The sequence below is a fragment of the Microbacterium sp. BH-3-3-3 genome (assembly GCF_001792815.1).
Classification (GTDB): domain Bacteria; phylum Actinomycetota; class Actinomycetes; order Actinomycetales; family Microbacteriaceae; genus Microbacterium.
In genome coordinates this window covers 3,187,234-3,244,904 of sequence record NZ_CP017674.1, presented here as the reverse complement: position 1 = coordinate 3,244,904, position 57,671 = coordinate 3,187,234, and the positions used below count along the sequence as shown (strand labels likewise).

The 57,671-nt window shown below is 70.1% G+C and carries 45 protein-coding genes (2 of these 45 only partly in view); 17 read left to right on the top strand and 28 right to left on the bottom strand.

Features of this window, described 5'->3' with window-relative positions; all coding sequences use genetic code 11:
* Together BJP65_RS14930 and BJP65_RS14925 are read left to right on the top strand one after the other, a co-directional pair.
* On the top strand, nt 1–421 hold the 3' portion of the coding sequence (locus BJP65_RS14930) for a MarR family winged helix-turn-helix transcriptional regulator (protein WP_181016034.1). The gene continues 32 nt to the left of window position 1, outside the view; 421 of the gene's 453 nt are visible here — the last part of the coding sequence; the start codon falls outside the window, past its left edge; the stop codon is at nt 419–421.
* A complete protein-coding gene (locus tag BJP65_RS14925; RefSeq protein WP_070409652.1) occupies nt 418–930 on the top strand; it encodes a hypothetical protein in 513 nt (170 codons plus the stop codon). Before BJP65_RS14930 ends, BJP65_RS14925 begins: the two co-directional genes overlap by 4 nt.
* Nucleotides 931–969: 39 nt before the next feature.
* Here the strand turns inward: BJP65_RS14925 and BJP65_RS14920 are convergent, their stop codons facing one another.
* The 7 genes from BJP65_RS14920 to BJP65_RS14890 form a co-directional block, all read right to left on the bottom strand.
* Entirely contained in the window at nt 970–2,763 is a 1,794-nt protein-coding gene (locus BJP65_RS14920; RefSeq protein ID WP_070409651.1) for an ABC-F family ATP-binding cassette domain-containing protein, read from the bottom strand.
* A 104-nt stretch (nt 2,764–2,867) separates the two neighbouring features.
* The gene (locus tag BJP65_RS14915; protein ID WP_055839677.1) at nt 2,868–3,800 is read right to left on the bottom strand and encodes an ABC transporter substrate-binding protein; all 933 of its coding nucleotides are present in this window, start codon (nt 3,798–3,800) and stop codon (nt 2,868–2,870) included.
* Nucleotides 3,797–4,579 carry an ABC transporter permease gene (locus BJP65_RS14910; RefSeq protein ID WP_070409650.1) on the bottom strand — a complete coding sequence of 261 codons (783 nt, stop codon included), beginning with the start codon at nt 4,577–4,579 and terminating at the stop codon, nt 3,797–3,799. The genes BJP65_RS14915 and BJP65_RS14910 overlap by 4 nt, the downstream gene beginning before the upstream one ends.
* Complete coding sequence (locus BJP65_RS14905; RefSeq protein ID WP_070409649.1) at nt 4,576–5,319, bottom strand: ABC transporter permease; 744 nt, start codon at nt 5,317–5,319, stop codon at nt 4,576–4,578. The genes BJP65_RS14910 and BJP65_RS14905 overlap by 4 nt, the downstream gene beginning before the upstream one ends.
* A complete protein-coding gene (locus BJP65_RS14900) occupies nt 5,316–6,140 on the bottom strand; it encodes an ABC transporter ATP-binding protein (protein ID WP_070409648.1) in 825 nt (274 codons plus the stop codon). Before BJP65_RS14900 ends, BJP65_RS14905 begins: the two co-directional genes overlap by 4 nt.
* A gap of 13 nt (nt 6,141–6,153) precedes the next feature.
* A complete protein-coding gene (locus BJP65_RS14895) occupies nt 6,154–6,456 on the bottom strand; it encodes a DUF427 domain-containing protein (protein WP_055839691.1) in 303 nt (100 codons plus the stop codon).
* A gap of 134 nt (nt 6,457–6,590) precedes the next feature.
* Nucleotides 6,591–7,523, bottom strand: coding sequence for a 4-(cytidine 5'-diphospho)-2-C-methyl-D-erythritol kinase (locus tag BJP65_RS14890; protein ID WP_070409647.1), 933 nt, complete (start codon nt 7,521–7,523; stop codon nt 6,591–6,593).
* A 239-nt stretch (nt 7,524–7,762) separates the two neighbouring features.
* Here BJP65_RS14890 and BJP65_RS14885 point away from each other — a divergent pair, with 239 nt between their 5' ends.
* Nucleotides 7,763–9,343, top strand: coding sequence for a stealth conserved region 3 domain-containing protein (locus BJP65_RS14885; RefSeq protein WP_070409646.1), 1,581 nt, complete (start codon nt 7,763–7,765; stop codon nt 9,341–9,343).
* On the opposite strand, the gene BJP65_RS14880 is transcribed toward BJP65_RS14885, so the two are convergent.
* Complete coding sequence (locus BJP65_RS14880; protein WP_070409645.1) at nt 9,294–10,229, bottom strand: phosphodiesterase; 936 nt, start codon at nt 10,227–10,229, stop codon at nt 9,294–9,296. The genes BJP65_RS14885 and BJP65_RS14880 overlap by 50 nt on opposite strands.
* Before the next feature lie 240 nt (nt 10,230–10,469).
* The gene (gene rsmA / locus BJP65_RS14875) at nt 10,470–11,309 is read right to left on the bottom strand and encodes a 16S rRNA (adenine(1518)-N(6)/adenine(1519)-N(6))-dimethyltransferase RsmA (protein ID WP_070409644.1); all 840 of its coding nucleotides are present in this window, start codon (nt 11,307–11,309) and stop codon (nt 10,470–10,472) included.
* A 57-nt stretch (nt 11,310–11,366) separates the two neighbouring features.
* On the opposite strand from rsmA, the gene BJP65_RS14870 reads away from it, so the two are divergent.
* Entirely contained in the window at nt 11,367–12,827 is a 1,461-nt protein-coding gene (locus BJP65_RS14870; RefSeq protein WP_070410048.1) for a sugar porter family MFS transporter, read from the top strand.
* A gap of 142 nt (nt 12,828–12,969) precedes the next feature.
* On the opposite strand, the gene BJP65_RS14865 is transcribed toward BJP65_RS14870, so the two are convergent.
* From BJP65_RS14865 to rsmI, 3 genes are all read right to left on the bottom strand, one after another.
* Nucleotides 12,970–13,854: a TatD family hydrolase gene (locus BJP65_RS14865; protein WP_070410047.1), complete on the bottom strand. Its 885-nt coding sequence runs from the start codon at nt 13,852–13,854 to the stop codon at nt 12,970–12,972.
* Nucleotides 13,855–13,928: 74 nt separating this feature from the next.
* Nucleotides 13,929–15,521: a methionine--tRNA ligase gene (gene metG, locus BJP65_RS14860; protein WP_070409643.1), complete on the bottom strand. Its 1,593-nt coding sequence runs from the start codon at nt 15,519–15,521 to the stop codon at nt 13,929–13,931.
* 47 nt (nt 15,522–15,568) lie between these two features.
* Complete coding sequence (rsmI, locus tag BJP65_RS14855; protein ID WP_070409642.1) at nt 15,569–16,387, bottom strand: 16S rRNA (cytidine(1402)-2'-O)-methyltransferase; 819 nt, start codon at nt 16,385–16,387, stop codon at nt 15,569–15,571.
* Nucleotides 16,388–16,410: 23 nt separating this feature from the next.
* On the opposite strand from rsmI, the gene BJP65_RS14850 reads away from it, so the two are divergent.
* Both BJP65_RS14850 and BJP65_RS14845 read left to right on the top strand, forming a co-directional pair.
* Nucleotides 16,411–17,982: a dolichyl-phosphate-mannose--protein mannosyltransferase gene (locus BJP65_RS14850; RefSeq protein ID WP_070409641.1), complete on the top strand. Its 1,572-nt coding sequence runs from the start codon at nt 16,411–16,413 to the stop codon at nt 17,980–17,982.
* 1 nt (nt 17,983) lies between these two features.
* Nucleotides 17,984–18,745, top strand: a complete 762-nt coding sequence (locus BJP65_RS14845; protein WP_055839714.1) for an AAA family ATPase — start codon at nt 17,984–17,986, stop codon at nt 18,743–18,745.
* Between the two features lie 420 nt (nt 18,746–19,165).
* On the opposite strand, the gene BJP65_RS16700 is transcribed toward BJP65_RS14845, so the two are convergent.
* The 7 genes from BJP65_RS16700 to BJP65_RS14810 all read right to left on the bottom strand — a co-directional run bounded on the left by BJP65_RS16700 (nt 19,166) and on the right by BJP65_RS14810 (nt 33,268).
* Nucleotides 19,166–19,846: a hypothetical protein gene (locus BJP65_RS16700; RefSeq protein WP_156784916.1), complete on the bottom strand. Its 681-nt coding sequence runs from the start codon at nt 19,844–19,846 to the stop codon at nt 19,166–19,168.
* A 44-nt stretch (nt 19,847–19,890) separates the two neighbouring features.
* Nucleotides 19,891–26,679, bottom strand: coding sequence for a PA14 domain-containing protein (locus BJP65_RS14835; RefSeq protein ID WP_070409639.1), 6,789 nt, complete (start codon nt 26,677–26,679; stop codon nt 19,891–19,893).
* 223 nt (nt 26,680–26,902) lie between these two features.
* On the bottom strand, nt 26,903–27,871 hold the full coding sequence (locus BJP65_RS14830; RefSeq protein ID WP_070409638.1) for an NAD-dependent epimerase/dehydratase family protein: 969 nt from the start codon (nt 27,869–27,871) through the stop codon (nt 26,903–26,905).
* Nucleotides 27,868–28,878 (bottom strand): GDP-mannose 4,6-dehydratase, encoded by a 1,011-nt coding sequence (locus tag BJP65_RS14825; protein WP_070409637.1) that lies wholly within the window; start codon nt 28,876–28,878, stop codon nt 27,868–27,870. The genes BJP65_RS14830 and BJP65_RS14825 overlap by 4 nt, the downstream gene beginning before the upstream one ends.
* A gap of 284 nt (nt 28,879–29,162) precedes the next feature.
* Nucleotides 29,163–30,977: a thioredoxin domain-containing protein gene (locus BJP65_RS14820; RefSeq protein ID WP_374754287.1), complete on the bottom strand. Its 1,815-nt coding sequence runs from the start codon at nt 30,975–30,977 to the stop codon at nt 29,163–29,165.
* Between the two features lie 10 nt (nt 30,978–30,987).
* Nucleotides 30,988–31,824 (bottom strand): aldo/keto reductase, encoded by an 837-nt coding sequence (locus BJP65_RS14815; RefSeq protein WP_070409635.1) that lies wholly within the window; start codon nt 31,822–31,824, stop codon nt 30,988–30,990.
* A 52-nt stretch (nt 31,825–31,876) separates the two neighbouring features.
* A complete protein-coding gene (locus BJP65_RS14810; RefSeq protein WP_070409634.1) occupies nt 31,877–33,268 on the bottom strand; it encodes a PLP-dependent aminotransferase family protein in 1,392 nt (463 codons plus the stop codon).
* 129 nt (nt 33,269–33,397) lie between these two features.
* Between BJP65_RS14810 and BJP65_RS14805 the strand changes: the two genes are divergently transcribed.
* From BJP65_RS14805 to BJP65_RS14760, 10 genes are all read left to right on the top strand, one after another.
* A complete protein-coding gene (locus BJP65_RS14805; protein ID WP_055839742.1) occupies nt 33,398–34,246 on the top strand; it encodes a nitrilase-related carbon-nitrogen hydrolase in 849 nt (282 codons plus the stop codon).
* 1 nt (nt 34,247) lies between these two features.
* Complete coding sequence (hydA, locus tag BJP65_RS14800; RefSeq protein WP_070409633.1) at nt 34,248–35,684, top strand: dihydropyrimidinase; 1,437 nt, start codon at nt 34,248–34,250, stop codon at nt 35,682–35,684.
* Nucleotides 35,685–35,694: 10 nt separating this feature from the next.
* The gene (locus BJP65_RS14795; RefSeq protein ID WP_055839749.1) at nt 35,695–36,723 is read left to right on the top strand and encodes a TIGR03842 family LLM class F420-dependent oxidoreductase; all 1,029 of its coding nucleotides are present in this window, start codon (nt 35,695–35,697) and stop codon (nt 36,721–36,723) included.
* Complete coding sequence (locus BJP65_RS14790; protein ID WP_083285884.1) at nt 36,720–37,694, top strand: ABC transporter permease; 975 nt, start codon at nt 36,720–36,722, stop codon at nt 37,692–37,694. Before BJP65_RS14795 ends, BJP65_RS14790 begins: the two co-directional genes overlap by 4 nt.
* Nucleotides 37,691–38,497, top strand: a complete 807-nt coding sequence (locus tag BJP65_RS14785; protein ID WP_070409632.1) for an ABC transporter ATP-binding protein — start codon at nt 37,691–37,693, stop codon at nt 38,495–38,497. The genes BJP65_RS14790 and BJP65_RS14785 overlap by 4 nt, the downstream gene beginning before the upstream one ends.
* A gap of 109 nt (nt 38,498–38,606) precedes the next feature.
* Entirely contained in the window at nt 38,607–39,389 is a 783-nt protein-coding gene (locus tag BJP65_RS14780; RefSeq protein WP_070409631.1) for an ABC transporter permease, read from the top strand.
* A 68-nt stretch (nt 39,390–39,457) separates the two neighbouring features.
* Nucleotides 39,458–40,630, top strand: coding sequence for an ABC transporter substrate-binding protein (locus tag BJP65_RS14775; protein ID WP_070409630.1), 1,173 nt, complete (start codon nt 39,458–39,460; stop codon nt 40,628–40,630).
* A 148-nt stretch (nt 40,631–40,778) separates the two neighbouring features.
* Nucleotides 40,779–42,017: an LCP family protein gene (locus BJP65_RS14770; protein WP_070409629.1), complete on the top strand. Its 1,239-nt coding sequence runs from the start codon at nt 40,779–40,781 to the stop codon at nt 42,015–42,017.
* A gap of 31 nt (nt 42,018–42,048) precedes the next feature.
* Nucleotides 42,049–43,236, top strand: coding sequence for a glycoside hydrolase family 3 N-terminal domain-containing protein (locus BJP65_RS14765; protein ID WP_070409628.1), 1,188 nt, complete (start codon nt 42,049–42,051; stop codon nt 43,234–43,236).
* A 76-nt stretch (nt 43,237–43,312) separates the two neighbouring features.
* The gene (locus BJP65_RS14760; protein WP_070409627.1) at nt 43,313–47,500 is read left to right on the top strand and encodes a DUF3418 domain-containing protein; all 4,188 of its coding nucleotides are present in this window, start codon (nt 43,313–43,315) and stop codon (nt 47,498–47,500) included.
* Nucleotides 47,501–47,551: 51 nt separating this feature from the next.
* Here BJP65_RS14760 and BJP65_RS14755 read toward each other — a convergent pair whose 3' ends face one another.
* Entirely contained in the window at nt 47,552–48,043 is a 492-nt protein-coding gene (locus tag BJP65_RS14755; RefSeq protein ID WP_070409626.1) for a MarR family winged helix-turn-helix transcriptional regulator, read from the bottom strand.
* Nucleotides 48,044–48,082: 39 nt separating this feature from the next.
* On the opposite strand from BJP65_RS14755, the gene BJP65_RS14750 reads away from it, so the two are divergent.
* Complete coding sequence (locus tag BJP65_RS14750) at nt 48,083–48,937, top strand: DMT family transporter (protein WP_070409625.1); 855 nt, start codon at nt 48,083–48,085, stop codon at nt 48,935–48,937.
* Nucleotides 48,938–48,998: 61 nt separating this feature from the next.
* Here the strand turns inward: BJP65_RS14750 and BJP65_RS14745 are convergent, their stop codons facing one another.
* The 8 genes from BJP65_RS14745 to BJP65_RS14710 form a co-directional block, all read right to left on the bottom strand.
* Nucleotides 48,999–49,832, bottom strand: a complete 834-nt coding sequence (locus tag BJP65_RS14745) for a DUF2807 domain-containing protein (RefSeq protein WP_070409624.1) — start codon at nt 49,830–49,832, stop codon at nt 48,999–49,001.
* Nucleotides 49,829–50,494 carry a response regulator transcription factor gene (locus BJP65_RS14740; protein ID WP_070409623.1) on the bottom strand — a complete coding sequence of 222 codons (666 nt, stop codon included), beginning with the start codon at nt 50,492–50,494 and terminating at the stop codon, nt 49,829–49,831. Before BJP65_RS14740 ends, BJP65_RS14745 begins: the two co-directional genes overlap by 4 nt.
* Nucleotides 50,482–51,837 (bottom strand): histidine kinase, encoded by a 1,356-nt coding sequence (locus BJP65_RS14735; RefSeq protein ID WP_055839772.1) that lies wholly within the window; start codon nt 51,835–51,837, stop codon nt 50,482–50,484. Before BJP65_RS14735 ends, BJP65_RS14740 begins: the two co-directional genes overlap by 13 nt.
* Nucleotides 51,838–51,901: 64 nt before the next feature.
* Nucleotides 51,902–53,134, bottom strand: coding sequence for a substrate-binding domain-containing protein (locus tag BJP65_RS14730; RefSeq protein ID WP_070409622.1), 1,233 nt, complete (start codon nt 53,132–53,134; stop codon nt 51,902–51,904).
* 74 nt (nt 53,135–53,208) lie between these two features.
* Complete coding sequence (mmsB, locus tag BJP65_RS14725) at nt 53,209–54,384, bottom strand: multiple monosaccharide ABC transporter permease (RefSeq protein ID WP_055839920.1); 1,176 nt, start codon at nt 54,382–54,384, stop codon at nt 53,209–53,211.
* Between the two features lie 76 nt (nt 54,385–54,460).
* On the bottom strand, nt 54,461–55,987 hold the full coding sequence (gene mmsA, locus BJP65_RS14720; RefSeq protein ID WP_055839923.1) for a multiple monosaccharide ABC transporter ATP-binding protein: 1,527 nt from the start codon (nt 55,985–55,987) through the stop codon (nt 54,461–54,463).
* Between the two features lie 160 nt (nt 55,988–56,147).
* The gene (gene chvE, locus BJP65_RS14715) at nt 56,148–57,251 is read right to left on the bottom strand and encodes a multiple monosaccharide ABC transporter substrate-binding protein (protein ID WP_055839925.1); all 1,104 of its coding nucleotides are present in this window, start codon (nt 57,249–57,251) and stop codon (nt 56,148–56,150) included.
* Between the two features lie 317 nt (nt 57,252–57,568).
* Nucleotides 57,569–57,671, bottom strand: partial view of a LacI family DNA-binding transcriptional regulator gene (locus BJP65_RS14710; RefSeq protein ID WP_070409621.1) — the final stretch only. 923 nt of this gene lie beyond the right edge of the window; 103 of the gene's 1,026 nt are visible here — the last part of the coding sequence; the start codon falls outside the window, past its right edge — the gene reads right to left on this strand; the stop codon is at nt 57,569–57,571.

Sequence of the window (57,671 nt, the reverse complement as noted above, 5' to 3'; positions counted from 1 at the left end):
CCTCGAGGTGCTCTCGCGCGTCGCCCGCTTGTCGCGTCACCTCGACATCGCACGCAAAGAGGCGTTCCGGCGCAGCGACATCGAGTCGTGGGAGTGGGACGTGCTGTCGGCGTTGCGCCGTGCCGGCGAGCCGTATCAACTGAGCCCCAAGCAACTGCTGCAGCAGACCCTGGTCTCGAGCGGCACCATGACCAATCGCATCGACCGACTCGTCGCCCGCCGTTTCGTGCGCCGCGAGGCCGATCCGCAAGACGGACGGAGCATCCTGGTGACCCTGACCGAAGACGGACGCGTACGCGTGGATGCCGCGATCACCCGGCTCGTCGATGCCGAGGCCCTGCTGCTCGAGGGACTCTCGCGCGGCGACCGCGATCGCCTCGCGACGCTGCTGCGCAAGCTCAGCCTGGGGTTCGACGCATGAGCGCCCCGGCCGAGGCGCCGTCGGCGTGGACGCGCGTGAAGGCGTGGTTCGACGTGCGTTTTCGCTCCCCCGCCGCCATCTACGGCTTGATCGTGTTCGCCGCCTTCGTCACCATCGCTGATGACCACGCCGAATCGGTGTGGGAGGTGCTGCTCACGTCGACGGGTTCGCTGTTCGTGTTCTTCATCGCCCACGTCTTCGCGCACACGCTCACCGAGCACGCCACGCACGGCCTGCGTCACGCCACGCGCGAGGGCATGCGTCACGGCGCGGGCATGCTCTACGCGTCGGTGCCGGCGATGCTCGTGCTCGTGTGGGCCGGCGCCACCGGCGTCTCGGTCAGCGACGCGGCCGAGCTCTGCGGGTGGACCACGTTCCTCGTGCTCGCGCTCCTCGGGTACAGCGCCTACCGGCGCCGAGGCGCGGGTCTGCTCGGCCGCCTGCTCGGGGGTTTCGCCACGGCGTGCCTCGGCATCTTCATCGTGCTGCTCGAGCTCGTCATCCACTGAGTCCCGCGCCGCCGCGCGCGGCGGGACCGGTGGCCGGAGTCAGCCGATGGTTTCGGTGAGCTCGAACCACGTCATCTCGAGCTCGTCGCGCTCGCTCTCGAGCTGCGAGATGCGCTGCATCTCCGTACCGAGGCCCACGTAGTCGCCCTGGTCGTGGTCGGCCAGAGCAGCCTTCGCCTTGTCGATCTGCTGCTGCAGCTTCTCGATGCGTCGTTCGGTGGCCGAGGCCTCCTTCTGCGCGGCGCGCAGCTCGGCGCCCTGCAGCCCCGGAGCCGCCGCCACGGTGCCGGATGCCGCGGACCGCGAGGGCTCGGCATCCTGGAGCGCGCGCAGCCGCAGGTATTCGTCCACGCCCCCGGGAAGGTGGCGGAGCTTGGCGTCGAGGATCGCGAACTGCTGATCGGTGACCCGCTCGAGGAAGTAGCGGTCGTGCGAGACCACGATGAGCGTGCCCGACCAGGAGTCGAGCAGGTCTTCCATGGCGGCGAGCATGTCGGTGTCGAGGTCGTTGGTGGGCTCGTCGAGGATCAGCACGTTCGGCTGGTCGAGGATGACGAGCAGGAGCTGCAGGCGCCGCTTCTGACCACCCGAGAGGTCTTTCACGGGCGTCGAGAGCTGGGCGCTCGAGAAGCCGAGGCGCTCGAGGAGTTCTCCGGGGGTGAGCTCCTTCGCCTTCGAGCCCGTACCGAACGAGTACGTCGTGCGCAGATTCGCGATCACCACGCGGACGGGGTCGTTCATGTGCTGATCGAGCTCGTCGAGGCGCTGGGTGAGGGTGGCGACCTTGACGGTCTTGCCGCGCTTCACGCGTCCGCTCGTGGGTTCGAGCGAGCCGGTCACCAGGTTCAGCAGCGTCGACTTGCCGGCGCCGTTGACGCCCAGGATGCCGGTGCGCTCCCCCGGTGCGATGCGCCACTCGATGTCTTTCAGTACGGTGTGGTCGCCGTACGTCACGCCGACATCGAGAAGATCGACGACGTCTTTGCCGAGGCGCGCGACGGCGAGGGACTGCAGCGCGACGCGGTCGCGGATCTCGGGCACATCGGCGATGAGCTCGTTGGCCGCGTCGATGCGGAACTTCGGCTTCGACGTGCGCGCGGGGGCACCACGGCGCAGCCACGCGAGCTCTTTGCGCGCGAGGTTCTGCCGACGCTGTTCGATCGTCGCGGCCTGGCGGTCGCGCTCGACGCGCTGCAGGATGTAGGCCGCGTACCCGCCCTCGAAGGGCTCGACCAGGCGATCGTGCACCTCCCAGGTGGCGGTGCAGATCTCGTCGAGGAACCACCGGTCGTGCGTCACGACGAGCAGGCCGCCGGCCGAGGGCGCCCACCGCCGCCGGAGGTGCCCGGCCAGCCAGGTGATGGCCTCGACGTCGAGGTGGTTCGTCGGCTCGTCGAGGAAGAGCACGTCCCAGTCGCCCGACAGCAGCTGGGCCAGTGCCACGCGACGGCGCTGCCCGCCCGAGAGGTCGCCGAGGCGCGCGTCCCACGGCAGGTCGCCCAGGAGTCCGGCGATGACGTCGCGCGTGCGCGCATCGCCCGCCCACTCGTGCTCGGCGCGATCGCCGACGACCGCGTGGCCGATGGTCTCGTCGTCGTCGAGGGTGTCCTGCTGATCGAGCACACCGACGGTCACACCGCCGCGCACCGTCACGCGGCCGCCGTCGGGCTCACGGATGCCGGCGAGCATGCCGAGCAGGCTCGACTTGCCGTCGCCGTTGCGACCGACGATGCCGATGCGGTCGCCCTCGTTGACGCCGAGCGAGACGGAGTCGAAGACGACCTTGGTCGGGTATTCCAGGTGCAGGGCTTCGCCCCCGAGCAGATGTGCCATATCCGTCCCAGGCTACGCGGTGCGCGGGCTCGCGCGCGCTGCGCAGGGAACGACGAAGGCCGCCCCCGAGCGGGGACGGCCTCCGATGTTCGGGGTCAGCGGCCTCAGCTGAGACCGGCCTGCGAGAGCCAGTCCGCGGCGGCGGTGCTGGCCGACGCCTGCTCGCTGCCCTCGACGCGGTCGCGCAGATCGATGAGATCGTCGGTCGTGAGCTTGGCCGAGATGGCGTCGAGCGCGTCCTTCAGCTCCGGCGTGTCGATCGACGTGCTGAGCAGGGGAAGAACGTTCTGCGCGGCGATGAGGTTCTCGGGGTCCTCGAGCACGAGCAGGTTCTCGGCCTTCAGTGCCGGCGACGTCGTGTAGATGTCGGCGACCTGCACCGTGTTGTCGACGAGGGCGCGGACGGTGTCGGGGCCACCGAAGTCCTCGTAGGGCACGAAGGTCACGTTGCTGACGCCGTACACCGACGCGAGGCCCGGGAGGCCGTACCCCAGCTCCGCGAACTGAGGGTTGGCGCCCAGGCTGAAGGGCTGGACCTTGGCGAGGTCGCCGATCGAGGTGAGGCCGTTCGCCTGCGCGTACGACTGGGTCACGACGTAGGCGTCCTTGTCCTCCGCGGCGGCGGAGGCGTAGACGGTCAGGTCGTCCTTGGACACGGCATCCGTCAGCGCGGCGTCGACGTCTTCGGTCGTGCGCTGCGTGAAAGCGGTGTCGTAGTACGCCAGCAGGTTGCCGTTGTACTCGGGGATCAGGTTGATCGATCCGTCCTGCAGAGCGGGGATCGTCTGCTGACGCGGTCCGATGTTGAACTTCGTCTGCACGTCGAAGCCCTTGGCCTTCAGAGCCTGGGCGTAGATCTCGCCGAGGATCTCGCTCTCGGGGAACGCGAACGAGCCGACGACGATGGTGCTGGAGTCCCCTCCGGCATTACCGGTTTCGGGAGCGGTGGGATCCGCCTGCGAACACCCTGCCAGGGCCACGACGGCCCCGACCGCGATGACGCCGAAGGCGACCCGGCCTTTACTGAAAATGCTCATGCTGTGACATTCCTCTCTTGGGTTGGTGTTTCCACCACCGTCTCGGGACGGGACGCCCGTCGACGGAATCTGTTGCCGCGACCCCCGGAGACTGCTCCGGGGCCGCGGGTGAGTCGTTGCACGATCGCGAACAGCGCATCCACCACGAGCGCGAAGGCCGTCACCAGGATGGCTCCGCCGAGGATGCGGTCGTAATCGTTGAGGCCGATGCCGCTGCTGATGATGCGGCCGAGCCCGCCGAGACCGGCGTACGACGCGATGACCGCTGTGGCGATCACCTGCAGCGTGCCCGCACGGAGCCCGCCGATGATCAGCGGCAGGGCCAGCGGAATCTCGACGCGCGTGAGGATCTGCATCTCGGTCATGCCGATCGAGCGCGCCGCGTCGATGGCCGGTCGCGACACCGACTCGAGACCGGCGTACGCACCCGCGAGGATCGAGGGGATCGCCAGGAGCACGAGGGCGATGGTCGTTCCCCAGAAGATGCCGGAGTTCCCCTTCACCAGGGCGCCCAGCACCATCGTGAGGAAGAACAGCACGCCCAGGGTCGGCAGCGCGCGCATGGCGCCCGTGAAGCCGATGACGAACTGTCGGCCGCGACCGGTGTGCCCGATGTAGAACCCGAGCGGAAGGGCGATCGCCGCGGCGATGACCACCGCGACAACCGTGTACAGCAGGTGCTCGAGGAGCCGGTCCTGGATGGGCAGGGGCGACACTCCGCCGGGCTGCCAGTTCTGCGGCGCGAAGATCCACGCGATCGCGTCGAGGAAGAGATTCATGCGCGGCCCCCCGGAGACACTTCGTCGGCCGCTGCGGTGGGCGCAGTGCCCCCGGCAGCGATGGGGGCGGCCACGACGGTGCGCTTGCCGCGCCGCTGGGCGGCACGGTCCACCCTCGCCCAGGGCATGAGGATCCTGCCCGCGGCGACGAGGATGAGATCGAACAGCAACGCGATGAGCAGGGTGGCGACGATCCCGACACCGACCTCCTCGAGGTTGTTGCGCTGCTTGCCGTTGGTGAACAGGTAGCCGAGGTTCTCGGAGCCGATGAGCACGCCCACCGAGACCAGGGCGATCGTCGAGACCGATACGACGCGCAGTCCCGCCAGCATGACCGGGCCCGCCAGGGGGAACTCCACCTGCCAGAACCGCCGCCAGGCCGAGAAGCCCATCGCGGTCGCCGCCTGCTTCGTCTCGGCCGAGACCGAGAAGAACGCGTCGGAGGTGGCGCGCACCATGATCGCGACGGCGTAGATGGTCAGCGCCACGATGAGGTTGGTGTCGCTCAGAACGCGCGTTCCGAGGATCGCGGGCAAAATGACGAACAGCGGCAGCGACGGGATCGTGTACAGCAGGCTCATGGCCGTGATCACCGTGCCGCGGGCGAAGCGGCCCGTGAGGGTAAGCCGTCCGAGCGGGATCGCGATGAGGAACCCGAGCACGATCGGGATGATGCTCAACCGGATGTGGTTGAGGGTCAGATCGACGACCAGGGGGAAGTTGCCCCAGAGCCACGTCACGACAACGGCTCGTCTCTGAGCGCACCCTGGGTGCGTCCCGAGGCATCCACCACGACGGTGCCGTTCTCCGTCTGCTTGAGGTGGAGCGCCCGCTTGCCCTTGACCGCGCCGATGAAGCTCGCGACGAAGTCGGATGCCGGATTCTCGACGATCTCGCTCGGGCTTCCGACCTGCGCGATCTTCGCGCCCTTCTCGAGGATCACGACCTGGTCGCCGAGCAGGAAGGCTTCGTCGATGTCGTGGGTGACGAAGACGATCGTCTTGCCGATCTCGCTCTGCAGGCGCAGCAGCTCCTGCTGCAGTTCGTCGCGGACGATCGGGTCGACCGCGCCGAAGGGCTCGTCCATCAGCAGGATGTTGGGGTCGGCGGCGAGCCCGCGGGCGACGCCCACGCGCTGCTGCTGACCGCCGGAGAGCTGACTCGGGTAGCGGTCGGCCATCGCGGTGTCGAGCCCGACGGTCTTCATCAGCTCGAGCGCGCGCGCACGGGCCGCCTTGCGGTTCTGACCCTGCAGCACCGGAACGGTCGCGATGTTGTCGGCGACCGTGAAGTGCGGCAGCAGGCCGGAGTTCTGCATGACGTAGCCGATGCTGCGGCGCAACTGCACCGCGGGCTTGCTGCCGATGTCGTCGCCGTCGATCGCGATCTCGCCCGACGAGGGCTCGACCATGCGGTTGATCATGCGCAGCAGCGTCGTCTTGCCGCACCCCGACGATCCGACGAACACGGTCGTCTTGCGCGAGGGGATCACCAGACTGAACTCGTCGACGGCACGCGTGCCGTCGGGGAAGACCTTGGAAACGGTCGAGAATTCGATCATCTGCGTGCCCGACTCAGTCGGAGACCACGACCTTGCGGTCGAACGCGACGTAGCCGGCGAAATCCTTGCCGACGCGGTCGACGGCGCCGGGGCGCAGGTCGGGGTACGACCACGCTCCGTCGGTGAGCTCGGCTCCGTCGAGCGAGATGGTCCAGTACTGGGCCGCACCCTTCCACGGGCAGGTGTAGGCCGTGGGGCTCTGCTGGAGTGCGCCCTCGCGCACCGCGGCCGGCGGGAAGTACCAGTTGCCTTCGATGGACGCCAGGTCGTCACGGTCGGCCTCGGCGATGACGACGCCGTCGAGTACTGCCTTCATGGGGTCCCCCTTCGTGGCACCCCGCGGGTACGGCACCCAGCGGTGGCGATCCACCTCGGTCGAGGCTACCCAGGCACAAATCCCGCCGAGGTCAGATTGCTCCGTGTGACGCGCTCGGGTATGGTGCCCGCCCGTCAGGCGACGCGGGCTCCGGCGACCGGACCGTGCACGTGGAGGGCGACGAGGCCGGCCGCACTCAGGGTGATCTGAAGATCGAGGGCGGAGGCTTCGTCGGCGGCGAGAAAGGCCAGCGTCGGGCCCGACCCCGACACGATCCCCGCGAGGGCCCCGGAGCTCTCGCCCCGTTGCAGCACGCGCGCCAGGTCTGGACGCAGGTGCAGAGCGGGCGCCTGAAGGTCGTTGCGCAGGGTGGCGGCGAGCATGCGGGCGTCGCCCTGACGCAGGGCGTGCAGCACGTCGGGGTCGACCGCGGGATCGCGGGGTGCGGGCCCGATGTCGACGGCGTTGCGCTCGCGATGCGCGTCGAGTTCGCCGTAGACGACGGGCGTCGACATTCCGACCTCGTTGGGCACGAGCACCCAGTCGAATCGACCGCGCGCGAGAGCGGGACTCAGTTCGTCGCCACGCCCGGTTCCCACCGCCGTGCCACCCAGCAGGGCGAAGGGGACGTCGGCCCCGAGGCGGGCGCCCAGGCGCGCGAGTTCACTCGACGGCATCCCGAGTCCCCAGAGCGCATCGCAGGCCACCAGTGCCGCCGCGGCGTCTGCCGACCCGCCGCCCATTCCTCCGGCGACGGGGACGGCCTTTCGCACCGCGAGGTGCACGCCCCGATCGATCCCCGCCGTCTGGGCGAGCAGGCGCGCCGCCCGCACCGCCAGGTTGCGTCCGTCGGTGGGCACGCCGTCGACGTCGACCGGTCCGCGCGCGGCGACCTCGAGCGTGATGTCATCGGCCGGTGTCGCGACGATCTCCTCGTACAGCGACACGGCTTGGAAAGCCGTCGCGAGCTCGTGATATCCGTCGTCGTGAACGTCGCCGACCTCGAGGAAGACGTTGATCTTCCCGGGCGCGCGGACGCGGACGGATTCGGGCGACGCGGGGGTCATCGCCCCGCCCGCAGACCCGTGCGCCCGGCCGCGTCGCCGTGTGCGAAACTGGAACGTCGGCCCGCTTCCCGCCGTCGCTCACGCGAGGTCACGGGAAGGTCCGGGCCGGAACGCGCGATTCGAGTCACTCTTCGACAGTAGCGCGCCCCCCGTGTCGATCGGCGCCGTCGCCGAAACGCGACCGAAACGCCGGAACCATACGGTGTCCCAATCCCGTCCACCCCTTCCGAGGAGGCAGTATGCGCCCGATGGTCCCCCTGTCGATCGACGCCGATCCCTGGCGCGCCCTGCTGTCCCGGTCCGATATCCGGATGCACGACGGCATCCTGCACGTCATCGACGACACCGCCCCTCCCGCGGTCGCGGAACGCGACGATCTGCTCACCGCGGCCGCCGCCATCGAGGCCGCGGGCGTGCGGGTGATGCTCGTTCGCGATGCCAACCGTCGCCCCAAGCTCGTCGTCGACACCGCCGACGCGATCGCCGCGATCGCTGCCCTGTGCGATCCCGATCTCGGTCCGGTGTATCTGAAGGCACGCGGCGAAGACCCCGTTCCGGCGCACAGCGTCGTGCCCGCACCCGGGACCGTCCAGGCCTACGCCGTCTTCCGCCCCCGCACCTCGTCGGAGGGCTCGTACCGCTACGGCGCGGCACTGGCTCCCCGCTTGGAGCTGTGGCGTTTCGGCAAGACGACGATCGAAGCGCCCCGCCCGAGCGCCCTGACCCGACGTCGCTTCGCCGCCGCCGATCTCGACCTGGTCGAGGTCGAGCGGTACGGCCGCACGTGGACGACGGTGTCGGGCATGTTCGATCCGCACCCCAACGAGTTCACCGCCGACGTCGACATGGTCTTCTCGTGGGTCGACGGCTCGTCGAGCGAGTTCCAGCGTCAGCGCGCCGCGCGGATGCAGGGCTACGTGGTGGGCGACGGCGACGACAACGCCGCCCGCTACCGCCAGGTCGACGAGCTTCGGTATGCGCTTCGGAGTGTGCACATGTACGCCCCGTGGGTGCGTCGCATCTTCATCGCGACCGACTCCCCCACGCCCGAGTGGCTCGCCGACCACCCCAAGGTCACCATCGTGCGCAGCGAGGAGTTCTTCGCCGATCCCTCGGTGCTCCCCACGCACAACTCCCACGCCGTCGAAGCCCAGCTGCACCGCATCCCCGGGCTCGCCGAGCACTTCCTTTACAGCAACGACGACATGTTCTTCGGTCGTCCGGTCACTCCCGAGCTGTTCTTCAGCGGCGGGGGCGTGAGCCGGTTCGTCGAGAGCGGCGTCCGCATCGGCAGCGGCCCGTCGCACGTCGACCGCTCCGGACACGACAACGCCCTGCGGGTGAACCGCGCCCTGCTGAAGGAGCACTTCAACCGCGTCATCACGCTCGACCTCGAGCACTGCGCGACGCCACTGCGCCGCTCGGTGGCCTTCGAGCTGGAGCAGGAGTTCGCCGAGGACTACGCGCGCACCGCCGCCAGCCGGTTCCGTTCGGCGACAGACATCTCGGTGACCAACAGCCTGTACCACCACTACGCCCTGGCGACGGGTCGCGCGGTCATCACCACGCAGCCGCGGACACGGTACGTGCAGACCACGCAGCTCGACTCGCTGCGCACGATGGAGCGCCTGGTCTCGCGACGCGACACCGACATGTTCTGCCTCAACGACGGCAGCGTGCCCGAAATCCCCGAAGAGGTGCGCGTTCCCGCCCTGCGCGCCTGCCTCGAGAGGTACTTCCCGGTCGCCGCTCCGTGGGAGAAGCCGTCGGTCAGCGCAGGATCGGCAGCGGCGTCGTCGGCGGCGACACCCGTCCGCTGAGTTCCCGCGCGCTCGGGACCAGGATCCCGGCGTCGTGCAAGCGTCGCTGCGACTCGGCGGCGTCGACGTACTGCAGGGCTTCGGTGGCTGCCAGCGGCACGACCGAGTGCACGATCGTCTCGTCGTAGATGTGCACGGTGTTGAAGCCTTGCGCGGCGTCCTGCGGCCGGGTTCCCCCGGCGGGCACCATGAGGTCCTGCGTGTAGCAGGTGGCCGAGGCGACCGACACCGGGATGCCGGCGAAGGTGGCGAACGTGGAGTAGTGCAGGTGACCGGCGAGGATCGCCCGCACGTCGGTGCCGCGCAGCACGTCGGCGAGGCTCCGCTGATCGCGGAGTTCGACCGAGGCGGCGAGGTCGAGCACGCTCGGCACGGGCGGGTGGTGCATCGCCAGCACGGTGCCCAGCGGGGCCGGTGTCGCCAAGACGTCGGCGAGCCAGGCCAGCTGCGCGGCGCTGACCTCGCCGTGGTGCGCGCCGGGAACCGAGGTGTCGAGCGTGACGATGCGCAGTCCGTCGAACTCGTCGACGCGGTCGACGGGCGCCGCGGGGTCGGCGCCGTCGTCGGGCAGCAGGTGCGAGCGGAAGGTGGCGCGGTCGTCGTGGTTGCCCATCACCCAGACGACGCGGGCGTCGAGGCGCTCGGCGAGGGGGTCGACGAGCGCGCGGACGCGGTCGTACGCGTCGGCCTCACCGAAGTCGGCGAGGTCGCCCGTGAAGACGAGCGCCTGCGGCCGGATGCCGGACGCCTCGATCGACGCGACGGCTCGGGCGAGATACGCCTCGGCGTCGACCCTGTCGTAGAGCCGGCTTCCTCCCGCACGCAGGTGGGTGTCGCTCAGGTGCAGGAGCACTCGCTCAGCGCGGGGATACTCGGCGTAACGCATCTCGTTCCTCTCGGGCCGTCGGGTACGACCTCGTCACCGGCGTGATGCTCCCGGTTGGCTCGAAATGTTACCGGCATGTTTCGCGAACGCGTGATGAACACGGTGCGAATTCGCCCAGATGCCTCTCGATTTCGGTCGTGAGAAGAGCGGCACGACCGCGCCCCCTCGGGCGGATCGGCGTCCACCCGGCCGACCGTGCCCCGCGCCGAGCGCCGCCGCCCGACGCGGAACCGCCACGCCTCAGAGGGCGGCGATGCGGGCGTAATCCTCGACCGTGAGCTGCTCGCCCCGCAGCGTGGGGTCGACGCCGGCTCTCTCGAGCTGGGCCGATGCCTCGGCCGCGGTTCCGCCCAGCACGGCCGACAGCGCCTGGCGCAGCATCTTGCGACGCTGCTGGAAGGCGGCATCCACGATCTGGAACGTGCGGCGCCGGTGCTCCTCGGAGCCGCGTACGTCGGCGTCGCGCTCGAACGCGACCAGCACGCTGTCGACGTTCGGCACCGGCCAGAACACCTGGCGCGACACGGTGCCGGCGAGCCGCCACCGGCCGTACCAGGCCGCCTTGACGCTCGGAGCTCCGTACACCTTCGACCCGGGCGGGGCGGCGAGCCGCTCCCCCACCTCGGCCTGCACCATGACGACGCCGCTGCGCAGGTAGGGGAACGTCTCGAGGAAGTGCAGCAGCACCGGCACCGAGACGTTGTAGGGCAGGTTCGCCACCAGGATCTCGGGCTCCCCCGGCAGCGACTGCACGCGCAGGGCGTCGGCGTCGATGACCGTCAACCGGTCGGCGGGCACGTCGTGCGCTGCGGCGGTGGAGGGAAGACGCTCGGCGAGGCGGTGGTCGATCTCGACGGCCACGACCGAGGCACCGGTCTCGAGGATCGCGAGGGTGAGCGAACCGAGCCCGGGACCGATCTCGACGACACGGTCGGATGCCGAGACCCCGGCGACGTGGACGATCTTGCGCACGGTGTTGGCGTCGACGACGAAGTTCTGCCCGAGCTTCTTGGTGGGGGTGACGCCGAGGTCGGCGGCGAGCCGGCGGATCTCGGCGGCACCGAGCAGGGAAACGGGCATTGTTCCACTGTAGTCAGCCTCGCTGCGCGCTCCGGGTGACAGGAGTAGCGTGTGCGGGTGAGTCAGACCCAGTCGATCCCCGCGAATTCTTTCACCCTGCGCAGCCCCTTCGGTCGACGAGCCGTGGTGCTCTCGATCGCGGCGGCCGTCGGCGGCTTCCTCTTCGGATTCGACTCCTCCGTCATCAACGGCGCCGTGCAGTCCATCGAGACCGAGTACACGAAGGCTCCGACCCTCACCGGCTTCGTCGTCGCGATCGCGTTGATCGGCTGCGCGGTGGGCGCGATCGCCGCCGGCGCCCTCTCCGACCGCTTCGGTCGTCTGAAGGTCATGATGATCGGCGCCGTGCTGTTCTTCGCGTCGTCCATCGGGTCGGCGCTGACGTTCAGCGTGCTCGACCTCACCATCTGGCGCGTGATCGGCGGGCTCGGCATCGGGATCGCCTCGGTGGTGGCTCCGGCCTACATCGCCGAGGTGGCCCCGCGTCAGATCCGCGGCAGCCTGGCGTCGTTGCAGCAGCTGGCGATCACGCTCGGCATCTTCGCCGCCCTGCTCAGCAACGCCGTCCTGGTCGGCATCGCCGGTGGCACCGCCGACAACCAGCTCTGGTGGGGGCTCGAGGCCTGGCGTTGGATGTTCCTCATCGGTGTGGTGCCGGCAGCGGTCTACGGTCTGCTGGCCTTCACGATGCCCGAGTCGCCGCGCTTCCTGCTCGCGCGCGGGCGCACCGACGAGGCGCGGGCCGTCTTCGCCCGCCTCGTTCCCCCGGCCGACCTCGAGAAGACCCTCACCGAGCTCACCAACGGCCTCGAGGCCGACCGCCGCAACAAGAGCGCGTCGCTCGCGGGCAAGGCCCTCGGACTGCAGCCGATCGTCTGGATCGGCATCATCCTGTCGGTGTTCCAGCAGTTCGTCGGCATCAACGTGATCTTCTACTACTCCACGAGCCTGTGGCGGGCGGTCGGCTTCGACGAGAGCAACTCGCTGCTCATCGGCGTGATCACCTCGGTGACGAACGTGCTCGTGACCCTGATCGCCATCTGGCTCGTCGACCGCGTCGGCCGCAAGCCCCTGCTGCTGGTGGGCTCGGCGCTGATGGCGCTCTCGCTCGGCACGATGGCCCTCGCGTTCTCGTTCGCCACGGGCTCGGGGCAGGACGTCTCGCTCCCGGGCGCCTGGGGTCCGGTCGCGCTCGTCGCCGCCAACCTCTTCGTCGTCGGGTTCGGCGCGTCGTGGGGACCGCTCGTGTGGGTGCTGCTCGGCGAGATCTTCCCCAGCCGCATCCGCGGCAAGGCCCTCGGCGTCGCCGCCGGCGCGCAGTGGCTGGCCAACTTCCTCGTGTCGTGGACCTTCCCGCAGCTCGCCGACTGGTCGCTCACGATCACGTACGGCGCCTACGCGTTCTTCGCGGCGCTGTCGTTCGTCTTCGTGCTGTGGAAGATCCCCGAGACCAAGGGCATGGAACTCGAGCAGACCGAAACGTTGTTCGTGCGCAAGCCGAAGACGCAGAAGAGCTGACAGGATCCCTCCATGACGAACAACTCGAAGTCCCACGAAGAGATCCGCGAGGAGCGCGAAGCGGCGCAGAAGGAGAAGGACCGCCTCGAGCGCGCCGAAGAGGCGCGACTCGACGACGAGAAGCGCTGAACCCGGCGCCGGCCTAGAACTCCCCGTAGACCTCGAGCGTGTTCGCGGCGACCTGCACGGCGAGTTCGTCGGCATCGATTCGCAGCTCGGCCGCCAGGAACCGCAGCGTCACGGGGATGAGGTACGGCGCGTTCGGGCGGCCGCGGTACGGTGCCGGGGTGAGGAACGGGGCGTCGGTCTCGACGAGGATGCGCTGGCGCGGCGTGACGGCCAGCGCGTCGCGCAGGTTCTGCGCGTTCTTGAACGTGACGTTGCCCGCGAACGACAGGTAGTACCCGCGGTCGGCCGCGATGCGCGCCATGTCGGCGTCGCCCGAGAAGCAGTGGAACACCGTCTTGTCGGGAGCGCCGACGCGCTCCAGCGTCTCGAGTACGGCTTCGTGGGCATCGCGATCGTGGATCTGCATGGCGATGCCGTGCTTCTTGGCAAGCTCGATGTGCGCCTCGAACGACCGCATCTGCGCCGGGAAGCCGTCGGCCTCGGTGCGGAAGAAGTCCAGGCCCGTCTCGCCGATCGCCCGCACGCGCGGCTCGGCGGCGAGCTCGTCGATGACCGCGATCGCGGCATCCAACTCCCCCGCCCGCTCGTACACGGGGGCCTCGTTGGGGTGCACGGCCACGGCCGCGAGCACACGCGGGTGCGTGCGCGCCGCCCACGCCGACCACCGCGACGAGTCGATGTCGCCGCCGGCCTGCACGACGCCGTTGACACCCACCGCCAGGGCCCGCTCCAGCTGCTCGTCGAGCGACAGGCCGGTGTCGCCGTCTTCGATCTCGAGGTGCGTGTGGTTGTCGTAGACGGGTACGCCGAGCGGCTCGGGCGCGGGCGGGTAGCTCACGTCGCGGCGCCCGTCGACCGAGCGCTCGCGCACGTACTGGCTGGGATCGACGCCGTCGATGGTTCCGCGCGGGCGCTCGACGGGCGTGGAGCCGGCGGGGGCGGACCCTTCGACCGACTCAGGGGCCACGGGCGTCACGCCTGCTCGACGCGCGGGAACAGCGGCGACAGGCCGGCGACCGACGTCCCCGCCCGCAGCACGCCCCAGGCTCCCGCTTCGCGGAGGGGCTGATCGCGCACGCCGCCCAGGCTCTCGGCGGCACCGAGGGCGGTCCACAGCTTGTCGGTCGCGACGGGCATGACGGGCGACAACAGCACCGCGAGGGCGCGCAGTCCCTCCGCGGCGGTGTACAGCACGGTGCCGAGGCGCTCGCGCTTCGTCTCGTCTTTCGCCAGGGCCCACGGCTCGTTCTCGGTGATGTAGCCGTTGAGCGCGTCGACGATCGTCCAGATCGACTGGATGGCCTCGTCGATGCGGAACCGCTCCACGGCCGCGTCGGCGGAGGCCGCGGCATCCGCCACGATCCGCTGAATGGCGAAATCGCCCTCGGCGTATTCGCCGGCCGGGGGCACGATCCCCGCGAAGTACTTCTCGATCATCGCGATGGTGCGGGATGCCAGGTTGCCGAAGCCGTTGGCGAGCTCGGCCTGATAGCGGGCCGACAGGTCTTCCCACGAGAAGGAGCCGTCCTGGCCGAAGGCGATCGCGGAGAGGAAGTAGAAGCGGTACGCGTCGGAGCCGAAGACGTCGGTGATCTCGGTGGGCGCGATGCCGGTGAGCTTGGACTTCGACATCTTCTCGCCGCCGACGAGCAGCCAGCCGTGCGCGAAGACGCCGCGGGGCACGTCGAGGCCGGCGGCCATGAGCATGGCCGGCCAGATGACGGCGTGGAAGCGCAGGATGTCTTTGCCGACGACGTGGAACGCGGGCCAGCGGCGGGCGAACTCCTCGGCGACCTCTCCGGTGACCGGGTCGGTGCCGTAGCCCACGGCGGTGGCGTAGTTGAGCAGCGCATCGACCCACACGTAGATGACGTGCGAGGGGTCCCACGGAACCGTGATGCCCCAGTCGAAGGCCGAGCGCGAGATCGACAGGTCTTTCAGACCGCTGCGCACGAACGACACGACCTCGTTGCGCGCCGACTCGGGGCGCACGAAGTCGGGCTCGGTCTTGTACAGCTCGAGCAGGCGGTCCTGGAACTCGCTGAGCTTGAAGAAGTAGTTCTTCTCTTGCAGCAGCTCGAGCGGCTTGGAGTGGATCGCGCAGACTTTGAGCCCCTCGAACGGCCCGGTCCCGTCGACGATCTCGGCTTCGGGCTTGAACTCCTCGCAGCCCACGCAGTACAGGGCCTCGTACTCGCCCGCGTAGATGTAGCCGCGGTCGAAGAGAGCCTGCACGAACTGCTGCACGCGCTCCTCGTGGCGGGGCTGCGTCGTGCGGATGAAGTCGTCGTTGGCGACGTCGAGGGTCTCGAGCAGCGGGAACCACGACTCGGTGACGAGCTTGTCGACCCACTCCTGCGGGGTCACGCCGTTGGCGGCGGCCGCGCGCAGCATCTTCTGGCCGTGCTCGTCGGTGCCCGTGAGCATCCAGGTGTCGTCGCCCGCCTGGCGGTGCCAGCGCGCGAGCGTGTCGACGGCGACGGTCGTGTACCCGTGCCCGATGTGGGGCAGATCGCTGGGGTAGTAGATCGGCGTCGTGATGTAGAAGGATCGGCCGGAAGTCACCTGAGGATTCTACGGGGGCGCGCCGACGCGCCCGACCGCGTGACGCGTCAGCGTTTGACGGCCAGTCCCGCCTGGTACAGCTCGCGCGAGGAGTGGCCGGTCAACGACGCCACCTCGGCCGCGGCCTCTTTGAGTCGCGTGCCGCCGCGCACGAGTTCGAGCACCTGGGTCACGGCATCCGGGAATGCGACCTCGCGCGCACTGGCGCCGCCCACGACGATCGCGATCTCTCCGCGCACGCCCTCGGCCGCCCAGGCGGCGAGTTCGGCGAGGGTTCCGCGCTTGACCTCTTCGTACAGCTTGGTGAGCTCGCGGCAGACCGCCGCGGGGCGATCCGCGCCGAAGGTGGCGGCGAGGTCGTCGAGAGTGGATGCCAGCCGCGACGGCGACTCGAAGAACACCAGGGTGCGTTCCTCCGACGCCAGCTGCGCGAAGGCGCGACGCCGGTCGCCGGGCTTGCGGCGGGGGAACCCCTCGAAGGCGAAGCGGTCGGTGGGGAGTCCCGCCACCGCGAGGGCGGTGACGACCGCACTCGGACCGGGCAGGGCGGTGACCGTGACGCCGGCGGCGGCCGCCGCGGCGACCAGACCGTAACCGGGGTCGCTGACGGTGGGCATGCCCGCGTCGCTCAACACGAGGAGGTCGTCGACGCGCGCGAGCTCGACGAGTTCGGCGGCGCGCTCCTTCTCGTTGTGATCGTGCAGCGCGATCAGGCGAGGACGGTTCTCGACGCCGAGGCCGGCCATGAGCCGCTGGGTGGTGCGCGTGTCTTCCGCCGCCACGACGGTGGCGTTCTCGAGCGCTTCGATGAGACGCCGCGAGGCGTCACCCAGGTTGCCGATGGGCGTCGCCGCGAGGATGATCACCGTTCCACCTTAGGCTGGGGGCCGTGAGCACCGTCGGCCCTCCTCTGCTGGCCCCGATCGAGCGAACGCGACTCGACCGGTGGCGTGACGCGATGCTCCTCGATCCCCGGGGTCTGCGCGTGTGGCGATGGCTGGCTCCCGCCCTCGTCACCGTCGTGGCGGCCGTGCTGCGTCTGATCGACCTCGGCAATCCGCACCAGCTCGTGTTCGACGAGACCTACTACGTGAAGGACTCGTGGAGCCAGTGGGTGCTCGGGTACCCCTCGACGTGGCCCGAGGGCGCCGACGCCAGCTTCGCCGCCGGTGACACCGACGTCTTCACCGGCATCGGCAGCTACGTCGTGCACCCCCCGCTCGGACGCATCCTGCTCGGTGCCGGCATGGCGGTGCTCGGCCCCGACTCCGCGACCGGATGGCGCCTGTCGGCCGCGGTCTTCGGCACGGCCACGGTGCTGCTGATCTACCTGTTCGCGCGGACGCTGACGCGATCGATTCCGCTGGCGACCGTGGCATCCGGTCTCTTCGCCATCGACGGCCTCGGCATCGTGCTGAGCCGCATCGCGCTGCTCGACATCTTTCTCACGTTCTTCGTCGTGCTGACGTTCTGGTTCGTCGCCCTCGATCACCGGCGCACCGGCGATCGTCTGGCCCGCCTCGTCTCGGCGCGCGAGGGCGATCCGCCCCGGTGGGGGCCGATCCTCTGGAACCGCCCCTGGCTGCTCGCCGCGGGCGCCGCAGCGGGAGCCGCGACCGGCGTGAAGTGGTCGGGCCTGTACGTGCTCGCCGGGGTCGGGATCTACGCCGTCGTCACCGACGCGCTCGCGCGCCGCCGCGCGGGTGTCGTGCAGTGGCCGATGGATGCCGTGCGCCAGGGCCTCGCCTCGTTCGTGCTGCTCGTGCCGGTCGCCGCCGTCGTGTACCTCGCGAGCTGGTCGGGCTGGCTGTTCACCTCGGGCGGGTACATGCGCGGCCTCGCCGCGTCGGCGAGCGGGTTCTGGTCGTGGGTGCCGCAGCCCCTGCAGAACCTGTGGGCCTATCACCAGGAGATGTACAACTTCCACGTCGGGCTCGTCACCCCGCACAGCTACGCCAGCCCCGCCTGGCAGTGGCCGTTGCTCGTTCGCCCGACGTCGATGTACTGGCACCAAGACGACTTCGGGGTGAACGGCTGCGCCCTGCCGGACGGCTGCACCGAGGCGATCTCGAGCCTCGCGAACCCGCTCATCTGGTGGGCCGGGGTCGCGGCATCCGTGTATCTGCTCGTGCGGTTCGTCATCGTGCGGGACTGGCGCCAGGCGCTGGTGCTGACGGGGCTCGCCGCCACCTACGTGCCGTGGCTGCTGTACCCCGAGCGCACGATCTTCCAGTTCTACACGGTGGCGATGCTGCCGTTCCTGGTGCTCGCGCTCGCATTCGCCCTGCGTGACATCGCTCAGGGGACGCGCGGCATGTCGCGCGCGGGCGGTCAGGGTGTCGTGCTCGTCTTCGTGGTGGTGTGCGTGGGGATCTCGGCGTTCTGGTACCCCGTGTGGGCGGGGCTGCCGGTGCCGTACGAGTTCTGGCGCCTGCACAACTGGCTGCCCACCTGGATCTGACGTGAGCCGCGGCGACGAGTGGCTGCACGACCCGCGGCCGGTGCAGCGGGTGAAGCTGTTCCGCGATGCCCCCGTCGACCACACCGCGTGGCCGGCGACCGTGCCGGCGGTGGCGCAGTTTCTCGAGGTCGCGGCGGGCGACGGGTGGGAGTTCGGTCCCGGCGTCACTTTTCTCGTCGGCGAGAACGGTTCGGGCAAGTCCACCCTCATCGAGGGCATCGCCGAGGCCGCCGGGCTTCCCGCCGAGGGGGGCTCGACGAACGGCGGCACCGAGACCCGCCGCAGCGAAAGCGCCCTCGGCGAGTGGCTGCGTATCGAGCGCAGCCCCCGCGCGCCGCGCTGGGGCTTCTTCTTACGCGCCGAGACCATGCACGGCTACTACTCGTGGCGCGAAGAACTGGGCGGCCCGGCGCCGAGCCTGCATGAGATGAGCCACGGCGAGTCGTTCAACGCCCTGCTCGACGAAGCCCTCGACCACGAGCACTACGTTGCGGGCCTCGCGTGCCTCGACGAGCCCGAGGCGGCCCTGTCGTTCTCGTCGACGCTGCGCTGGCTGGCGTCGCTCGACCGCATGCGCTCACGCGGAACGCAGGTCATCTGCGCCACCCACTCCCCCGTGCTCGCCGCCCTGCCGGGGGCGACGATCCTCGAGCTCGGCGAGTGGGGCATTCGCGAGAGCGCGTGGGAAGACCTGGAGCTGGTGCGATTGCACCGGGGATTCTTGGACGCGCCGGGACGGTATCTACGGCATCTGCTGGAGTGAACGGGGATGCCGTGGGAAAGAACCCGTGCTTCGTCGGGAAGCCTCCTTCATTGCAACGGTCCAGGAATCGATTGTCGGCGGATCATCTCGCGTACCTCAGCCAGTTGGTCAGCGGCGCGCTCCTCCCCAGACGCCTCCGCCACCTCGAGAGCATGCTTCGCGGCTTGCAGGTCGCTCATCTCGAGAAAAAAATCTGCGAGTTGCCAGCTACACCGTGGATCAATCTCGACCGCCCGAGAAAGCAACATCTTCGCTTTCTCGATGCACCCCTCCGCCAATTCGAAAGTACCGGTGCACTTTCCGCCCTCTCGTCAAGATGCTGTCAGCACCCGGGCCTACGACTACCCCGGCACCGTGTACTGACCAAAACACCCTGAATGCGTTGGAGGCTCCAAACCTTCGCAGTGGTCGTACACCATTTCACAGATCATTCCGTTTTATTACCGAACCTAATCGAAACGCTTCAACGAATGCCATCTCGTTGAGTTGCGAGACGCGAGACGTATCAAAAAGGCTAACCTGTCCAACGATCGTTGTTAGCCTCATGTCGTCCATCTCTAGAACAACTTGTTCCACTTCGACATCTGCGAATGAATCTAGAAGTTTGGCACCTACCATAGAGATAGCCTCCTCAGCCGTGGTTGCGAGGAGCAAGAAATACCTCTCCTCCACGGTGGACAAACCCGCAGCCCATCTGGCACGGAATCCGTATAGCGTGAGAATTGGAACTTGTAACAAGCCTGCGGCATAAAGCTGTTGACTCCGAGAGAATGGCCCAAATCTCCCAGGTGAATAAACACCTGACCTTGAGAGGCGAATACCACGGCGCGTCGTCCGGACAAACTTGAAAGCGCCCTCCAGACCCGACTCGAACTGTCGAGAGAATGTCGTCGATACACATTCGTCCACTCCCACGGCCACGGTTCCGCGACCAACGCACATCGCGGGTGCGCGGAAATCGAGCAGTAATTCGTCGAGCCCAACTTGCTGACCATCAAAGATCAACGACAGAGTGTATTTTCGCCGCACTCTTCCAGGTGCCCAATGAAGAATCTGGTACACATCCCGACTGTTCACAAAATTTGCATCGAATCCTTGCATGCTAACAACTCGCTCGAGCGGCACGGAATCCTCAAATTGAAGCATTATTTGTAACTCCATCTCTGCCCCGGAGGACAATGTCCATACTTAGATCGATATCGCGAAATGTAACCATACTCGAGCGTCCGAGCCGCGTAGTACCCCCGCACGTTTTGGTGAAGGAACGTGTAAGAGCAAGATCTTCCACACTGCGCCAGCTGCGAGGATGGTCTGGTATTTCGACTAACACCGCTTGTAATTCCATACTTCCAAACCTGATTTGATTTGCTAATCACATATACCGAATATTTCGCATCCGGCCTAAACCACCGGCCGCCGGGAACAGGAACGACACGGGGCTCAGCACGAACGGCTGACGCCGCGCGCTGCGCCTCCGAAATGACGACGGCAACGCTGACGACGACGAGCGCCCCCAGCAATATCCATCCGATTGGTCCAGTCGCCAGCAACGGCGCGGCGGCGACCGCTGCGAACTGTCCGCTGAGGTCGTTCTTGCCGATGGGGTCGGTCGGCCAGACGTAGTCGTTATCGACGCCACCCTCCACCGGGTCCACCTGCAAGAACCGACCCAACGCCGGTACATACAGGCGTGCGCCCATCTCGATGATCAGCGTCGACTCCGTCGTGTCGACGATCTTCTGCGCCCCCTGATGCCACCCCGTCGTCCCGTTCACCGCACCCGACTCATTCGCCACCCCCGTACCCAGCGCAAGCGTGTCCGGGGCGAGGGGCTGGCCGAACGGGTCGTACAGCTCGACACCCGACGCCGACGACCCATCGCCGGTCGTGACCGTGTGTCCCTGCAGCGACGGATACGACCACGTCGCCGGCCCCGACCCGGGAACGTCGACCGTCACCCCGCCCGGCAGTGACAGGAACACCACCGGCGCGGCATCCCCCGACACCACCGCCCACGGACTGTCCCCCGCACCCGCGTACACGAACCGCGTCGTCACCTTCGGCGCATCGCCCGTCGGATCCACCGACCGCGACACCACCCGACCCGACGCATCCCGCACCAGCGACACCGTGGACCCGGCATACGTCCTCGTCCCCACATGACGGTTGTCGGCGTCGTACGAGAACAACAGATTCGACAGACGCGTCGTGTTGCCGCGGAGGTCGTACGTGATCTCGTCGGCGTTGAAGCCGTCAGCGATCTGCGACGCCCCCGGACCCGCACCCCACACCGGGTTCGACAACACACGGTCAGCCCAGTCGTAGCAATACTCCGCCGTCATCACAGCCGTCTGCGACGATCCCGGCGCCGTGTACCGATCGACGTACCTGGTGCGGTTACCCGACGCGCCCGCCGACGCATTCGGACCGCACCCTCCCGACGACGCGAACTCGTACGACAGCTCATGACCCGGGATCTTCGCGGAAACCAGGCGTCCCGCCGCGTCGTAGCCGTAGGTGGACTCGAACGACTGCCCGCCTTGCGAGATGCTCTCTCGCACGATCCGACCCGCGACCGACCTCGTCACCTCATCGGTGATCGACGACGATGACGGGAACGACCACGTCTGCGCCCCGATCGTGCCGCGCGTGTCATCCCACGACACCCCCAGCGCCGAGCCGCCCAGGTATGACACCTGTGCGAGGCGTTGCTTCGCGTCGAACGACGACGCCGCGTACACCTGCCCGTCGAACGTCACCGTCAGCGTCTTACCGTCGCGGTCGTAGGCGAAGGCCGTCGTCGACGAGGCGATGCCGGGACCGGCCGTCGTCACGTGCAGCACGCGGCCGGTGAGCGATTCGTAGACAGGCGTCGTGACGACACCCCACACATCGGTGTACGCGACAACGCGCCCGAGCAGGTCGGTGGTTGTCGTCGTCGCCGACGTGAGCGAGCCGGGCACGGGGGTTCCGGTCACCGTGACCGAGACTCCCGCGGGAGTCGGCGAGTAGACCGTCGTGACCGTGTCGGATGCGACACCCTCCCCGCCCACCGAGACCTCCTTCACCGTGCGCCCGCGCGCGTCGACCGTCGTGCACGACCACGCCTCATCCCCCGTCACCCGTGTACCGACGGTGCGACCCATCACGTCATAGACATACGACGTCACGATCGCGGGCCCGCTGGCGGGTGTGGGCCCGGTCGACGACTTCAACATCCCGAACTGACGCGTGCCCGCGGAAACGCCGCACGTGTCTTCCGACAGCTGCTCGGCGTCGCCGTAGTACGCGCGCGTGGTGCTCTTGGCATCCGTGATCGAACCGGACGCCGCCGCGGCCGGCAGTGCCTTCGATCTCTGACGCAGCCATCCGGCGCCGTTCACCGTCTCGGACACCGCAGTGCTCTTCAACGCCAGACCGCCGGGGTCGACCGTGGAGGCCGACACCTGTCCGACGATGGGGTCTTGATACGTCGTCTCGGTCACGATCGACGGGGCCGCAGCCCCCGCGACCGACGTGGAATCGTCCACCGTCGAGCGGGTCACGAGTCCGTAGTCGGGGCGCAGTCGACTTCCGGGCACGGCCTGGAAGGACCCCGCCCCCGGCGGCTTCCACTGCAGGTCGACGCGCGCGCCGCCCGCGTTCTCGTAGTACTCCACCCGCACGCGGCGCACGTCCCCCTCGCCCACCGTGAACGCGACGCTGTCGGCGGCCGTCGGCCCCTGATCCACCCAGCGGTCGATCATCAGGACGTCGTCGAGCCAGACACGCGAGCCGTCGTCGGTGCTGGTCCGCAGCTGATACGTCCCGGACTGCGGGAAGGTGATCAGGCCGGTCGCACGCAGAGAGAAGTTATCCTGAGAGACCGTCCCCGCGATCGGCGAGCCCCCGCCCCAGTCCTTCTCGAACGTCCCGTCCGCAGGCCCCACACCCAGGGCGTACGCGTCGGGCTTACCCGAGAGCTTGCGCGTGTTCGAGTAGTACGCGACCTGCAGGCCGTTCAGCCCGCCGTCGTACACGGTTCCGGTCGACGACGGCACGACACCGCAACCCGCCGCATCCGCCGGCCGATCGACCGGACGCCCATCAGTGCGGAAGCATGCCGCGGGCGCCGCGCCGTAGGTTGCGACCATCCGATCGGTGCGGTCGTACACCTTCGTCGACACCAGGCCCGTGGCATCCGTGGTCCGTCTGACAAGGTCTTTCGCGGCATCCCATTCCTGGCTCGTCGACACCCCCATCGCGCTCGTGGATGCCGTCTGCCGCCACGCCCGGTCGAAATCGACGGTCTGCGAGACACCGGCCAGACCCGAGACCGACACCGTGGTGCGCCCGTCACCGTAGGCGTACGTGCGCGACGGGCGTTCTGCCACCGTCACGCCGTCCGGCGCCGGCAAGGTCACGCCCGTGGCGCGCGTGCCGTCGTAGGTGATCGACGTCGATGCGGGATCGTTCGCCCCCGCCGCGACGGGAACGGGAATGCTGTCATTGGCCGTGGCATCCCGAATCTGGCTCAGCAAGCCACCGGCGGTGTCGTATCCGAACAGCGTCAGCTCGTCACCGGGATCGAGGATGGCCGCGAGCTGTCCGTTCACGTTGTAGAACAGCTGCGACTGCGACCCGTCGGGATACGAGATCCGGCACAGCATGTCGACCGGCGCCTTCGCGTATCCCGCACCCGATCGCTCGGAGCACGACGAGCGGTCCCCGTTCTGATAGCCGAACACGACCTTGCGCGTGTACTGATCGCCGCTCTGCGACACCGGGTCGACCACCTCGGTGGTCACCCCGTTGGCATCGAGGATCGACTGCGGTGCGGCGGCCTTACGAACGTCTTCGGGCGGCGTGGCCGAGGCCACGCGCCCCTCTTTGGTGAAGTGATAGACCGTGCCGTCTTCGTCGGTGAGCACGACCCAGCCGTTGCCGTCCAACGAGAGCACGCCGTACTCGCCGTCGGGAGCCTTGTATCCCCCCGCGGCGATCTTGACGTACGTGTGCGTCTTGCCGGTGACGTCGGTCAGCACGACCGAGGCGTCGGTGAGCTGCGCCAGAACCCACGACGAGGCGGCACCCGCCAACGGCACCGAGGCGCCCCACCCCTGCGGAAGAGTCGAGACGCGCTTCGTGAACCAGTCGGGCGGGACGTTCACCCGCATGGGCGAAGACGCGCCGTCGGGCGTGTACTCGACCCACAGGTCGACCTGTGACAGCCCCACCTGTTCGTAGTACTCGACCTGAATCGGCTTCGCTCCTCCGGCCACGGTGACCGGCGACCCGCTCGCCGTCGTCATGGTGCCGCCGTCCCACCGGTCGATCACCCGTCGCCCGTCGTACGTGACGCGAACGCCGTCGTCGTGGGTGGCTCCGAAGCGAAGAGACTTCCCCACCAACTCCGACGGCACCGTGAGAAACCCCGTCCACCGGGCCAAGAAATGATCCGCTGGGACGGCCTCCGCCGGTGCCCCCAGGCCCCACCGGAACGACACGGCGGGATCGGTTCGCACCATGATCGCCGTCTTGTCGGTGAAGGTGTACCCGCTCGGTGCTGTCGGTGGCGCCCCTCCCGTACGTGCATCGAAGTATTCGCCGACGAGACCCCGATTGGCGCCCGGGACCTCTTGCGAGTTGTACGTGAACGACATCCCCATCGCACCTCCGAGGGTCTGCACGGTCGGGGACGCGAACGAGACGTTCACGTTGCCATTGGCGAGGTTCGTCGTCACCGCGCCGGCGGAGTCGTACGGAGACGGCCCCGACGCGCCGAGGCGGAGGTCGGTGCGCAGCCGACGCACCCAGCCGTTCTCGGTGTTCGTGTCCTGTCCATCGTTGGTGGTGACCGTCCACGAGTACACGCCGCCGTCTTGCAGGGTTCCTGGCGGGACTGTCCACGAGGCGATCCCGTTCTCGGCCGTGATCCAGCCGGACGTCACCACGGCTCCCGATCGCGCGTCCTGACCCGTCGCGATCTTGAACTGATACCTCATCGAGCCGCCGACCCCGTCGGCGTCGGTGACGGCTCCGACGCGCAGGCTCGGGGTCACCGTCGTCACCGTGGTCGGCGTCTCGGTGACCGCGCTGCCCGGCGCCGCCGTCGCGGCATCCGGAAGCGGCACGTTGCTCGTCGTGAAGCTGTACACGGGCGATTGGCGTTGCGTCGATTGGCCCCACAGACCGTTGAGATCGTCGACGACCGAGACGCGCCAGTAGTACGTCGTGCCCGTGCGCAAGACACCAGAGGGCACCTGATACTGCGTGCCACCCTCCCACCCGCGCCCGGCGACGAGGTTCGTCATACCCGGGTCGGTGGCGAGCTCGAAAGCGTACTGCTGCGTGCGGTTGCCGGGGTTGTACGCGTTCAGGCCGAGCACCGGCGTCAGCGATACGCCGACACCCCCGTCGGCGGGACCCCAGCCGCCGACCGACGGGTAGTTCCACGACTCCACCCACAGGGCGGACTGCACACGCTTCAGCGAGTACGACGAGCCCTCCCACCCGCCGATCATGAACGCCGGGCGGTCTCCGATGCGCAGGTTGCTCGCGAGCCGGGACACGATGCCGTCGCCCTCGACCTCTGCCACATCGGTCGCCAAGTTGAAGTAACCGAGGTGGGATCCCATCGCGCTGTACGAGAAGCCGCTCGCGTGCTGGACCCATCCCTGCTGCCACGACGTCGTGCCGTGACCGTCGTATCCCACCTCCAAGTTGGCGGCCACGATGAACTGCCCGGGCAGGTGTCCGTAGTCGTACGAGACGACCGAGCGCCAGTACCGGTTCCCGTTGCCCTCGCGCGTATTGCCGATCATCTGCGCGCCATGCCACACGGTTCCGTCGGACTTGTACGCGGTCGCGCCGTTGGGAGTCATCACCGTCGGGTCGATACGCACCGGGTACACACGCGCGGGGTCGCGCAACCACTCGCGGTCGGCGCGCAGGGTGTACCGCCACGACCCGTCGCTCGCCTTCCACAGCGCGACATCCAGGGCCACCTCGGCGTCGCCCGACTCGCCCTCGACGCCACTCGAGTCGGTGGCGATCGGGGTGGGGATCATCAGTACCTCCGCGCCCGATGCGTCGGTGAACACGACGGAGTCCGCCTCGCCGAGCGCCGGGGTGAGCGAACCGGCATCGATACGCCAGGTCCACGACGACCGAGACGCGGGAGCTGCATCGAGCACGATCGACTCCTTGACCCCGCCCGGCTCGACGCGGTACTCCAGGTCAGCACCGCCCGCCACGTCTTGGTAGGTGAGCTCCTCCCAGTCGTCCCACCACCAGAACGGGGCGGCGACCTCGCCGGGCTCCGCGCCGACGAGAGCGAACGAGACGTCGTGGCCCTCGCGCGAGACCGTCACCGAGGGGGCTTCGTCGGCGCCTCCCCGGAAGACGGGAGCCAACGGGTGGTCGTCGACGGTCCAGTCCGCGCCGTCGCGCGACGCCGACGTGTTCACATCGACCCACGTTCCGTCGTCCTGCCGCGCCCGCTCGGGCGTGGACGACACCCGAGTGACGGTCGAGCCCGTGCCGCTGACGTACCGCGTGGTGTCCTCGCCCTCATCGACCGGGCTGAGACCGGAGATGGTGACATGGCGTCGCTCCCACTCGTCTACGGCAGCGCCCACGGGCGGCGGTTCGATCGCGGGCACCGCCGCCGGTTCGACGCCGTCTGCCACGTCGGTACTGGCCGGAATGGCGAAAGACCCGTCGGGAAGCGCCGGCGGCGGTGAGGGCTCGTCGGACGCCGCCAGCGCCGGAGCGTCAGCGGTCGATGGCGCGGCCTCGGAAACGACCACACGTGAGACCGCCATCGCAGCGTCGAAGGGAACGGCCGTCCCCACCATCAACACCACCGTGGCGACGATCGAACCGGGCCAGAGACGTGAAGAGAGGAACATGCCCACCCCCGAAGGTGCCGCCGACGTGGTGGTGAACGTCACCCGAGTACTCAGGTTGCGCCGAGGTTAGGCATCAGGCTTTGCCAGGTTCGCGCTTCTTCCGCGTCATTCCGCGGCTTGAACAACCGCACTTCACCCGCGCGACGGGAGATCGGCGTTCTTCGCTCGCCCGCTCTTCGCCCGCGGCGGAAACAGGCACGGCCCGCCGCGCGAAGAGAGGCCGCCGGCCCCACGGCGTCCGGCTCTCGCCGACACGCAGTCCGGCTCAAGCGCTCCGCAGCGCCGATGCGTCGGACGGCGGCCATGCAGCGCCCGCCGCATCGAGGCTCACCACGGCGTCAGCGATGCTCGTTTCGAAGGCGAGGAGCGGTTGCCACCCGGTCTCGGCGCGCAACCGAGACGCGTCACCGCGGATCGACGCCGGGTCGGAGGGACGGATGCGATCGGGATCGATGCGCAGCGGGGGGATCTCGCGCCCCATGGCGGCGCAGATCGCGTCGACGACGTCGCGGCCGGAACGAGCCACACCCGAGGCGACGTTGTACAGCGAATGGGTCAGGGCCGGCGCGTCGGCGAGAGCGAGATAGGCGCGGGCGACGTCGCGGACGTCGGAGTAGTCGCGGCGGGTGTCGAGGTTGCCGACGGTGAGCGGCTCACCGGGGGCGGATGCCGTGACCTGGCGCGCCAGGTCGGGCACCAGGAAGCCGGGACCCTGCCCGGGACCGAAGTGGTTGAACGGTCGCGCCACCACCGCGTCGAGTCCACGCGCGCGGTAGAACGCGATCTGGTTCTCGACGAGGATCTTGCTGACGACGTAGGGCGACGAGAATCCGACCGGCGAGGACTCGTCGCGCACCGACTCGCCGGCGGAGGCCGCGTAGACCGCACCGGAACTGACGGCCACGATCCGCCCACCGCCGCCGGAATGCAGCGCCGCCTCGCAGAGCACGGTCGTCATCGCGCTGTTGTCGGCGATGTACTGCTGCGGTCGGTCGAACGACGCACCGACGGCGGCAAGGCCGGCCAGGTGCACGACGGCGGCGCCCACCGGCGCCGACGCCGGCCACTCGTGCCGCAGGTCGACCCCCGCGTAGCCGTCGAGCGCCTGCTCGATCCCGGATGCCGCCCGCTCGGTGCGGCCGATACCGAACACCGACCATCCGGCCTCGGCTGCCGCTCTCGCCAGGTGACCGCCGACGAAACCGCCGACGCCCGTGATGACGAGGCGTTTCATCCCGCGGCGACCGGCGCGGCGCTGAGGGCCAGGTCGTGCGCGACCATGCGCCGCGTCATCTCGGGAAAGTCCACCCGGCGACGCCAGTTGAGCACGCTCTCGGCCTTGGCCGGGTCGCCGAGCAGCACATCGACCTCTGCGGGGCGGAAGAACGCCGGGTTCTGGACGACGTAGGGGCGCCACTCATCGATGCCCGCCGCGGCGAACGCCAGCGTGAGGAAGTCCTCGATCGAGTGGGTCTCGCCCGTGGCGAGCACGAAGTCATCGGGCTGGTCGTGCTGCAGCATGCGCCACATGCCTTCGACGAAGTCGCCCGCGTATCCCCAGTCGCGCCGCGGCGTGAGGTCACCGAGTTCGAGGTGGGACTGGCGGCCGGTCACGATGCCCGCGACGGCGTCGGTGATCTTGCGGGTGACGAACTCGACGCCCCGTCGCTCGCCCTCGTGGTTGAACAGGATGCCGCACGAGACGAACATCCCGTAGCTCTCGCGGTAGTTCGTCGCCGCCCAGTGGCCGAACAGCTTGGCGACGCCGTAGGGGCTCCGGGGGTGGAAGGTCGACTGCTCGGTGTATCCGGTCGCGGGGCGGTTGTAGTCGAGACCGCCGAACATCTCAGACGTGGACGCCTGGTAGACGCGCGTCGACCCCGCACGCCCGGCCAGGCGCACCGCCTCAAGCACGTGGAGCACCCCCTTGCCCGTGACCTCGGCGGTGAGGAGCGGGTTGTGGAAGGAGTACCCGACGTGGCTCACGGCACCGAGGTTGTACAGCTCGTCGGGCTGGCTCACCTCGACGGCGCGGATGAGGGACGTGAGGTCGGTGAGGTCGCCCTCGATAAGGGTGACGGCGGGGAACTCGAGCGCGAACGCGTCGCGACGCGGGTTGCGCTGCCCACGGACGAGACCGAAGACGTCGTACCCCTTCTGCAGGAGCAGCTCGGTCAGGTGTCCCCCGTCTTGACCCGTCACTCCGGTGATGAGAGCTCGGGGCGGCGTGTTCGTGGTCATGGGCGGGTCCTCTTCTGCCGGATCGGGGGCGCCGGACAGGGCGCACCGTCGAGATCCTGCGCCCACCGCGCCGGCCTCCGCGGGCGTGCCCGCGCCGCTCGCCCCGGGTGAAGAAGGTCATACCCGCCCGTTGCCGCGGTAGTCGCCCCCGGAGGCGAAGGACCGCGCGGGCGCTGTTCATCCGGGCTCTCACCCGGCGTCGGACGGTCCGCGGACCACCGCGCGGGGGTCGGAACGCACCGGCCGCGCGCAGCGGGGAAACGCGCGGAGAGGGCGGACCCGCCTCAGACCAGTCGCGCCGGATCCGTCGTCGGCAACGCGCACGTGAACGCGCGGCAGTCGTACGCCGTCGCCTCGCCGGCCAGGGCACTCTTGCCTACGAACAGCTCGAAGCCCGCCGCGGCGAACGCCTGGGCCTGTGCCGGCGACGCGACGACCACCACGTCGGCGGCGACGCGGCGCGCGGCGTCGGCGATCTCGGCATCCGAGTCTCCGACCACGACCACCTGGCGCGGGGCGGCGGCGAGTCCGAGGGCCACCTCGAGGATCGCGCCGTGCGCGAGCGGTGCGGCGAGAGCCGCGTCGGCGGACACGCGCACCAGCGTGTCGGCGGCTTCGCGATAACGCTCCCCCGCCCCCAGACGCCACAGGTCGAGAGCGGCGGCGGCGAACGTGGAGGGGCCCGAGGGAGCGGCTCCGTCGCTGGGCACCCCGCGGGGCTGCATCCCCTGCGCGGTCAGCACGGGATCCCCGCCGCCGGGGGGAGCGATGCCGTCGTCGCCGAGGCACAGATCGATCAACGCCCGGGCCCGCTCGGCGTAGGCCACCTCGCCGGTCGCGCGGGCGAGCGCGAGCAGACCGCGGGCGAAGCCGCCGTAGTCCTCGAGCGTCGCGGGCGCGGCGGAGCGGATCTCGTCGAGCGAGGCGCGGCGGAGCGTCCCGTCGTCGGCGACGTTGTTCTCGAGCACGGCGTCGGCGGCCCAGCGGGCGGCCTCGACGAAACGGGGGTCGGTGCGGGTGCCTGCGGCGGCGAGCGCGGCGATGGCGTGGCCGTTCCAGCCGGTGACGACTTTGGCATCCAGCGCCGGCGGAGCCAGCCCCGCCCGCTCTTCGGCGGACGCGCGGTAGTAGCCGCCCTCGTTGCGCGCGCCGTCGATGATCGACTCGGAGTCCTGGGCCGCGGCGATCCCTCCGGAGGGGAGCTGGAGCACGTCGACCAGGAAGCGCGCGGCGTCGGTGGCGGTGACCTCGTCTCGCGCGGCGAGCGCGACCTCGACGAGGCCCGCGTTGTCGGTGAGCATGCGCTCGAAGTGGGGCACGCTCCAGTCGCGGCGCGTGGCGTAGCGGAAGAAGCCGCCGTCGACGGTGTCGTGCAGCTCGGAGTCGCGCATCGCCGCCAGGGCACGGGATGCCACCGGTGCGGCCTCGGGGGCGGCGTCGACGAGCGCGGGGTGCTGCAGGAATCGCAGCACCGGGGTGTTGGGGAACTTCGGTGTCTCGAACGCGGGGCCCGCTGCGAAGCCGGAGTACTCGCGATCCTCGCGCGCGGCGATGGTGCGGGCTGCCGCCGCAAGTTGGTCGAGCGTGGGCGGCGCGTCTGCGGCATCGGTCGCCGCGGCGGCGAGCGCGTCGCGCAGCGAGGAGCCGGTGGCATCCACCTCGTCTCGCCGCAGGGTCCACGCTTCGCGCACCGCGGCGAGCACCTGGCGGAACGACGGCTGCGGGGGGCGGGGAGCGGGAGGGAAGTACGTGCCGGCGTAGAAGACGCGCCCCTCGGGAGAGGCGAACACCGTCAACGGCCACCCCAGATGGGGAGTGAAGGCAGAGGCGGCGTCGAGGTAGGCGGCGTCGACGTCGGGATGCTCCTCGCGGTCGACCTTGATCGACACGAAGCCGTCATCGAGGACGGCAGCGGTCTCGGCATCCTGAAAAGACTCGCGCGCCATGACGTGGCACCAGTGACAGGTGCTGTACCCGATCGAGATCATCACGGGCACGTCGCGGCGCGCAGCCTCGGCGAACGCCTCGGGCCCCCAGGGGAACCACGAGACGGGATTGTCGGCATGGGCCCGCAGATACGGGCTCGAGGCGTTCGCCAGGCGGTTCAGATCAGTTCACCTCGTCGGGGTGCGAGCCCACGCGGCCCGAGCCGTCGCCCGGGTCGACCTGGTCGATCGCGGCCATCTCGTCGGCGGTGAGCTCGAAGTCGAACAGGTCGAAGTTCTCTTCGAGGCGCTCGCGGCGCACCGACTTGGGGAACACGATGAAGCCGTGCTGGATGTGCCAGCGCAGCACCGCCTGGGCGGGCGACTTTCCGTGGGCTTCGGCGGCATTCTTGACCGCGGGCAGCTCGAACAGGTCGTACTTGCCCTGGCCGAGGGGGCCCCACGACTCGATGTGCATGTCGTGCTCGGCGCCCCACGCGGCGATCTCGCGCTGGCTGAGGGCGGGGTGCAGCTCGATCTGGTTCACCACGGGGGTGACACCGGTCTCGGCGACGACGCGGTCGAGGTGCGGCACCAGGAAGTTCGAGACGCCGATCGAGCGGGTCTTGCCCGCCTCGCGGATCTCGATGAGCTTCTGCCACGCGTTGAGGTAGTTGTCGGCCTGCGGGGTCGGCCAGTGCACGAGGTACAGGTCGACCGCGTCGAGTCCCAGCTTCTGCAGGCTCTCGTCGATCGCGGAGTGCGGGTCGTCGCCGTCGTGGCGCGAGTTCCAGAGCTTGGTGGTGACGAAGAGCTCGTCGCGGGGGATGCCGCTGGCCGCGATGGCCGCACCGACGCCCTCTTCGTTCTTGTAGATCGCGGCGGTGTCGATGTGGCGGTAGCCGACCTCGAGGGCCTCGGTCACCGCGCGTTCGGCGTCGTCGGCGGGGACGAGGAACACGCCGTAGCCGAGCTGGGGGATGGAGTTTCCGTCATTGAGCTGCACAGAGGGAACGGTCATGGCATCCACCCTAGGAGGCGCCTCCGACATCGGATCCGGGGGTTGACGGCCCCTACGACAGCGGAGGAGCCGAGGCCGCCCGGGCGAGCGCGTCGGCGACGAGCCGCACGTTCTCGGTGACCGATCCCGCCGTCACCCGCACCCGCTGCTGCGCCGAGGCGTCGGCGAGGAACGGCCCGCCCGCGGCGACCGCGATGCCCTCTGCGGCGAGGTAGACGAGGGCGGCGCGCTCGTCGCGGACGGGCAGCCACAGGTTGATCCCGTCGGGTGCGCCCACGTCGATGCCGAGACGTCGCAGGGCCGCGGCCATACGATCGAGCCGATCGCGGTAGATGAGGCGGGCCGTGCGGACCGGCGCGACGGAGCGCGGGTCGATGAGCAGTTCGAGCAGCACCGACTGCAGCAGCCGCGACGTCCACCCGGGTCCCAGCATGCGACGGCGCACGATCCGCTCGACGATGTGAGCGGGTCCACCCAGCGCGGCGATGCGCAGATCGGGGCCGTGCGACTTCGAGAAACCGCGCACGTGCACGACCTGGGCGGGGATCCACCGCGCGAGGGTGACCGCCGGGGCGGTGGCGATGAGAGCGGAGTGGTCGTCTTCGATGACCGTCACCGCGCGTCCTCCGGGAACGGTGAGCAGCACGTCTGCCAGGCGTCGCGCCCGCTCCGCCGACATCGACACCCCGGTGGGGTTCTGCGCCCGGGTCTGCAGCACCAGCGTCGAGGGCCGCTGCGCGAGCACGCGGGCCAGGGAGGCGGGGAGGATGCCGTCGGCATCGCTCTCGAGCGGGATCACGACGCCGCCGGTGGCATCGACCAGGTCGAAGATGTACGGGAACCCGGGTGACTCCACCGCGACCCGGTCGCCGAAGCGCACCACCTGCTCGACCGTGCGGGAGATGCCGTCGAGCGCCCCGTCGACGACGGTCAACGCCTCGACCGTGCGCACGGGCCAGTCCTCGGCGAGCACGTCGTGCAGTTCGGGGAGCACGGGCAGGTCGTGATAGCGGCCGGTGTCGGCGCGAGGTCGCGCGCGCGAGAGCGCCCGCTCGATCGAGGGGAGCATCGCCGGATCCGGCGTGCCGAGCGACAGATCGAGACGGATGCCGTGCGCGCCCCGTCCGCCGAGTCCGCTCGGGGTGGGTGTCGGTGGCATCGCCCGCTCGCTCGAGGACATTCCGCGCACCCGTGGACTCAGCCACTCGCGACGCTCGGAGCGCACGAAGGTGCCCGAGCGACCGCGAGAGGTGACGACTCCCGCCTGGGCGAGCGCGCGCCAGGCCGCGGCGACCGTTCCGGTGGACAGCCCCAGGTCGGCCGCCATCTGCCGGACGGTGGGAAGGCGCTCCCCCGGCCCGAGCGTGCCGTCGGTGACGAGGCGGGCGATCTCGGCGGCGAGCCCCGCGGCGGAGCGGGACTCGAGGGCGCGGGGCGAGAGCATGCGGCTCCAATTAACGACGAAGTCACCCGACGAAATCGTCGGGAAATGTTCAGGCGCGACAGTAACAGAACGACCCGCACGAATGCGACCACTCGCACTCCCCGGCGGGGCAGAGACCGAGGAGGACCCATGACGACGGTGCGAGCGGCCATCACGCAGACCACGTGGACCGGTGACAAGGAATCGATGCTCGACAAGCACGAGCAGTTCGCCCGCGACGCCGCAGCCCGCGGCGCCGAGATCGTGTGCTTCCAGGAACTCTTCTACGGTCCCTACTTCGGCATCACGCAGGACCAGAAGTACTACCGCTACGCCGAGCCCGTCGACGGGCCGATCGTGCAGCGCTTCGCCGCCCTGGCCAAGGAGCTGGGACTGGTCAGCGTGCTCCCCATCTACGAAGAGGCGCAGACCGGGGTGTACTACAACACCTCCGTGCTCGTCGACGCCGACGGCACTGTGCTCGGCAGCTACCGCAAGAACCACATCCCCCACCTCGAGAAGTTCTGGGAGAAGTTCTACTTCCGCCCCGGCAACCTCGGCTACCCCGTGTTCGAGACCGCCGTGGGCAAGGTCGGCATGTACATCTGCTACGACCGCCACTTCCCCGAGGGCTGGCGAGAGCTGGGCCTGAACGGCGCCCACATGGTGTTCAACCCCAACGCCACCAAGCCCGGGCTGTCGAACCGCCTGTGGGAGGTCGAGGGGCCGTGCGCCGCGGTCGCCAACGGTTACTTCGTGCTGCAGCCCAACCGCGTCGGACGCGAAGACAACGAGTACGGCGACGAGGCGGTGTCGTTCTACGGCAGCAGCCAGGTGATCGACCCCCGCGGCAACCACGTCGGCGCGATCGGCTCGGCCGAGCACGAAGAGCTGCTCATCCGCGACCTCGACATGGACCTCGTTCAGCAGATGCGCGACGACTGGCAGTTCTACCGCGACCGTCGTCCCGACACCTACGGCGAGATCGTGGAGGCCTGACATGGCCACCACCCTGATCACGGGCGGCACGGTGGTCTCGGCGACCGGGCGCACCGCCGCCGACGTGCTCCTGGACGGCGAGACGATCGCCGCCGTGCTGTCACCCGGGTCGACCCTGCTCGGCCACGACCTCGCGGCATCCGTCGACGCCGTCATCGACGCCACCGGCAAGTACGTCATCCCCGGCGGGATCGACGCGCACACCCACATGCAGCTGCCCTTCGGCGGTACGAGCGCCTCCGACACGTTCGAGACCGGCACCCGCGCCGCCGCGTGGGGCGGCACGACGACCATCGTCGACTTCGCCGTGCAGCGCGCCGGCGAGCGCGTGCAGGACGGCCTGGCGCACTGGCACGAACTCGCCGCCGGCAACTGCGCGATCGACTACGGCTTCCATCAGATCGTGGGCGGAGTGGATGCCGACTCTCTCGCCGCACTGCCGGGCCTGATCGACGAGGGCATCTCGAGCTTCAAGATGTTCATGGCCTACCCCGGCGTCTTCTACGCCGACGACGCCCAGATCCTGCGGGCGATGCAGGTCGCCGCCGACACCGGACTGCTCACGATGATGCACGCCGAGAACGGTCCCGTCATCGACGTGCTCGCCGAGCAACTCATCGCCAAGGGCAAGACCTCGCCGTACTTCCACGGCGTCGCCCGCGCCTGGCAGATGGAGGAAGAGGCGACCCACCGCGCCATCATGCTGTCGCACCTCACCGGCGCGCCGCTGTACGTCGTGCACGTCAGCGCCAAGCAGGCGGTGGAGCAGCTCGCCTGGGCGCGCGACAACGGCCAGAACGTCTTCGGCGAGACGTGCCCCCAGTACCTCTACCTGTCGCTCGAAGACCAGCTCGGCGCGAACAGCGAGCAGTGGGGCGACTTCGAGGGCGCCAAGTGGGTGTGCTCCACCCCCCTGCGTTCGAAGGACGAGGGCCACCAGCACCACATGTGGCAGGCGCTGCGGACGAACGACATCCAGATGGTCTCCACCGACCACTGCCCCTTCTGCATGAAGGACCAGAAGACGCTCGGCCAGGGCGACTTCCGCGCGATCCCCAACGGCATCGGCTCGGTCGAGCACCGGATGGACCTCATGTACCAGGGCGTCGTCACGGGACAGATCACCCTCGAGCGCTGGGTGGAGCTGACCAGCACCACTCCCGCGCGCATGTTCGGCATGTACGGCAAGAAGGGCGTCATCGCGCCCGGTGCCGACGCCGACGTCGTCGTCTACGACCCGGCCGGTCACACCTCGATCGGCGTCGGCAAGACCCATCACATGAACATGGACCACTCCGCGTGGGAGGGCTACGAGATCGACGGCCACGTCGACACCGTCATCTCGCGCGGCAAGGTCGTCGTCGACGACGGCGCGTACCTCGGATCCCCCGGCGACGGGCGATTCGTCAAGCGCGGCCTGAGCCAGTACCTGGTCTGAGAGGAACCCCATGGATTTCGGTGTCGTCCTGCAGACCAATCCCCCCGCGGCCCGCACGGTGCAGCTGTCGCAGCTGGCCGAGGCGCACGGCTTCAGCCACGTGTGGACCTTCGACTCGCACCTGCTGTGGCAGGAGCCGTACGTCATCCACTCCGCCATCCTCGCCGCCACCCGCCGGGTCACCGTCGGCCCGTTCGTGACCAACCCCGCCACCCGCGACTGGACGGTCACGGCCTCCACCTTCGCGACCCTCAACGAGATGTACGGCAACCGCACGATCTGCGGCATCGGCCGCGGCGACTCCGCCGTGCGCGTGACCAACGGTCGGCCCACCACGCTGAAGGCCCTCCGGGAGTCGATCCACGTCATCCGCGAACTCGGCAACTCCCGCGCCGTGGAGTACAACGGCGCGACGCTGCAGTTCCCCTGGAGCCGCGGGTCGGAGCTCGAGGTGTGGGTCGCCGCCTACGGACCGCTCGCGTTGAAGCTGACCGGCGAGGTGGGTGACGGCTTCATCCTGCAGCTGGCCGACCTCGACATCGCCGAGTGGATGATCCGCACCGTCCGCCGCGCGGCCGAAGACGCCGGGCGCGACCCCGACGAGATCTCGTTCTGCGTCGCCGCCCCCATGTACATCGGAGACGACACCCCCGAATCCCGCGCGCACATGATCGAGCAGTGCCGCTGGTTCGGCGGCATGGTCGGCAACCACGTCGCCGACATCGTGGCGAAGTACGGCGGCGACTCGTCGGTGCCCGCCGCGCTGACCGACTACATCGCGGGGCGCACCGGGTACGACTACAACTCGCACGGAAAGAGCAACAACGACCACGTCGACTTCGTGCCCGACGAGATCGTGGAGCGCTTCTGCGTGCTCGGCACCGCCGAGGAGCACATCGCCAAGCTCGAGAAGCTCCGCGCCCTCGGGGTGACGCAGTTCGCCGGGTACCTCCAGCACGACAACAAGGAGGAGACGATGCGCGTCTACGGCGAGACGGTCATTCCGGCGCTCACTCCCCCGGTGACGGCGAAGCGGTGACCGACCAGGTGCTCGCGCCGGGGACGACCACCGCGGTCGTCCCCGAGGAGCGGATGCCGCGGGGCGGCCGTTCCTCGCGCGGGCGCGCCACGGCGATCCGCGTCGGCTGGGGAGTGCTCGGGATCGCCGCGGTCGTGGCGGTGTGGGAGCTCTACAAGCTGCTCGGACCCGCCGACGGCGTGACCGTCGGAAGTGACGGATCGGCCGGATCGGGCGTCATCCTGCTGCCGCGCAGCCACGATCGCGCCATGCCGCACGTGGGAGACATGGTGGTGCGCATGTTCGCGCCCACGAGCGGAGGAGACACCCCGCCGCTGATCGTGTCGGTCGCGGGAGCCGCCGGCATGACGCTGGGCCTCGCCGCCCTCGGCTGGGTGATCGGCGTCGTGGTCGGCTCGCTCCTGGGCGTGGCGATGCAGCGGTGGCGTCTCGTCGAGGCGGGACTGCTCCCCTGGATCGTCGTGAGCCAGATCGTGCCGCTCATCGCCTTCGCTCCGGTGGTCAACGCCATCGGCACGCAGGTCGACCGCTCCGGTTTTCCCTGGCCGCCGTGGCTCTCGGTGGCCCTGATCGCGTCGTACCTGGCATTCTTCCCCGTCGCCGTCGGCATGTTGCGAGGCCTCTCGGCCCCGGATGCGATGCACCTCGACCTCATGCGGGCGAGCTCCGCCGGGTGGTGGCAGACGCTCGTGCGCCTACGGCTGCCCGCGGCCGTTCCCCACCTGCTGCCGGCGCTGCGCCTCGCCGCCGCGTCGGCGGTCGTCGGCGCGGTCGTCGCCGAAGTCTCGATCGGTCTGCGGGGCGGCATCGGGCGCATGCTCATCCAGCTCGCCGGCCAGGCCTCGTCCGACCCGGCCGCCCCCTGGGCGCCCACCTTCGGCACCGTCGTGATGGGACTCGTCGCAGCCGGCGGCGTCGCCCTCGTCGGCGTCGCACTACACCGCTTCCGTCGCGGGGAGGACACCGCATGACCACCCAGACCGCCACCGACCTCGCCGTCCGCGCCGCGGGCGTCGGCAAGGTGTTCCCCAGCGCCGGGGGCGAGGTGACCGCGCTCACCGGCGTCGACCTCACCGTCGCCGCCGGTGAGTTCGTCTCGCTCATCGGACCCTCCGGCTGCGGCAAGTCGACGCTGCTGCGACTCATCGCCGATCTCGACAGTCCGACCGGCGGCGAGCTGACGCTGTACGGGAAGTCGGCGCGCCAGGCGCGACTCGACCAGGACTACGGCATCGCCTTCCAGCAGGCGGCGCTGCTGCCGTGGCTGACGGTGGCCGCGAACATCGCTCTTCCCCTCGACCTGCACAAGTGGCCCCGCGCCCGCCGCGACGCCCGCGTGGCGGAGCTCGCCGAACTCGTCGGACTCACCGACTTCATCGGCCGCTACCCCGACCAGCTCTCGGGCGGGATGCAGCAGCGCGTCGCGATCGCCCGCTCCCTCGCCGCCCAGCCCCGACTGCTGCTGATGGACGAGCCGTTCGGTGCACTCGACGAGATGACCCGCGAGCGGTTGCAGTCCGAGCTCGCGCGCATCGCCGCCGAGACCGGAGCCGCCGTGGTGTTCGTGACGCACTCCATCCCCGAGGCGGTGTTCCTCTCGGACCGCGTGGTCGTCATGAGCCCCCGACCCGGACGGATCACCGACGTCATCGACACCCGCCCCGGCCGCGAGCGCGACGACGACCTGCGCGAGTCGCCGGAGTTCTTCGCCCGCGTCACCGCCGTGCGCGAAGCGTTGCACGGCACCCCCGTCCACCGGGCGAACGAGCGATGAGCGGGGTGCGGAGCATGGCGCGGACGTGCGTGGCATCCGGGGTCTCGATCAGCGCATCGGATGCCGTGACCCGGCGCGCCGTGGCCTCCCTTCCCGCCGGAGGTGGTCGATGAACGCCACTCCCCTGCCGGGCTGGGCGCGCCTGGCCGCCCCCGTCGTCGTGGGTCTCGCGGGGTTGCTCGCCTGGTACGCGTTCGTCGCCTCGGGCAGCGCGCCGCGCATGCTGCCCGACCCGTTCGCCGTCGCGACCGAGCTCGTCGCGCGCTTCCCCCTGGTGTGGGAGGCCGCCGGCATCACCGGCACCAATGCCCTCGTGGGGCTCCTCGCCGGAACCGTCGTCGCCGTGCTGATCGCCGCCCTCGCCGCGACCTGGCGACCGGTCGACGGCATGACCGCCCCGCTGGTCGCGGCCCTCGCGGTGGTACCGATCGTCGCGCTCACCCCCATCCTCAACACGATGTTCGGGGCCTCCAGCCAGTTCGGCCGGCAGGCCGTGGCCGGGATCGCGGCGTTCGTGCCGGTGTTCGTGAACACGCTGAGGGGCCTGCGCCAGACCCGGCCCGTGCAGCGCGACCTGTTCCGCGCGACCGCCGCCACCGGCGCACAGACCTTCCTGCGTCTGACCCTCCCCACCGCACTGCCCTACCTGCTCACGGGCGTGCGGGTCGCGGCATCGCTCGCCGTCATCTCCGCCCTGGTCGCCGAATACTTCGGCGGTCCCGCCGACGGCATCGGCACCGCCATCGCGACCTACGCCAAGTCGGGCCGCGCGGCCCTGGCGTGGGCCTTCGTGGGCGGCGGTATCGCGATCGGTCTCATCTTCTTCGCCGTGACCGCGCTGCTCGAACGCGTCGTCGCGCGACGCCTCGGCGCGCTGCGCCCGCCCGGCTGACCGGCATCCCGGTCCTCACAGAGCCTGCACCACCACGACACGCTCCACCCGAACCGGAAGGACCATCCATGAGACACAGCACCCGTCGCGCCCTCGGCGCGGTCGCCGGGGTCGCCGTCGCGGCCCTCGCACTGTCGGCCTGCTCGGGCGGAGGCTCCGAACCCGCGGCGTCCGAGGGCGACTTCACGCCCCTGACCTCGGTGAAGCTGCAGCTGCAGTGGCTGCCGCAGGCGCAGTTCGCGGGCTACTACGTCGCCCTCGACCAGGGCTACTTCCAGGAGGAGGGCTTCGACGACGTCGAGGTACTGCCCTCGGGCGGCGACATCGTGCCGCAGGACGCGCTCGTCGCGGGCGATGTCGACTTCGCCGTCGCGTGGGTGCCCAAGGTGCTCGGCACGATGGAGAACCAGGGGGTCGAACTCACCGATATCGCGCAGGTGTTCCAGAAGTCGGGAACCACCCAGGTGTCGTGGAAGGGCTCGGGCATCACGAGCGTCGACGACTTCGAGGGCAAGCGCATCGGCTCGTGGGGCTTCGGCAACGAGTGGGAGATCTTCGCCGCGATGGCCGACAAGGGCCTCGACGCCTCGACCGTGCAGATCACGACGCAGGACTTCTCGATGAACGCCCTGCTCGACAAGGACGTGGATGCCGCCCAGGCGATGACCTACAACGAGCTCGCGCAGCTGCTCGAGACGGTCGACCCCGCCACCGGGAAGCTCTACACGATGGACGACATCGACGTGATCTCGTACGAGGACACCGCCGGAGCCATGCTGCAGGATGCCCTCTGGGCCGACACGCAGCGACTGGCCGACGACCCCGCCTACGCCGACGCCGCGAAGCGCTTCCTCAAGGCCGTCGTCAAGGGCTGGGTGTACGCCCGCGACAACCCCACCGAGGCCGCGGACATCACGTACGCCGCCGCGACCGCGCCGGGCGTCGACGCGTTCCCCGTGGGCCCTACCCACCAGCTGTGGCAGATGAACGAGGTCAACAAGCTCATCTGGACCGGCGGCGACTTCGGCATGATCGACACCGCAGCGTGGGACAAGACGGTCGCCGGAGCGATGAAGGCCGTCAACCAGGACGGTCTGAACCTCATCACCACCGAGCCCGCCGACACGGCGCACTCCAACGAGTACATCGAGGCGGCCCTGTCGGAGCTGAAGGACGAGGGGGTCACCGTCGACGGCGACTACACGCCGATCGAGGTGACGCTCACCGAGGGCGGTCAGTAGGACCCCACCGACGGGGCGGCCGGGACACCGGTCGCCCCGTCGGCGTGCGTGACGGCGTGCGGCCTCGCCCCCGGCGGGGCCGTTCTCACGGGGTCGCCCCGACGCGCCGCGCACAGGTGGGCGCGGGTCAGCGTGGTTGACTGACCCGATGCAGAGCTCGCCCCCCGCCCAGCGCTCGCGGGTCCGCCCGGCATCGCCTCGTCGGCGGTGGATCAGAATCATCGCCCTCACGGTCGCCGTCATCGTCCTGGCCGCGCTGGTCGTGGGCGGCTACACGGCATGGTCGCTGTCGCAGAGGCTTCAGGACGCCGCGGTGCCCCTCAACGACGCGCCCTCTCAGGCTCCGTCGCTCAGCACCTACGACGAGCCGTTCTCGCTCCTGGTCGTGGGCACCGACGAGTGCGACGACCAGGTCAAAGACGCCTTCGGCGAGCGCTGCACCGACCCCGGCGCCGAGGGCAACCGCAACGACGTCAACCTGCTCGTGCACGTCTCGACGAACCCGCGGCGCGTGACGGTGGTGTCGTTCCCCCGCGACCTGCAGGTCGCGATCCCGGACTGCACGCGCGAAGACGGCTCGGTCTCGTCGGGCGTCGGGAAGGCCTCGATCAACACCGCGTACGAAGCCGGCGGCCTGACCTGCGTCGCCGACACGGTGTCGGATCTGTCGGGCCAGCCGATCCCGTTCGCCGCGAAGGTCAGCTTCGGCAACGTCGTGAACATCACCGACGCCGTCGGTGGGGTCGAGGTGTGCATCGGCGGCGACGGCATCGACGACTACGACGCGGGCATCGCGTGGGAGCCCGGGCTGCGCGTGGTGAAGGGGTACGACGCCCTGGCGTTCCTGCGCACCCGCAAAGGCATCGGCGACGGCAGCGACCTCGCGCGCATCGGCAACCAGCAGCAGTACCTCTCGCGGCTTCTCAACAAGCTGCGCAGCGACGAGGTGCTCTCGAACCCGGCGACCTTGATCGGCCTGGCCAACACGGCCGTCGACAACATCACCCCGAGCGAGAGCCTGGCCGACCCGCTGCGCCTCGCGCAGCTCGGCTACACGCTGAAAGACGTGCCCCTCGGCGACGTCACCTTCGTGCAGTACCCCGTGGTCGACGACCCGTCCGACACCAACCGCGTGATCCCCGACGACGCGGCGGCGGCCGTGCTCTGGGACGCCCTCGCCCGGAACGCTCCCCTCGCCCTCACCGGTGAGGCGGGAGCCAACGGCGGCGTCGAGATCGATCCGTCGCAGCCGCAGCCGGCGCCCGTCGAGACGACGCCGGCACCGGATGCCACGGCGGCGACGCCGGCGCCGGAGGTCGTCGAGCTGCCGGGCAACGTCAGCGGGTCGAAGGCCGACCAGTCCACGTGCTCCGTCGGAAACGGCTGATTCCCGGGCGGAGCAGACGGGGGCGTCCTCGATGCGAGACGATCGGGGGGTGAAGAACGCCTCGCGCTCCGCGGTCCTACTCGTGCTCACCGCCCTGACGTTGACCGGTTGCGTGCCGCCACCGGCTCCGGCGCCGAGTCCGACGGCATCACCGTCACCGACGCCGACGCCGACGGTCACACCGACGCCGACAGCCACGCCCGACCCGGCGGCGGCTCTCAGCCTGGAAGACAAGGTGGGTCAGATGTTCATGGTCGGCACCTCGGTCGACGGAGCCGACCCGACCACCCTCGCCGCCGTGACCGACGATCACATCGGCGGGATCTTCCTGCACGGACGATCGGATGCCGGAACGCAGGCGACCGCCGCGCTCGTCGGCGGATTCACCTCGGCCGTCGCCGCCGGCGACCCCGAGCTGTGGGTCGCCACCGATCAAGAAGGCGGAACCGTGCAGGTGCTCTCGGGCCCGGGGTTCGACGAGATCCCCTCGGCCGTCGACCAGGGCGGGCAGGACGACGCCACGCTGCGGGCGAACGCGGCGACCTGGGGCGCGCAGCTCGCGCAGGCGGGCGTGAACATGAACCTCGCCCCCGTCGCCGACATCGTCACGAGCCCCGAGACTGCGGCATCCAATCCGCCGATCGGCGAACTCGCGCGCGAGTACGGCTACGACGGCGCCACCGTCGCCGCGAAGGCCGGGGCGTTCGCCGACGGGATGCGCGACGGCGGCGTGCTGCCGACGTTCAAGCACTTCCCGGGCCTCGGTCACGTGGGGGAGAACACCGACACCACGGCCGGCGTCACCGACGACTTCGTCACCGCCGACGGCGCCGACGTGGGCGTGTACTCGACCGTGCTGCCCGCGGGTCCCGCGGTGGTCATGCTCTCGACCGCGGTCTACGCCAAGATCGACCCGAACGCCCCCGCCGCCTTCTCGCCCACCGTGGTGGGTGTGCTGCGCGACACGGTGGGGTTCGACGGCGTCGTGACGACCGACGACCTCTCGGCCGCCCAGCAGGTGCAGGCGTGGTCGCCGGCCGACCGGGCGACCCTCGCGGTCGAGGCGGGGATCGACCTGCTGCTGGTGTCGGCCGACTCGTCGGTCTACCCCGAGATGCGAGAGGCGGTGCTCGCCCGGGCGCAGGCCGACAGCGCGTTCGCGGCCAAGGTGGACGCCGCGGCCTCCCGCATCCTCGCGCAGAAGGCGTCGATGCCCTGACGGGTCTCGGCGCTCCGCCCGCATCGGGGGGCGCGCACGGCACCCGACGGCGGACACCGCGATAGGCTCGAAGGCTGTGTCTGTCGAACCCGTCATCGTCTACCCGCCCGAGCTGCCCGTCAGCGCCGCGCGGGACGAGATCGCGCGCGCCATCCGCGACCACCAGGTCGTGATCGTGGCCGGGGCGACGGGCTCGGGCAAGACCACGCAGCTGCCCAAGATCTGCCTCGAGCTCGGGCGCACCTCGATCGCGCACACGCAGCCCCGCCGCATCGCCGCGCGCACGATCGCCGAGCGCATCGCCGAAGAGATGCAGGTGCCGCTGGGCTCCACCGTCGGGTACAAGGTGCGCTTCACCGACAAGGTGTCGGCCGACACGCGCGTCGCGCTGGTGACCGACGGCATCCTGCTCAACGAGATCCACCGCGATCGCCTTCTGCGCCGCTACGACACGATCATCGTCGACGAGGCGCACGAACGCTCGCTGAACATCGACTTCCTGCTCGGGTACCTGCGCCGCATCCTGCCGAAGCGCCCCGACCTCAAGGTCATCGTCACCTCGGCCACCATCGACCCCGAGAGCTTCGCGCGCCACTTCGCCGCTCCCCCGGCCGAGCCCGGCGGCGATCCGGTTCTCGCGCCGGTGATCGAAGTGTCGGGCCGCACGTATCCGGTCGAGATCCGCTATCGACCGGCCGGTGGGGCCGAGATCGTCGAGGGTGCGGGCGAAACTCCTGAGGATGGGGATGCCGACGGCACGGACGCCGCGTCATCCCGCCGCCGCCAGGCGTCCGGCCCGCAGAAAGTCAGGAGTTCGGCCCGGCCCGCCGCCAAGCCCGGGCGCGACGACGACGACGTCGACGAGGTCGGAGCCGTGGTGGCGGCCCTGCGCGAACTCGACCGGGAGTCGTCGGGCGACGTGCTCGTGTTCTTCCCCGGCGAAGCCGAGATCCGCGATGCGGCGGATGCCATCCGCGGGGCGTACCGGAACGACGCCGCGCCCACCGAGGTGCTGCCGCTGTACGGACGCCTCTCCGCCGCCGAACAGCACCGCGTGTTCGAGCGTTCGAGCGTCGCCGGTGTGCGCCGCCGCGTCATCCTGGCCACCAACGTCGCCGAGACGAGCCTCACCGTTCCCGGCATCCGGTACGTCGTCGACACCGGCACCGCGCGCATCTCGCGCTACAGCAACCGCTCGAAGATCCAGCGTCTGCCGATCGAGGCCGTCTCGCAGGCCTCGGCGCAGCAGCGCTCGGGCCGCGCGGGACGCACCTCGCCGGGCATCGCGATCCGCCTGTATTCCGAAGAGGACTTCACCCGGCGTCCGGAGTACACCGAACCCGAGATCCTGCGCACCTCCCTCGCATCCGTCATCCTGCAGATGCTCTCGCTCGGTTTCGGCGACATCCAGGCCTTCCCGTTCCTGACCCCGCCCGATTCGCGCGGAGTCAAGGCGGCGTTCGACCTGCTCGTCGAGCTCGGCGCGGTGAAGCTGCCCGCCCGCGGGGAGTCGGGAACGCCCCGTCTGACCGAGATCGGCCGCGAGATCTCGCGCCTGCCGATCGATCCCCGCTTCGCCCGCATGCTCATCGAGGCGCGCCGCAACGACGTGCAGTCCGAGGTGCTGGCGATCGTGTCGGGCATGTCGATCCAAGACGTGCGCGAGCGCCCCGAGGAGCGCCGCGACGAGGCCGACCGGTTCCACGCACGTTTCACCGACCCCACCAGCGACTTCCTCTCGCTGCTGAACCTGTGGGAGTACCTGCAGGAGAAGCAGGCCGAGCTCGGCTCGAGCGCCTTCCGACGCCTCTGCCGCAGCGAGCACCTCAACTACGTGCGCGTGCGGGAGTGGGTCGACGTTCACCGGCAGCTGCGATCGCTGGGCGGCGAGCGCGGCTCCGGCGACGGCGGGCGCGGCGGTGAGGGCGGGCGCGGGCGCGGCGGGCGGAACCCCGTCCCACTTTCGGCCGTCTCAGACCCCTCCAGGCCGCATGATTCGGGACACGGCTCGCACGAATCGGGACGAGGTTCGCAACGCGGCCCCCAGCTCGACGTCTCCGCCCCCGAGGGCCACGCCGCCGGCGATGCCATCCACCGCGCCATCCTCTCGGGACTGCTGTCGCACCTCGGCATCCTGGATCCGCGCACCGTCGCGCAGGCCAAGGATCGCAAGGCACCGGGAGAGACCCGCCCCACCAAGGGCGAATACATCGGCGCGCGCGGTGCGCGATTCGCGATCTTCCCGGGCTCCGGGCTGAAGAAGCGGCGTCCGTCGGCGGTCATGGCCGCCGAGCTCGTCGAGACCTCGCGGCTGTTCGCGCGCACGGTCGCCGCCGTCGACCCGGCGTGGGCGGAGGACCTCGCCCCCGACCTGGTGAAGCGGTCGCTGAGCGAGCCGCACTGGTCGAAGGATGCCGGGGCCGCCGCGGCCTACGAGAAGGTGACGCTCTTCGGGGTCGAGCTCGTCGGCCGGCGCCGGGTGCAGCTCGCGCGCTTCGATCGTCCGCTCGCGCGCGAGATGTTCGTGCGGCACGCCCTGGTCGAGGGCGAGTGGGACCCCTCGGTGCTCGATAAGCGGCTCACCGCGTTCCTGCGTCGCAACCAGGAACAACGCCGCCTGCTCGAGAAGATCGAGGAGCGCGAGCGCCGCCGCGACATCCTCATCGGCGACGAAGCGGTCTTCGCGTTCTACAACTCGCGGATCCCCGCCGACGTCAGCGACGTGCGCTCGTTCGAGGCCTGGTGGAAAGACGCCTCCAACCGCACGCCGCACCTGCTCGACCTTCGCGAATCCGACCTCACCGGCGACCGCGCGCAGGGCGATGACCGGGCCTTCCCCGCCCGGTGGCAGCAGGGCGACCAGACGCTGAACCTCGCCTACCGTTTCGAACCCGGCGCCCCCGACGACGGCGTGACGGTCGTCGTCCCCCTGCCGTTGCTCGCGCAGCTACGGCCCGACGGCTTCGACTGGCAGGTGCCGGGCATGCGCGACGAGCTCGTCACGGCGCTGCTGCGCGCCCTGCCCAAGACCATCCGCCGCAACGTCGTGCCCGCCGCCGACTGGGCCGAGAAGTTCAGCGCCGAGCTGGCGGAGAAGGGGCCCGAGCAGGCCAACGGCCTGCCCCGCACCACGCTCGTCGACTCGCTCGCCGCCCTTGTGCAGCGCGTCGCCAACCAGCGCGTGAGCGCCGCCGATTTCGAGCTCGAGCGCGTCCCCGGTCACCTGATGGTGTCGTTCCGCGCGGTCGACACCCGCGGCCGCGCGATCGGCAGCGACCGGGACCTCGGCGCCCTGCAGCGCCGCCTGGCCGACAAGGCTCGCTCGAGCGTCGAGTCGACCATCGCGCGCCCTTCGACCCGCGCGTCGGCACGCGTCGCCGAGGCCTCGCCCGCGTTCGCCTCGCGCGCGAAGCTCACGACCTGGGACCTCGACGAGCTGACCGAGGTCGTCGACACCCCGGTCGCCGGCGGCGTCGTGCGCGGCTACCCGGCTCTCGTCGACGAGGGCGACAGCGTGGCGCTCCGCGTCGAGGCGACCCCCGAGGACGCCGCGCGGAACACCCGCGCCGGCATCCGCCGGTTGATGCTGCTCGCCGTGCCCTCCCCCGCGACGTACGTTCTCGATCACCTCACCGCGAACGAGAAGCTCGCGCTCGCGGCATCCCCGTACCAGAACGCGAAAGCGTTGATCGAGGATGCGCGCGTGGCCCTGGCCGACGACATCCTGCGGCGCGAGACCCCCTCGGGCCTGGTGCGCACCCGGGCCGACTTCGAGCGGGTGCGCGACGCGTTCTCGGCGGCGTCGGTGGACCGTACGTTCCAGACGGTCTCGCTCGCAGCGAAGATCCTGCTCGGCCAGCGCGAGGTGGAGCGGGCGATGAAGGATGCCGCGTCCATCACCCTGCTCGGAGCCCTCAACGACGTGCGGGGGCAGCTGAAGGGCCTGCTGTTCTCGGGGTTCCTCTCGCGCGCGGGCCTGCCCCGGCTGCAGCACTACCCGCGCTACCTCGCGGGTGCTCTCGACCGGGTGAAGACCCTGTCGGACAACCCCGGCCGCGACCGCCAGCGCATGACCGAGTACGAGCGGACCGCCGCCGGCTTCGTCGAGGCGGGGGGTGCCATGCCCCTCCCGGCGGACGCGCCGGCGAACCTCGTTCAGACCCGCTGGCTGCTCGAGGAGCTGCGCGTGAGTCTCTTCGCCCAGCGCCTCGGCACGGCCGAGCCCGTGTCGCCCCAGCGCATCGCCAAAGCCCTGAAGTCCTAGTCCCCGCCGACCCGACCCGGCCCGGCCCGCGGCGCGGGAGGGACCGGGGGCTCAGACGCCCAGAGCGCTCCCCCACTCGCGCAGCAGCGACTCCAGGGCGCGGCGCTGGGCGGGAGTCAACGACGCGAGCAGGCGCTGCTCGTTCGCCGCGTGCGCGACCACGGCCTCGTCGATCACCCGGCGGCCCTCGGCGGTGAGCGAGACCACGCGACCGCGACCGTCGCCGTCGCTCGCGCTGCGCGAGACGAGACCGGATGCCACGAGCCGATCGACGCGTTTCGTCACCGCGCCGGTGGTCACCATCGTGTGGCGCGCGAGCTCGCCCGGGGCGCAGGCGTAGGGCTCGCCGCCGCGGCGCAGGGCAGCCAGGATGTCGAACTCGCCCTCGCCCAGACCGAAGCGTCGGAAGACGCCGAGAAGCTCGGCCTCGAGGTGATCGGTGATGCGGCTGAGGCGCCCGAAGATCTGCATCGGTGAGGCGTCGACGTCGGGGCGTTCGGCGGCCCATTGCTCGACGATCCGGTCGACGTGGTCGGCATCCATGCTCCCACTATATCTTCCGCGGAAGCTATAGTGCCTTCCATGGAAGATAAATGGCGTCTCGTCGCCGTCACCGCGGTCGCCCCCATCGCCTGGGGAGCGACCTACGTGGTCACGCGACATCTTCTGCCGGCCGACGCCCCGCTCTGGGGCGCGGCGCTCCGCGCCCTCCCCGCGGGCCTGCTGCTGTGGGCCCTCGCCCGCCGCCGGCCGCGCGGCAGCTGGTGGTGGAAGGCGCCGGTGCTGGGGCTGCTCAACTTCGGCGCGTTCTTCGTGCTCGTCTACCTCGCCGCGCAGCTGCTGCCCTCCTCGATCGCCTCGTCGGTGATGGCGCTCTCGCCGCTCACCCTGGCGGGTCTCGCCTGGCCCCTGCTCGGCCAGCGCCCGACCCTGCGCTGGGCCGCGGGAACCCTGCTCGGCGTCGTGGGTGTCGTGCTCGTGGTGGGCTGGAGCACCGGAGTGGTGCCGGCGCTCGGGGTGGTGATCTCGGCCACCGCGCTGCTGGTGTTCTCGCTCGGCGGCATCCTGGCCACGCGCTGGAGCGACGAGGTGCCGCTGCTCGCGACCACCTCGTGGCAGCTGATCGCGGGCGGACTGGCCCTGACGGTGGCGGCCGTCGCGGTCGAAGGCGCACCGCCCCGGGTGGATGCCGCGGGGATCGCCGCCTACGCGGGCATCGCCGTCGTCGCGACCGCGCTCGCCTTCGTCTGCTACTTCACGGGCCTGCGTCACCTGCCCGCCGGCACGGTGGGACTGATCGGACTGCTCAATCCCGTGACCGGGGTGCTGCTCGGCGTCATGGTCGGCGGCGAGTCGCTCGCGGTCGCGCAGATCGCCGGGATCGTCCTCGTGCTGGCCGCCATCGCCGCCTCGCGCCCCGCCCGCACCCGCGCGTGAGTCGCCGGTATTCGTCGCCCGCGAGCCGAGCGGGGCGACGAACACCGGCGACTCACGCGGTTCAGGACGTCAGGGACACCTGCCCCAGCTCGACCTCGACGTCGACGACCGACGTCGCCGACGGTGAGGTGCGCAGGCGGTTGTCGACGTTGCCGAGGCCGCCGTCGATCGTCACGTCGTACGCGTCGTCGGGCAGGGTGACGTCGGCCGAGCCCGCGGTGACCTTCACCGTGGTGCGGGCGGGCGCGACCCCGTCGAGGGTGGCCGACAGGTTTCCCCCGGCCACCTCGAACGTCGCGGTGTCGACCCCGGTGAGCGTCGTCGACGCGGCACCCCCCGCCACCGAGACGTCGAGGGTGCGCGCGCTGCCCGACAGATCGACCGTGCCTCCGGCCAGTTCCACGGTCAGCGACGCCAGGTCGATGTCGAGATCGAGCGCACCGCCGGCCACGTCCATGCGAGCGTCGAGATCGGTGGTCGCCGACGTGCGGGGCAGGGTGAGGGTGGCCGAGGTGGCGTCGCCGGCCCATCCGACGAGTCCCGCCCGGGGCGAGCTCACCCGCAGCGTGTCGCCGTCGCGCTCGAACGTCCACCCGCTCGAGTCGCGCCCGTTCGTGTCGAGCCGGGCGTCGGCGACGTCTCCGTACTCGATGGTGAGCGCCCCACCGGCCACCTCCACGTCGAGGTCGGTGAGACCGTTCGTCGAGGTCTCGCCCGCGTCGACGGCGGTGCCGCTGTCGCGGAAGGTCGCCGCCGCAGACACGCCCGTGCCGACGACCGCGCCGAGGAGCACGCATCCGCCCACGACGATGGTCGCGATCGAGACGGCGAGGGCCGCGCCGCGCCGGCGGGGCGGGGCGGGTGAGGAGGGGTCGAGCGGGGGCTGAACGGTCATGACGAAGCTCCAGTGTGGTCGTGGCCCAGGTGGACGAGGGCGGCGATGACGCGGCGGTTGCCCGTCTCGCCCTGCTCGAGGCCCAGCTTGGTGAAGATGGCGGTGATGTACTTCTCGACGCTGGCCTCCGAGACGAACAGCGCCTGCGCGATCGACTGGTTCGAGCGCCCCTCGGCGATCAGGGCGAGCACGGAACGCTCGCGCTCGGTGAGGCTCTGCAGGCGCTCGTCGCGGCGACGCCGCGCCAGCAGCTGCCCCACGACCTCGGGGTCGAGCACCGTCGCCCCGCCGGCGATGCGGACGAGCGCGTCGAGGAAGTCCCGCACGTCGGCGACCCGGTCCTTCAGCAGGTAGCCGAGCGCCCCCTGCCCGTCGGCGATGAGGTCACTGGCGTACTGCTCCTCGACGTACTGCGACAGCACCAGTACGGCGAGCCCCGGATGCCGCGACCTCAGCGCAATCGCGGCGCGGATGCCCTCGTCGGTCCAGGTCGGCGGCAGCCGCACGTCGAGGATGCAGAGTTCGGGTGCGGTCTCGGCGACCGCGGCCTCGAGGCCGTCGGCGTCGGCGAGGGCGGCGACCACCTCATGGCCGTCGTCGGCGAGCACGCGCACGAGCCCCTCGCGCAGCAGCACGCTGTCTTCGCAGATCAGGATGCGCACGGTACGTTCACCTCCACCGTCGTCGGACCGCCCTGGGGGCTGTCGATGCGGGCGGTGCCGCCGGCGGCGGTGACGCGGTTGACGATGCCGTCCAGGCCCCCGCCGGGGACGATGCGCGCACCGCCCAGCCCGTCGTCCTCGACCCGGGCCCACAGGGTCCCGTCTTCGCGCAGGCGCACGTGCACGCGGCATCCGGTCGCCCGGGAGTGCTTGGCGGCGTTGGTCAGCGCCTCGGCGATCGAGAAGTACACGGCCGCCTCGGCCGGACGGCTGCAGCGGCGCGACAGCCGCACGTCGAGGGTGACCGGGATGTGCGAGCGCGAGGCGAGCGCCGAGAGGGCGGCATCCAGTCCGCGATCGTCGAGCACCGAGGCGTGGATGCCGCGGGCGAGCTGGCGCAGTTCGGTGATGGCCGACTTGGTCGAGGCGTGCGCTTCGGCGACGAGCGCCTTCGCGGCCTCGGGGTCGTCGTCGATCTTGGTCTGGGCCAGGCCCAGCGTCATACCGATCGAGACGAGGCGCGGCTGGACGCCGTCGTGCAGGTCGCGTTCGATGCGCGTGCGCTCCACCTCGGCGGCGCGGACGGCTCCGGCACGGCGGGTGTCGGACGTCCGAGCCTGCTCCTCGAGCTGTGCCTCGCGGGAGGGGACGAGGATGGCTCGGGCGATGACCCCGTGGAGCACCGCCAGGCCGACGATCGCGGCGAGCGACGCCACGAAGACGAGGAGTCCCACGAGCGGGGCGGCGACCCCCTCGAGGGGGACGAAGCCGAGCAGCCGCGTGTTCGACCACCCGAAGATCGGGCTGATCATCAACGCCAGGCCCCAGGCGGCGAGGCCGGCGACGGCGAGCGTGATGATTCCCAGCAGCGTCGCGATGGTGAACGAGGCCACCGCGCGCCACTGCCCGGGGTCTTTCGCCTGCAGCCAGATCGTGTCGAGGACGCCGACGAATCCGGGGCGGGGGCTCCGCCGCGGACGCAGCGGCGGCAGCCCGAAGCCGTAGAGGCCGTCGAGACGCGCGCGCTCGAACCAGGCGATGGCGAAGAGGACGTAGACGAAGGCGACGAGCACGATGACGCCGACGAAGAGGGCGGCGAGCAGTCCGAGACCGGCGCCCAGCATGCCGAACAGGGCGCTGAAGACGGCGGGGCCGATGAGGCCGAGCGCGGCGAGGTGCGCGGCGGCACCGGCGACCCGGCCGGGAGAGGCGACGCGGATGCGCGGCGGGGTCGGCGCAGCCGTGACGGCCGCGGGTGCCGACGCGGGCGCGGTCGTGCTCGCGGCGGGGTCGGTGCCCGAGGGCGCCGGCGGAGGAGGCGGAAGGACGGATGCCGTGGTCATGGGTTCCACGCTAGGGGTGAGCCCCGCGGGGGCACCGCCCGGCCAGCCCCCGTGCGCGTTCGGGTTATCCCGAAAGGTCGTCGGCGCGCAGCCAGCCGGAGTCCACCAGGGCGGTGTCGACGTCGTCGGTCCGGAGGATCTCGGGCGACCCGGTCGTGGCGTCGCCCTCCGGCGCGCGGCGGGCGAGCAGGGCGTCGATCGCGTCGACGGTCGCCGGCACGAGGGCCCGCGGGTCGGCGAAGACCGTCGCCGCCACCGCGCCGTCGTGCAGCGCCCGCGCCGTGACGGTGTCGGCGCCCGAACCGACCACGAGCGGGGCCGGCGCAGGAGCACCCGTCGACGAGGGAACGGGGGTGGGAGACGGCGAGGCGTCGTCGTCGACCGGCGGGTCGGTGGTCACCGCGGTCACGACGCCGCGCGTGACGGCGTCGCCCAAGGCCAGCAGTGCGGTGGGGGCCGGGTCGGAGCGGCCGAGCGCGCGAGCACGGTCCTCGGCCGCATCGGCGACGGCGAGGGGGTCGTCGGCGACCGCCGCCTCGTCCCACGTCGCTCCCGCCACGAGGGTGAGACGCCCGTCGGCGACGGCCGGAGCGAGGGTCGCCACGGCAGCGTCGTACCGACGCCGTTCCCAGGCGTCGTCGGTCGTCGCCGCGAGCACCGCGACACGGGCGGGCGCGACGACCGGAGCGGAATCGTCGGGGCTCGTCCCCGCGTCGGGCCCGGTGCTCTCGTCCGTGCCGGGGCCGGCGTCGGGCTCGATCGTCGCCCCGGCGTCGGACCCGGCGTCGGAGGGGCCGTCGCCCGGGTCGACGGCATCCGGGGTCACCTCGGGCAGCTCCGCGAGCAGAGCCTCAGCCTGCGCGCGACCCAGCTCCTCCGGCTCGACGACCGCGGTGAAGGCGATGGCGTAGGCGGTGGAGGTCCGCCCGAAGAGCACGACGGGGTCAGTCCCCTCGGACGGGGGCGCCGCCGCGGAGACGTCACCCGGCAGGGGCGCCACGATCACGGCATCCGCACCCTTCGTGCGCATGTTCTGCACCTGAGCGACCTGCGTGCGGGCGTCGTCGGCCGCGAACTGCAGGTCGACGCGATAGCCGCGGTCGCGCAGAGCCGCGGACAGGGCGTCGCCGGCCCGCACCCACTCGGCGTCGGCGGTCGAGGGAAGAGCGATGCCGATCACCCCGGCACCGTCGCTCGTCCCCGTGGTGCGCGCGGTCGTGGACGTGCAGCCGGCCAGGCCCAGGGCGAGGACGGCCACGAGGGCGGCGGCGCCGCGGAGCGGCGTGCGGGGGGTCACCCGCTCCATCCTGCCCCACACACGGGAAACGCCCCGTCGCGCGAGGCGACGGGGCGTTTCGGGACGAGCGTGGATCACCCGCGGGTGCGGTTCTTGTTCCACACGTCGAAGGCCACGGCCAGCAGCAGCACGAGACCCTTGATGAACTGCTGCACGTCGGTCGAGATACCCATGAGCGACATGCCGTTGTTGAGCACACCCATGACGAGACCACCGGCGATCGCGCCGACCACGCGGCCGACACCACCCTGAACGGCGGCACCACCGATGAACGATGCGGCGATGGCATCCAGCTCGAACAGGTTTCCGGCGCCCGGGCCGGCCGAGTTCAGGCGACCCGTGAAGACGATGCCGGCGAGGGCCGCGAGCACGCCCATGTTCACGAACAGCATGAAGTCGACGCGACGGGTGTTGATGCCCGACAGCTTCGCCGCGGTGCGGTTGCCGCCGATCGCGTAGATGTGGCGACCGAAGACGCTCCGGCTCATGACCGTCGAGTAGCCGATGACCAGCACGGCGAGCACGACGAGGACGATCGGGGTCCCGCGCGAGCCGGGAGCGACACCCAGCAGGTAGGTCAGGTACGCGATGAGCGCACCGCCACCGACGATCTTGAGGATGAACCACAGCTGCGGCTCGTTCTGCAGCTCGAGCGCGGCGCGCTTGGCGCGCTGGCGCACCTGCGACACGACGAACATGACCAGGGTCAGCACGCCGAGGGCGACGGTGATCCACTCGGCGGGCGAGCTGGCGGCTGGGAACAGGTCGGGGAAGAGGTAGCCACCGCCGAGCTGGCGGTACTCGGTCGGGAAGGGCGTGATCTGCGTGTTGCCCAGCGTCATCTGCGTGAGGCCTCGGAACAGCAGCATGCCCGCCAACGTCACGATGAACGCCGGGATGCCGATATACGCCACCCAGAAGCCCTGCCACATGCCGACCACGGCACCCAGGAGCAGCGACAGCAGGATGCCGAGCCACCAGGGCAGGCCCCACTGCACGATGAGCACACCCGAGACGGCACCGACGAAGGCCGCGACGGAACCGACCGACAGGTCGATGTGCCCGGCGATGATGATCATCACCATGCCGATCGCGAGGATCAGGATGTAGCTGTTCTGGACGATGATGTTCGACACGTTGCCCGCGGTGAGCAGACGACCGCCGGTCAACGCCTGGAACAGCAGGACGATGACGATCAGCGCGATGAAGATGCCGATCTCGCGCAGCCGAGAGGTGAAGAACTGCAGCATGCCGCCGGCACCGCTGCCGGTGCCGCCGCCGACGGGACCCTTCGGCGTGGCGGGACCCTGGGGGGTCACGGTGTTGTCAAGCGCTGACATGGTCGGCTTCCTTTTCCTTGGTCATGAGCACCATGAGGGCCTCGGGAGTGGCCTCTTCGATGGGCAGCTGGCCGGTGATGTGGCCTTCGCTGAGGGTGTAGATGCGGTCGCAGATGCCGAGGAGCTCGGGCAGCTCCGAAGAGATGACGAGCACCCCCTTCCCCTGCGCCGCGAGGGAGTTGATGATCGTGTAGATCTCGTACTTCGCGCCCACGTCGATGCCGCGGGTGGGCTCGTCGAGGATGAGCACCTCGGGGTCGGAGAACAGCCACTGCGACAGCACGACCTTCTGCTGGTTGCCGCCGGAGAGCTTTCCGACCACCACGTCGACGCTGGGCGCCTTGATGTTCATCGACTTGCGGTAGCGGTTCGCGACCAGGTACTCCTCGTCGCCGTCCACGAACCCGCCCTTGACCAGCTTGCGCATCCCGGCGAGCGAGATGTTGCGCTTGATGGTGTCGATGAGGTTGAGGCCGGCGCCCTTGCGGTCTTCCGTGACGTACGCGAGCCCGCTGCGGATGGCGGCGGGAACCGTGGAGGTGTCGGCCTTCTTGCCGTTGATGTAGACGGTGCCCGAGATGCGCGAACCGAAGCTCTTGCCGAACACGCTCATCGCCAGCTCCGTGCGACCGGCGCCCATCAAGCCCGCGATACCGACGACCTCGCCGGCGCGCACCGTCAGGTTGGCCTCGTGGATGACGACGCGGTTGGCGTCGGTGGGGTGACTGACGTTCCAGTCCTCGATGCGCAGCACCTCGTCGCCGATCTCGACGTCGCGGTCGGGGTAGCGGTTCTCGAGCTCGCGGCCGACCATCCCGCGGATGATCCGGTCCTCGCTCGTGCCGCCGGTGGCGACATCCAACGTCTCGATCGTGCGACCGTCGCGGATGATCGTGACCTCGTCGGCGATCGCGCGGATCTCGTTGAGCTTGTGGCTGATGATGATGCAGGTGATGCCCTGCCCGCGCAGGTGACGGATCAGGTCGAGCAGGTGCTCGGAGTCGTCGTCGTTGAGGGCGGCGGTGGGCTCGTCGAGGATGAGGAGCTTGACGTCCTTCGACAGCGCCTTCGCGATCTCGACGAGCTGCTGCTTGCCGACACCGATCTCGTTGACGGGCACGTCGGGGCTGTCGCCCAGACCCACACGGGCGAGGAGCTTCGAGGCCTCGCGGTTCGTGGCATCCCAGTCGATGAGACCGCGGTGCGTGATCTCGTTGCCGAGGAAGATGTTCTCGGCGATGGACAGGTAGGGGCTGAGGGCCAGCTCCTGGTGGATGATGACGATGCCGGCGGCCTCGCTGTCGCGGATGTCCTTGAACTCGACGGTGTTGCCGTCGAAGACGATCTCGCCGCGGTAGTCGCCCGCGGGGTACACACCGCTGAGCACCTTCATGAGGGTCGATTTACCGGCGCCGTTCTCGCCGCAGATGGCGTGAACCGTCCCGCGCGCGACGGTCAACGACACGTCGGCGAGCGCGATGACGCCGGGGAACTCCTTGGTGATCGAGCGCATCTCGAGGATGGTGCTCACGAGGTCCTCCTTGCAGAACCGGCTCGTGGCCGGTCGGGATGATGGGGCGGGGGCGCCGCGCGCCGACCCGCAGGAGCCTCCGCCGCGACCCGGTCGGGCCGCGGCGGAGGCGGGGTGGGAGGGTCGGAACCCTCCCGGGGGATCAACCCAGGTCGGCCTCGGTGTAGTAACCGCTGTCGATCAGGAGTTCCTTGTAGTTGTCCTTCGTGACGATCGTCGACTCGAGGAGGTACGAGGGGACGACCTTCTTGCCGTTGTCGTAGGTCTTCTCGTCGTTGACCTCGGGGGTCTCGCCCTTGCGGATGTCGTCGACCATGGTCACGGCCTGCTTGGCGAGCTCGCGCGTGTCCTTGAAGATCGTCGAGTACTGCTCACCGGCGATGATCGACTTGATCGAGCCGGCCTCGGCGTCCTGACCCGTGATGACCGGCAGCGCGTTCGCCGCGTAGCCGCCCGAGGTGAGGGCCGAGATGATGCCGATCGACAGGCCGTCGTAGGGCGAGAGCACGCCGTCGAGCTTGGTGCCGCCGATGACGGTGAGGATGTTCTCCATGCGCTTCTGCGCCGTCTCGGGCAGCCAGCGGAGGATGGCCGCCTGGCCGAACTCGGTCTGGCCGGAGGGAACCGTCAGCACACCCTTGTCCATGTAGGGCTTGAGGGTGTCCATGGCGCCGTTCCAGAAGTACGTGGCGTTGTTGTCGTCGGGGCTACCGGCGAACAGCTCCACGTTGAACGGGCCGGCGGCGCCGGTCTCGGCGCCCGACGCGTCGAGCACGCCGAGGCCGGTCAGGAGCGACGTGGCCTGCTGGACGCCGACCTTGTAGTTGTCGAACGTCGTGTAGTAGTCGACGTTCTCGGTGCCGTTGATCAGGCGGTCGTACGCGATGACGGGGATGTCGGCGTCCTTGGCCTGCTGCAGCACGTCGGTGAGCGTGGTGCCGTCGATCGAGGCGACGATGAGCGCCTTGGCGCCCGAGGTGATCATGTTCTCGATCTGCGAGACCTGCGTGGGGATGTCGTCGTTCGCGTACTGCAGGTCGACCTGGTAGCCGAGCTCTTCGAGCTGCGACTTGACGTTGTTGCCGTCGGCGATCCAACGCTCCGACTGCTGGGTCGGCATGGCGACGCCGATGATGCCGCCGGCTTCTGCCGAGTCGCCGCTGCCGGCGCCGGTGCGGTCTCCCGCGCAACCGGCCAGGCCGATGCCGAGCGCGAGGACGCCCGCTCCTGCGATCGCCTTGAGCATGCTGTGCTTCTTCACTCTGGTTCCCTCCGTTGGGTGTTTGTCGCGATGTCTCCCGAGGAGCCCATCGCGGGCAGTGCTGACGACGCACGTCGGGCGCACGGTCGGCGGGGCGAAACGGAGGCGGTCGATGAGGCGGGTCACCCGCGTCGTTCGAAACGTCTTCGTCTCGACGGATCCGCTCCGCAGCGAGTCCCGTCGGCCGTGTGACCCGGTCATGTGACCGTTCACATTGTGTGAGTGATGCTACCTCGCGCTGAGCAGTGGCTGTCAAGTCCCGATGCGTTCGCGGTCCAGCCGTTGCCGAAACGTGACGAAAGTCACCACGACGGCGGAGCCGTCGACGAGCGCACGATCAACCGCAGGTGATCGGGCTCGCCCGCGGCGATGTCCTCCACGTCGACCCCGAGGGCGGTGAGCAGA

Excerpts from the sequence above, each read along its gene's own strand:
- BJP65_RS14925 (WP_070409652.1), top strand. The coding sequence starts at position 418 with ATGAGCGCCCCGGCCGAGGCGCCGTCGGCGTGGACGCGCGTGAAGGCG.
- BJP65_RS14920 (WP_070409651.1), bottom strand. The coding sequence starts at position 2,763 with ATGGCACATCTGCTCGGGGGCGAAGCCCTGCACCTGGAATACCCGACC.
- BJP65_RS14915 (WP_055839677.1), bottom strand. The coding sequence starts at position 3,800 with ATGAGCATTTTCAGTAAAGGCCGGGTCGCCTTCGGCGTCATCGCGGTC.
- BJP65_RS14910 (WP_070409650.1), bottom strand. The coding sequence starts at position 4,579 with ATGAATCTCTTCCTCGACGCGATCGCGTGGATCTTCGCGCCGCAGAAC.
- BJP65_RS14900 (WP_070409648.1), bottom strand. The coding sequence starts at position 6,140 with ATGATCGAATTCTCGACCGTTTCCAAGGTCTTCCCCGACGGCACGCGT.
- BJP65_RS14895 (WP_055839691.1), bottom strand. The coding sequence starts at position 6,456 with ATGAAGGCAGTACTCGACGGCGTCGTCATCGCCGAGGCCGACCGTGAC.
- BJP65_RS14890 (WP_070409647.1), bottom strand. The coding sequence starts at position 7,523 with ATGACCCCCGCGTCGCCCGAATCCGTCCGCGTCCGCGCGCCCGGGAAG.
- BJP65_RS14885 (WP_070409646.1), top strand. The coding sequence starts at position 7,763 with ATGCGCCCGATGGTCCCCCTGTCGATCGACGCCGATCCCTGGCGCGCC.
- BJP65_RS14880 (WP_070409645.1), bottom strand. The coding sequence starts at position 10,229 with ATGCGTTACGCCGAGTATCCCCGCGCTGAGCGAGTGCTCCTGCACCTG.
- rsmA (WP_070409644.1), bottom strand. The coding sequence starts at position 11,309 with ATGCCCGTTTCCCTGCTCGGTGCCGCCGAGATCCGCCGGCTCGCCGCC.
- BJP65_RS16700 (WP_156784916.1), bottom strand. The coding sequence starts at position 19,846 with ATGCAAGGATTCGATGCAAATTTTGTGAACAGTCGGGATGTGTACCAG.
- BJP65_RS14830 (WP_070409638.1), bottom strand. The coding sequence starts at position 27,871 with ATGAAACGCCTCGTCATCACGGGCGTCGGCGGTTTCGTCGGCGGTCAC.
- BJP65_RS14825 (WP_070409637.1), bottom strand. The coding sequence starts at position 28,878 with ATGACCACGAACACGCCGCCCCGAGCTCTCATCACCGGAGTGACGGGT.
- BJP65_RS14815 (WP_070409635.1), bottom strand. The coding sequence starts at position 31,824 with ATGACCGTTCCCTCTGTGCAGCTCAATGACGGAAACTCCATCCCCCAG.
- BJP65_RS14810 (WP_070409634.1), bottom strand. The coding sequence starts at position 33,268 with ATGCTCTCGCCCCGCGCCCTCGAGTCCCGCTCCGCCGCGGGGCTCGCC.
- BJP65_RS14805 (WP_055839742.1), top strand. The coding sequence starts at position 33,398 with ATGACGACGGTGCGAGCGGCCATCACGCAGACCACGTGGACCGGTGAC.
- hydA (WP_070409633.1), top strand. The coding sequence starts at position 34,248 with ATGGCCACCACCCTGATCACGGGCGGCACGGTGGTCTCGGCGACCGGG.
- BJP65_RS14795 (WP_055839749.1), top strand. The coding sequence starts at position 35,695 with ATGGATTTCGGTGTCGTCCTGCAGACCAATCCCCCCGCGGCCCGCACG.
- BJP65_RS14785 (WP_070409632.1), top strand. The coding sequence starts at position 37,691 with ATGACCACCCAGACCGCCACCGACCTCGCCGTCCGCGCCGCGGGCGTC.
- BJP65_RS14780 (WP_070409631.1), top strand. The coding sequence starts at position 38,607 with ATGAACGCCACTCCCCTGCCGGGCTGGGCGCGCCTGGCCGCCCCCGTC.
- BJP65_RS14775 (WP_070409630.1), top strand. The coding sequence starts at position 39,458 with ATGAGACACAGCACCCGTCGCGCCCTCGGCGCGGTCGCCGGGGTCGCC.
- BJP65_RS14770 (WP_070409629.1), top strand. The coding sequence starts at position 40,779 with ATGCAGAGCTCGCCCCCCGCCCAGCGCTCGCGGGTCCGCCCGGCATCG.
- BJP65_RS14765 (WP_070409628.1), top strand. The coding sequence starts at position 42,049 with ATGCGAGACGATCGGGGGGTGAAGAACGCCTCGCGCTCCGCGGTCCTA.
- BJP65_RS14755 (WP_070409626.1), bottom strand. The coding sequence starts at position 48,043 with ATGGATGCCGACCACGTCGACCGGATCGTCGAGCAATGGGCCGCCGAA.
- BJP65_RS14750 (WP_070409625.1), top strand. The coding sequence starts at position 48,083 with ATGGAAGATAAATGGCGTCTCGTCGCCGTCACCGCGGTCGCCCCCATC.
- BJP65_RS14745 (WP_070409624.1), bottom strand. The coding sequence starts at position 49,832 with ATGACCGTTCAGCCCCCGCTCGACCCCTCCTCACCCGCCCCGCCCCGC.
- BJP65_RS14735 (WP_055839772.1), bottom strand. The coding sequence starts at position 51,837 with ATGACCACGGCATCCGTCCTTCCGCCTCCTCCGCCGGCGCCCTCGGGC.
- mmsB (WP_055839920.1), bottom strand. The coding sequence starts at position 54,384 with ATGCTGCAGTTCTTCACCTCTCGGCTGCGCGAGATCGGCATCTTCATC.
- mmsA (WP_055839923.1), bottom strand. The coding sequence starts at position 55,987 with ATGCGCTCGATCACCAAGGAGTTCCCCGGCGTCATCGCGCTCGCCGAC.
- chvE (WP_055839925.1), bottom strand. The coding sequence starts at position 57,251 with ATGCTCAAGGCGATCGCAGGAGCGGGCGTCCTCGCGCTCGGCATCGGC.